The sequence below is a fragment of the Corallococcus sp. AB049A genome (assembly GCF_003668885.1).
Classification (GTDB): Bacteria; Myxococcota; Myxococcia; order Myxococcales; family Myxococcaceae; genus Corallococcus; species Corallococcus interemptor.
In genome coordinates, this window is the sequence record NZ_RAWL01000018.1 from 1 (window position 1) to 42,474 (window position 42,474).

Sequence of the window (42,474 nt, forward strand, 5' to 3'; positions counted from 1 at the left end):
GCGCATCCCGCAACCCGCCGCCTCCGCCCACCCCGGGAGCGCCCGCGATGACCTTGCTCACCAGGGACGACAGGGTCTCCTGGAGCGTGGTGCGCACGGTCTCCCGCACCTGCTCGGACGCCACCATCTCGTCGATGGCCTTGCGAGGCAGGTGCACCGGCTTGCCCAGCAGCGTCGTCAGGGACGCGGCGACCTCGGCGGGGAGCCACGCGCCCAGCTTGATGTGGCTCGCCGCCCCGCGCGCGAGCAGGCGCGTTCGCAGGGGGACGCCCAGCCGGGCATGCCAGCCCGTCACCCGCTCGGGCGTCAGGGCCAGGTCGACCGCGGCGAGGACCCGGTCGGGGTCCACCCAGTCCGAGACCCGGGTGGCACAGAGCGTGTCAAAGGCGGTGTCCAGCTGTTCCAGGAGCGAGGCGTCGTCGAGTTTGGACATCGGAGCGTTCCTACTACGGAACGGCGCCGGACCACGCGGCGGTCCTCCGCTCGCCGCGGGCTAGAAGTTGGCCTGGTGGCAGAGGAAGTTGCCGTTCGTGAAGTAGAAGGCGCTTGAAATGGTGATGCTCTCCGGCACGGCGCAGAGACTCACGACGAGCTCCGCGCGCTCCCGGTTTTCGCCTGACACCGTGTAGCTGTTCCCCGGGGCCATGTGTGACAGACCATCCCGGGTCGACCCATCCACCATCACCCGGAAGAAGCCGTTCAGCTCCGACTTGAGCATCGGGAAGGGCCTGCTGGAATACGCGGAGAGGGCAATGTCCATGCGCTTGGGGGTCGCGCTCCCACAGGCTGCCGGGTCGGTGCTGACGCTCACCCGGCGAGCGTCGTAGAGGATGGGGCCGGTGGTGCCCAGCTGGTCCTTGTTCGGGAAGTTCTGGTAGTTGGCGCACGTGGGGTCAACGAGCGGCACGCAGATGCCGGTGGTGCAGTAGTGCGTGCCGTAGTCGCAGTTCGACTGTCCCTCGCCCGTACAGGGGACTCCGGAGTCACCGCGCACCTTGCAATGCCCCGACGCGGTATCGCAGCGCTGCCCTTCGGCGCACTCCGTGTCCGCCGTGCACTTCGGCGTGCAGACGGCATCCTGGATGGAGCACACGAGGTCGAAGGTGCTCCGCCCCTCGTTGCACAGGACATCCGTGGCGCACTTGCAGATCTGCCGCGAATCGGTGGCACTGAGCGCGTCGCACATCTTCGCCGAGTCCGGACAGTCCGCGGCGCTCATGCAGGTCTGGACACAGACCTTCGCCGTGGGATGGCAGATTTCCGAGGCAAGGCAGTCCGCGTCCTCCGTGCACCGCCCCGCGTCAACCCCCGCGTCGGCGCCCGCATCGAGCCCCCCGTCCGTGCCCGCGTCGATACCCGCATCGAGGCCTGCATCGATCCCCGCGTCGAGGCCTCCATCAGTAGAGCCCGCATCCACGACGACGTCCCCGCCGCCATCCACATCACTGTCGCCTTCACGGGTGGAGCAGCCCCCCATCACCACGCTGATCACGACGAACACCCAGAACCTCATGCCGCTTCTTCCCCCTGAATGGTGCGCCTGGCGACCGTAGCCCAGCATGACAAGCCCGGTCCGTCCGGGATAGGGTCCAGGCGAGCTGTCGGGCCGGCGAACCGCGAGTCATCCATGAGCGATTTCCCCTCGAAGCCCGATGCGTCGTCCCCTTCCCTGCCCACCCCTCCGGAGCGTCGCCGGGGCCGCGTGCTGCTGGCCGCCACCGCCGCGAGCGCGGCCTTCACGATGGTCGCGTGCGGCATCGGCATGACGACCAACCCCGGGCCGTGTGTCTATGACGGTGGACTGACTGACTGGGATTGCGACCCGTCCAATGGCACCGACAAGTTCCCGATAGACGCGGGCACCGACGCGGGGACGGACGCAGGCGTCATCCCGCAGCCTTGAGGCAACGTGCCCGGCATGACCACCGATACGCTCTTCGAGCTGGACCTGACGGACGGCCCCGCGCTGACGCTGCATGAGCGGGCGTCGGGCCACGTGGCGGAACGCTATCCGTGGGACTCGCTGGAGCCGTCGCGCTACCCGGCGGCGCTGCTGGAGCGGGCGCGGTACTCGTGGACGTTGCGGGCGCTCAACGAGTTTGGCAGCGCGACGGTGATGGGCCAGCTGGTCCAGGTGATGGGTGAGGCGCGCGTGCCCCTGGACCTGTGGAGCCTGGCGGCTCGCTTCCCCGCGGAGGAGATCCACCACGTGGAGCTCTGCGCGCGGATGGCCATGCGGCTGGGGGGCGGCACCCGGCTGTCCTATGCACCCGGGGCGTTCGCCGCGACCTTCGACCCGTCGCTCACCTGGCTCCAGCGGGCCAGTGAGCTCATCGTGCGCGTGTGCTGCGTGGGAGAGACGCTCTCCTTCGCGCTCCTGTCCGGCTGCCTCCGGGCGACGTCCCACCCGCTGACGCGCGCGGTGCTGACGACGCTGGTCCAGGAGGAGGCCCTGCACGGACGGCTGGGCTACCTGTACCTGGACTGGCTGGCCCCGGACCTGGACGCCGCGGAGAAGGACCGGCTGGGACGCGTGGCACGCGAGGCCCTGGATGCGCAGGCGCCCTTCTGGGAGAAGCTTCGCAGCACCACCAAGGACGGCGTCACGAGCGAGGGCTTCCTGCTGGAGCACGTGACGGAGCTGGGATGGATGGAGTCCCAGGACTACATCACGGTGAGCCAGGAGACCGCGGAGACGCAGGTGCGGGCACCGCTCCTTCGCCACGGCATCCGCGTGCCTTGAAATGTTGTCCACTCGCTGAGGAGTTCCCATGCACACCTCGCTGCGCTTCACGGTGGTCGGCCTCGTCGGACTCATGACGGCACTTCCGGCCGGGGCCGCCCCACCGCCGGCCGTCCGCATCCAGCCGGCTCGCATCGACGCGGTGTTCAAGGACTACAGCGGCCCGTCCACCCCGGGCTGCGCGCTCGGCATCTACCAGGACGGGCGGATCCTCTACTCCAAGGGCTACGGCGTGGCGGACCTGAACCAGGGCACGCCCATCACCTCCACGACGCTGTTCGACATCGGCTCGGTGTCCAAGCAGTTCACCGCCGCGAGCGTCGTGCTGCTGGCGCAGGAGGGAAAGCTCGCGCTGACGGATGACATCCGGAAGTACCTGCCGGAGCTCCCGGACTACGGGACGCCCATCACCGTCGACCACCTGCTCCACCATACGGGCGGGCTTCGCGACTACACGGACCTGCTCTTCCTTCAGGGCCACTACTACGAGGACGTCACGGACGACGACGAGGCCCTGGCTGTCATTGCCCGCCAGCGCGCGCTGCGGTTCAAGCCCGGGACGCGCTTTGAATACAGCAACAGTGGCTACTTCCTCGCGTCGCTCATCGTGAAGCGCGTCACGGGCAAGAGCCTGGCCGTGTTCGCGAAGGAGCGGCTCTTCCAGCCGCTGGGCATGGCACGGAGCCATCTGCGCGAGGACCACACCGCCGTCGTTCCCGGCCGCGCCACGGCCTATGCGCCCGCGGGCAACAAGGAGTACCGGCTGGACATGTCCAACTGGAACCAGCTCGGCGACGGACAGGTCCAGACCAGCGTCACCGAGCTGGTGAAATGGGAGGAGAACTTCTCCAGTGCCAAGGTAGGCGGACGCGCCCTCGTCGACGGGCTCCTGGAGCGAGGGACCCTGAGCTCGGGAGACAGGACGGGCTACGGCCGGGGCCTGTTCCTGGACACCTATCGCGGAGCGCAGCGCGTCCAGCACAGCGGAGCCTGGGGAGGCTATCGCGCCATGTTGATGCGCTTCCCCGTGCAACACGTCTCCATCGCCATCCTCTGCAACCGGGCGGACACCAGACCGGATCTCGCCGAGCGCGTGGCCGACCTGGTCCTGGGCAACGCCTTCCAGGCCACGGAGCAGGAAACGAAGGCCGCTGCGACTCGCGCGCCGGAGCCCGCGAGCGGGGACTTCGCCCGGTACGCCGGGACCTACTACGACGACGCCGCCCACCGCGTGCTGAACGTCCGCGTCCAGGACGGCAAGCTGGAGCTCGCGATGCCGGGACGCGCGCTCCCCCTCCGGCCGGCGGGCGCCGACCGCTTCGAGGTGGAGGGGGCGCCATTGGCGGTCGCCTTCGCGGGCGAGCAGATGACGCTCCTGCGCGGCCAGGAAATCCGGACGTCCTTCCAGCGGGTGCCGCCGGCCACTCCGCTCTCCGATGACGCCTGGAAGCAGCTGGTCGGGACGTACTTCAGCCCCGAGCTGGACACGACCTGGCGCATCGAGCTGAAGGATGGGAAGGCGGTGCTGAAGGGACGCGCCCTGGGAACGAATCCGCTGGTGGAGTCCTTCGCGGATGCGTTCAACACGCCCCACGGCCTGCTGCGCCTGACGCGCGATGGAACCCGCCAGGTGACGGGCTTCGTCTTCGGGGATGTGCGTTTCGAGCGGAAGTAGACTCCCCTCCCATGATCAAGCTCCACCAGTTCCATCCCTCCGGGAATTGCTACAAGGTCCGCCTCCTGCTCCATCAGCTCGCGATTCCGTTTGAAACGCGGGAGGTGGACCTCTCCGCGGGAGAGACGCGCACGCCGGAGTTCAAGGCGATGAACCCCATTGCCCGGACGCCCACCGTGGAGCTGGAGCCCGGCGTCTTCCTCGCCGAGTCCAACGCCATCCTCTGGTACTTCGCGGAAGGGACGCCGTTCCTCCCCACCGGCCGGCTGGAGCGGGCGCGGATGCTCCAGTGGATGTTCTTCGAGCAGTACAGCCACGAGCCCTACGTCGCCGTGGCCCGGGCGTGGCTGACCTTCTTCGGCATTCCCGCCGGCAAGGAGAAGGAGTTGGAGGAGCGCATCCAGAAGGGCTACGCCGCGCTCGACGTCATGGAGGGCGAATTGAGCAAGCGGCCCTTCTTCGCGGGCGAGCGCTACAGCCTCGCGGACATCGCGCTGTATGCATACACGCACGTGGCGGAGGAGGGCCGGTTCGACCTCGGCCGCTACCCCGCCATCCGCTCCTGGCTGGAGCGGGTGCAGGCCCAGCCCCGCCACCTGCGCATCACCGACCGCGTCAACGCGCCGTAGGCCCCGTCAGCCCTGGCTCGAAAGTGAGTGGATGGCCTCGAAGAGGACCGCGCGGAACTCGGGGTCGTCGTCCTCGTCGCAGGCCTCGCGGTGCGCCAGCAGCACCGGGAGCAACGAGGCGTCCTCCAGCGCCTGGGCCGCCTCCACTTCCAGCGTGGTGACCCCGGGTCCCTCCAGCGCGCGCCGCAGCGGTTCGAGGACGCGCGCGTCCTTGCGCAGGGCCAGCCCCAGCAGCGCCTCTCCGCGAATCTTGACGTGGGTCTCGGAGAGCCGGTCCATCAGCGCTTCGCGCAGCTCCGGCGTATCCACTTCGCGCGCCTGGGAGCCGAGCGTGAAGGTGGCCCACTCGCGGACGGTCTCGTCCGCGTCACGGGAGAGGTGGATCAAGGCCTGGAGCGCCTGGGCATCCCGGTGTTGCGCCAGCCCCATGACGACGCCGAACCGGACGTGGGCGTCCGGGTGTTCCTTCAGGGGAAGGAGCGCGGGCACCGCGCGCGGATCTCCCAGGTGGCCGAGGGCGGCGGCCATCGCCTCCAGCACGGCGGCGTCCTGCTCCTTCGCGAGCGCCGGCAGCAGCGCGTCCGTGAAGCGCGCGATGCGCTCCGGTGAGCGGTGCCGGAACTCCAGCTGCGCCAGGATGTTCGCGCCGCGTCCGCGCTCCTTCGGGGACGAAGACTGGAGCCAGGCGGCGGCCCGCTGGAAGACGTCCTCACCGCCGCGGTGGTGCAGCTGCCAGATGGCCCGCCACGCGTCCGGATCCTCCTCGCCGCCCTGGAGCGTGCGGGCGAAGAGCTCATCGGTGGAGAGGCCGGCCTCGGGCGGGGAATCCATTCCGGGGAGCCTAGCGTGGGCGTCGCCAGGGGCTGATGTCTCCAGACATCAGGCCCCCGACTCCAGTCATCAGGGACGGCCCCCTGCTTCGACGTAACTCCCTGGAATCAGGAAGGGCCCAGGGTCGCCAGGGCCAGGAACGAGTGGGCACACGGGGTGCAGTAGGGGTGGTCCGTCGCTGTACTCCACTTCCGAGGCCCCCCATGAAGCTGCGCTCCTCTTCGTTCTCCAAGCCCTCTTCGTTCGGCTCCAGCTCCTCCACCTCCCGCCCCCGCAGCGACAGCCTGCCGGCCAATCCCCAGACGGCGAAGCCGAAGCCGGTGGCCACGCCCGCGCAGCTGCAGGAGGGAAAGAACAACCTCAAGCCCGCCGACTACGGCGTGGTGGATCCGAAGCTCCAGGGCATCCGGACCCGCCGTGACAACGGCCAGTCCGGCGCGCAGTTCGCGGACTTCACGCAGGACGTGCGCAACTCCACCCACCGCCTCACGAGCAAGCCCGTGGGCAACCAGATGCTGAACGACATCAACGGCCACACCCAGGCCGTGAACCCCGGCGCCACGGGCACGCTGCGCCAGCCGCTGACGGCGATGGATGTCTACTCGGGCCGCAACTCGGCGCTGCCCAACTCGCACGTGCCGCGCAACGACGGCACGCTGTCCTCCACCCGCCCGGCGTACCGCTACGACGGCCAGCCCGGCGCCGGCACGGCCAGCGACGTGAAGTACAACGAGAACGGCGGCGGCCAGCGCTTCAACAGCCTGGGCCACGAGTCGGTCCACGCGTGGCGCGCGTCCAACGGCGTCCAGGTGAGCCCCCTGGCCGCCAGCAAGCACAGCGACGCGGACGTCTTCAAGCAGTACCCGTCGCACTCGGCCAACATGAAGGAGACCGTGGACGACCGCCTCCGCCTGCGCGAGGAGTTCGAGACCATTGGCCTGCGCCCCACGCCGCACACCCGGACGAACCCCACGGAGAACGCCATCCGCGCCGAGCATGGCCTGCCGGCCCGCCAGGACTACTCGGGCCTGAAGCCCGACGGGAAGAACAGCAACGACCTGGCCTTCAAGAACTACGACGAGGGCACCGACGCCCGGAACTTCTTCCAGAAGCTGTCCGGCCAGCCCTCGCCCTTCCAGAAGATCGTCGGCGACTTGGAGAAGTGATTCACCCCGGCCGCCATGGCCTCGATGGCCTGGACCTTGTCTTGGAACGCATCCCTCCCAGGTTCGAACTGGAACCATTGGAGGGAGACCATGAGTTACGAAATTCCAAGATTGGGCTGGTTGCCGGATCCGCTGGATCCCCGCGACCTGACAGTGCGTGCACCCGAGGTGCAGCGCTCGCTGTCCGCGGTCATGCCCCGGCTGTCACCCAAGGGGGCCGTGGGGGCGGAGGCAGCGGGCGCTACGCCGGTGGGCCCGCTGCGGGTGGACCTGCGCAAGTGGTGCTCGGCGGTGGAGAACCAGGGACAGGTTGGCTCCTGCACGGCGAACGCGGTGGTGGGCCTGTATGAGTATTTCCAACGCCGGACGACGGGCGAGAACATCGAGGCTTCGCGCTTCTTCCTCTACCGGGCGACCCGGCGGCTCCTGGGCTGGGAGGGCCGGGGCGACACGGGGGCCTTCATCCGCAGCACGATCCGCGCGTTGCGCCTCTTCGGTGTGCCGCCGGAGGAATACTGGCCCTACAAGGAGAGCGACTTCGACCGCGAGCCGCAGGCCTTCCAGTACGCCTTCGCCCAGAACTTCCGGGCCATCCAGTACTTCCGCCTGGAAGAGAAGATCGGGCACCTGAAGAGTGCGCTGGATGCGGGGCTGCCGTTCGCCTTCGGCTTCACCTGCTTCAGCTCGATGTTCACGCCCGCGGTGGAGGCAAGCGGGATCATCCCCTACCCGGCACCGCAGGACGCCGTGAAGGGAGGACATGCCGTCCTCGCGGTGGGCTACAGCGACTCCCACGTGCTCTTCAAGAACAGCTGGGGCGTGGACTGGGGGATGGACGGCTACGGCCTCATTCCGTGGACCTACTTCGACCGGGAGCGCCCCCTGGCGACGGACTGCTGGGCCCTGCTGGACGCCGCCATCATTCCGCCGGCGGAGGCGGCCCCGGAGGGCTTCGAGGAGGAGAAGCCGGGCAGGCACAGGGCGCGCCCGGTTCGTGCGGAGCGGACGCGGCCGCTCATCCAGGTGGTCCGCGGGAGTGATCCCCTCGCGGAGGTCCCCCTGCGCATCACGCCGTCCGGCGTGGAGGCGGCGCATGACGGCTTGCGGATGGGGCTTCGTTCGACCCGCGAGGATGTCTCGGTGCGGCTGCGCCGCGTGAGCATCACCCCGTCCTTCGACTTCACGTTGCTGAGGCAGGCGGCAGACGACCTCTACCTGGTCGGGCTCGCGTGGGACCTCTCGGCCCGGCCTCCGGCGCTCATCTCCTCGGCCGCGGAGACGATGAAGGGCGTCTTCCATGACGGAACCGGCAGGGAGATCCGCTTCGGGGATGGCGGCCTCCAGGTCTGGAAGGGAGCGCCTGTGATTGGCGCGCTCTACCTGAACCTCCTGCTCCTGGAGAGCGACAAGGGAGCGGAGGAGCTCTCCAAGGCGCTGCACGGCGTGGAGGGTCTCCTGAAGAAGAGCCGTCTGGGGACCGCCCTGGCCGGGCTGGAATCCGAGGCGGAGGCCGAGTCCCTGGTGGGGACGGAGGATGCCGCGCACCGATTGCTGGGCGAGGTGACGGCGACGCTTGGAAAGCACGGGCACGTCATCCCCTTCTTCCAGGGGGTGTTCGGTGCGGACTCCTTCCTCCAGGGGCAGACGGATGTCTACGACCAGCTCGGGGCGGTCATCGAGCTGGAGCGGATCCTCAAGGAGGAGCGCCGGAGCACCCCGAAGCCACGGCTCACGGCGCTCCAGCAATTGCAGATGACGCTCGCCGAGGAGCGCCAGCGTGGAGGCGGCAAGGTCACCGAGCCTCCCCAAGAGGAGGACCTCCCCTCGAAGACAGAGGAAGCGGCCGCTCCGAAGCGGCATCGAGGCCCCCACGCCTGACGTCAGCGCTCCATCGTGAGCGTGCGGGCGTCGTACAGGCGGATGAAGCCCTCCGCCGTGTCCGCGGAGCTGCCAAACCCTCCGCCCACCACCACGTGACGGGCGGAGGACGTATAGGCAAGGCTGCTGACCCAGGCCCCGTTGCCATACGGCGAGTCGATGTACGTGACGGACCCCCGGACCAGCTTCGACCTGTCGCCCATGTCCGCGAACCAGCCCCGGCCGTAGGTCTCGGTGCCGGGGAGCAGCTCGTGCCCGCCAAAGAGCAGCCTGGGGGCGGCGCCGGCGTTGGAGGCAAAGACGTACGTGTCGGCCACGCCCGGCCCCTCACCTGTCGGCGTCTGCGCGTTCCAAAGCACGTTCCCCTCGGGGTCCATCCACCAGGACATCACGCCTCCTGGCGGCGAGACGAGGTTGACGATGGAGATCATCTCACCCGTGTGGGCGAAGGACACCTGGACCCAGTTGACCTCCTTCGTCCACAGCACGACCCCAGCGGGGGTGAGCTTCTGGATGAAGTTCTTCACGAACACCGGGTTCGCGGGAGGGGGAGCCTCCCGGTTGAACGCGCTGCCCGCGACGTAGACGGAGCTCCCATCCGCCACGACTCCCAGGCCCAAGGAGTAGTTGAATTGCGCTTCACTGATGCTGGCGCTCCACAGCTCGACGCCCTCGCGCGACAGCGCGACGAGCTTCAGCGTCTGCGTGGCGTCACTGTTCACCTTCACACCCAGCACGTAGGTGTTACCGAGGCCGTCCGCCACCGTGCGCGCCGAGTAGATGTACTCCGAGGGCGTGTACGTCCACCGGATCCGCCCGTTGCTGTCGTACTGGGACACCAGACCGTCGTAGCGCACCAGTGAGATGTACCCGTCACTGGTGACGGCCATCTTGTAATCATTCATGGGCAACGACCAGCGCTCCTGTCCGGCGCTGTCCAGCGACGTCACGCCCAGGGCGTCCAGGACGACGATGGAGCCATTGGCCAGCGGCGCCACCGTCACGGGTGGGCGGCTCCGCCGCACCTCCCACTGATAGAGGGGCGTCCATGCCTCCAGGGCGACGGACTTCGACGCGTCCAGGCGGAGCAAACAGCCGTTGCGGGGCGCGCTGGCGCAGGCAGCGCCCCACGTCGGGAACCCTTCCGGACCGGCGTACAGGGTCACCTCTGCCTTGCGCACCGCCTGTCTGCACGGCTGGGTGCACGTGAAGGAGTCATCCCCCGCCATGACGCGGGTGCCCGGCGGCATGGAGGACACGTCCACCCACGCGAAGCCGGTGCCCTGGAGCTCCGTCTGCTCCACCGAAGGCGCCCCGGCCACCTTGAGGCGGGCGGAGTGCGTGCCCCCCAGGCGGGGCGCGAACCTCACGCGCACCTCGCACTCCATGCCCGCAGCCAGGTACTTCTCGCAGGTGCTGGAGGCCAGGCTGAAGGAGTCGGAGCCCTCGACGGACACCGACACCGACTCCACGTTGGCGGGCGAAGCGTTGCGCACCGTGAAGAGCTGCTCGGCGGAGGACTTCCCCGCCTCCCACTCCCCGAAGTCGAACGACTTCCGGTCGATGATGAGCGCGGCGGGCGCGGGCGCGGGCGCGGCGGGCTCGTCGGAGCACGCGGCGAGCAGAAGCACGAGGGCCAAAGACTTTCGGAGCATGAGAGGCGGACTTCTAGCCAAGCCCAGACAGCCTGACAAGCCACCCTCCGTCGCCCCGCGTCTGACATTGAGCCCCTACTTCGACGTGACCTCCTCGCGCAGGAGGAAGAGCTCCGCAAGGAGGTTGTCCACCGGGGCGAAGTCATCCGTGAGCAGCAGCGCCGGGCCCGCGGCCAGGTAGGCGTCGACCTCCGCGCGAGGCACCCTGCCCGTGCGCGGCTGCTCGATGCCCGCGCCGCGCAGCACCTCCGGCAGCCGCTCCAGGTCCAGGGGCTTCATCGAGCCCGCGACGATGTAGACGTTCTGGCCCTTCGATCCGGCGCGGGCGTCATGGAGCAGTTCCACGTGCGGGAAGACGTCCTGCACCGTCCGGAAGGCCGAGCGCAGGAACGAGCCCCGGGGGATCTCGTCGATGACGGTCAGCAGGTAGATGCCGTCCGGCTTGAGCAGCGAGCGCACCAGCACGTCGTACTCGCGCGTCATCAGGTGGTAGGGCACCGACAGGTCGTTCACCGCGTCCTGGATGACGAGGTCATACGCGCCGCGCTCCGCCTGCTCCTGGAGGAACTGCCGCCCGTCCATGCTGTACGAGAGGATGTGCGTGTCCGGCTTCACGCCGAAGCGCTCCAGCGCCATGCGCGTGACGGCCGGATCAATCTCCACCACCTCCATCCGGGCCTGCGGGACGTAGTTCTCCACCCAGCGCGGCATCACGTAGCCGCCGCCCCCAATCAACAACATCCGGGGATGCCCGGTGCGCGCCGCCACCATCCGCACCAGCTCCGAGTGGATGTATTCGTGCGGATAGCCCAGGTACGACGGGTCCTTCAGGTCCACCAGCGTGTGCGTCAGGTGATCCAGCTGCAGGGCCAGCAGCCGCCGGCCCTCGTGCTCCACCTTGTGGACCTGGATGCAGAAGTAGTCCGTCTCCACCGTGCAGGGAGACGCGAACAGCCCCAGTGAGCCGAGGACGCCCGCCAGCGCGAGCGTGCCCGCGGTGGCGCCGAAGAAGCGGGGCTGCCGCCACACCTGGCCCACGTAGGCCGCCAGCGCCACCAGCCCCAGGCTGGCCCCCACGACCAGGGGGTAGACGCCCACCTTCGCGATGAGCCACCAGCCGGTGAGGAACGAACCCAGGAGCGCGCCCGCGGTGCTCCACGCGGACAGCCGGCCCACGGTGCGCCCCGCCTGCCCCACGTCCGCCAGCGCCAGCCGGAGCACCTGCGGCGACAGGGTCCCCAGGGCCGTCACCGGCAACAGGAACACGATGGCCGTGAGCGCGACGATGCGGGCCTGGAGCCCCATGCCCTCGAACGCGTCTCGCGCCTCCAGCCACCGGTGGATGGGCGGGATCAGCAGGCAGCTCGCGGCCGCCACCAGCAGGGAGGCGGCGAGCACGTCCGGGCGCGGCCACCGGTCCGCGAGATAGCCGCCCACGAGGTTGCCCAGGGCCATGCCCGCCAGCACCACGCCGATGATGGCCGTCCAGCTGAGCAGCGCGACGCCCACGGTGGGCGCGAGGATGCGGCTGGCCGCCAACTCGATGGCGAGCGTGCAGAAGCTGGCGCACGCCACCAGGAAGCACGCCAGCACGGGCCGGGTGCGCAGGTCCGCGCCCGTGGAACCCCACGCGAGGTCCGGTGGCGCCAATTCCTCCTCGCGCGCGGCAGGCGGAGTGGACGGCGCGGAGACGGAAGCCCTGGGCAGCGCGACCAGCGCGCAGAGCAGCAGCGCGCCGGAGACCGTGAGCACGATGGTGGGCACGGACAACCACGCCATCAGCACGAAGCCGGTGAGGAAGTTGCCGGCGAGGCTGCCCAGCGTGCCCAGCGCGTACAGCAGGCCCACGATGCGCCCCGCGTGCCGCAGCTCCGGCAACAGCAACCGCAGGGCGAGCGGCGTCAGCATGGCCAGCACGAAGCTGACGGGGAAGAACCCCAGGAAGCTGAGCAGGAAGGTGCGCGGCAGCACCGGGATGGGCCGCAGCCAGGTCCCCTCCCCCAACAGCGCCACCCACCCCAGCGGCAGCAGCGCGAGCACGGCCCCCAGCGCGGTGAGCGCCGCGAGCCACCGGAACGACACGCCCCGCTCCGACAACCGGCCTCCGGCGTAGCTGCCCAGGCTGATGCCCGCGAGCACCACGCCGATGATGCTCGTCCAGGTGTGAAGCGAGGCCCCGACGAAGGGCGCCAGGAGCCTGGCGGCCGTCAGCTCCAACACCAGGGTGGCGCAGCTGGTCACCCCCACGAGGAAGGCGGCGCGAAGCAGGTCCAGGCGGGACACGGAGGGGGTGCTCATGCGTGGCCGCGACAGTACCACCCTGCTGGCGAAGCCTCCCGGGGGGTACCAGCCGGGGCGGCGGTCGGACCGGTGAGCCTTGGTGCCCGGAGGTCACGCACGCAACGTCCTGGAGAACCGGAGGGGTGCATGACAGACACAGGCAGCAGCGGAAGATCGAGGAAGAGGTGGTGCGGGCCCCTGCTCGCCCTGGTCCTGGGAGCGACACCGCTGCTCGGAGGCGCGCAGCAGCAGGAGCAGGCTCGCGCCGAGCGCTCTGACTCCGAAGCCAAGATGGATCCCCAGGCCCAGCGCATCCTGCGCCAGATGAGCGACTTCCTGGCCGCGCAGCGGGAGTTCTCCGTCCGCACCGAGGGGACGCTCGATCAGGTGCTCGACTCGGGGCAGAAGGTCCAGCTGCAGCGCGCGGGCAGCGTGAAGCTGCAGCGGCCCAACCGGCTGCGCGTGGACCGCGCCGGAGACCTGGCCCGGCTGCACCTCTTCTACGACGGCCAGCGGCTCACCCTCCATGGTGAGGACTCCAACGCCTATGCGACGACGCCCGCGCCCTCGAACGTGGATGCCATGCTGGACATGGCGTCGCTGAAGCTCGGGCTGGACGCGCCCGCGGAGGACCTGCTCGTCAGCAACCCCTACGCCGCCCTCACCGAGGACGTGAAGTCCGGGAGCTACATCGGCAAATCCAAGGTGGACGGCGTGCCCGTGCACCACCTGGCGTTCCGCAACCGCGACGGCGTGGACTGGGAGTTGTGGGTCGAGGACGGCCCGCGGCCGCTGCCGCGCAAGTACGTCATCACCACGCGGGACATGCCGGGAGCGCCGCAGTACTCGGTGACGCTGTCCGAGTGGAACCTGTCGCCCCGGTTCACCCCGGAGCAGTTCCAGTTCACGCCCCCACGCGATGCGGTGCGCGTGTCGTTCCTCGCGCCGGACTCGCAGGGCGGTGAGCAGCAAGGAGGCTCGAAATGACGACGCATTCGCGCAGGCCCCGCCAGCGGGCGGCGGCGATATTGCTGGGGCTCTTCTTCATGGGAGAGCTGCTTCCGGAGGTGGCCCTGGCCCAGAACTACGGCACGTCGCGCCGGGTGGCGCGGCGCACCTCGCGACGCACGGCCACCCGTCATGACGCGTATTACGGCGGTGCGAGCACGACCGTGGTGGCGGAGCCGGTGGGTGCGCAAACCATCACGGCGCTGCCCGCGGGCTGCGTGGCGTCCACGGTGAGCGGCATCGCCTACCAGCAGTGCGGCGGCGTCCGCTACCGGCCCTACTACCAGGGGGACTCACTCGTCTACGTCGCCGAGTAGCCGGCCCGCGTGCGACTCCCTGAGGGAGGCAGGCCTCAGGGAGACAGGACCATGGGATTGGGACAGCGGGCCGCGGCGGGTGCGGCGCTCCTCGTGCTCCTGGGCGGAGCCGCGCCCCCGGCGCAGGACGGCATCGAGCTCAAGCGCTTCAAGGCGAGCGAGAAGAGCGACGCGATGTACGTCCTGCGCGCCACGGGCTGCCGCAAGGCGGGCGACACCTGCCGGCTCGAGCTGGGTGACGGGAAGCGCAAGGTGACGCTGCCCGGCGGCATGGCGTATGGGATTGAACCTGGAGCCCTGGACAGCTGGACCTCCGGTGAGGAGGAGCGGAGCGTCACCCTGGAGGGCGGATCGGGCTACGTCAAGGCGCTCTGAGCCCGCTCACAGGTGCGCGATGGGAACAGCGGCGCGTCCGCCCACCAGCACGGGGAGCTTCACGCTCAGGACGAAAGCCGTTTCAAACCCACGCCGGGGCAGGCCGTTGTCCGGGGCGTACAGGGGAATGCCCAGGCGCAGGCCCACCGAGCCGTAGACGAAGGAGAAATAGGGCGCGACATGGAGTCCCGTCGTGGCCGCGTACAACGGGCTCTCCGTTTCATGCATCACGCCCAGCTCCAATCCCAGCAGCAGGAAGTTGCCCTGGATGCCGGCGGCCAGCCGCGTATGCGAGTCCTCCATCCACTGCGCCTGACCGAACATGCCCAGGGCATGGATGTCGCTCGTGAAGTTGAGTGACGTCTCCAGGCCCAGCCCGATGCCTTGAGCCGAGCTGCTGTAGAGCGGGCCCACCATGAGCCAGGTCTCATCCTCAGGCAGCGAGGGATCGGCGTGGGCCACGGACGCGGTGAGGACGCACAGGAGGATCAGGGGGCGCATGGACATACCGTCCCCGGTAGCAACCGTCATGCCCGGAGCCACGTCCTCCGGAAGCCACGCCGTACCGTGTGCAGATGGATGCACGGTGTGCACCCGCTAGCACGCATGTCAGCCCGCGTCGTTGTCGCGCAGCACGGTGAGGAGATCCGCGAACTGCTGGAGCGTCTTCACCTGGGACGCCCCCAGGTAGTACCTCCGCTCGTAGTCCTCGATGATCGAGGGCGTGAGTGGCGCATCATGCAGATCCCACGTCAGGTTGTAGAGGGCATGGAGCTTCTCGATGTCGAAGGGCTCCTTGCCAGACGTGGCCCGGGCCGCCGCCACCTGCTCCCGCTCTGTTTTCTCGCGCTGCTCGCGCGCGTCGCGGAGTTGCTTCAAGGTGTCTTCAGCGGATGCCGGCATGTGCGTACTCCTTCGTTGAACGGGGCGGCGCCGAAGACGCGTCGAGGGCTCATGGGGCAACTGCATACCCAACGAGCCCTCTCACGGGAAGTGAAGCAGCGCCCACTCAGGGGACGGCGCTCACGTCCACGTCGATGACGCGGGGCTCCTCGGTGCTCGTCGTGCCGGTGACCGGGGGCATCCTGGCGGCCACCTTGAGCGTCAGCGCCCAGTCGCCCGTGGAGAGCCGCGAGGGCACGTACTTCCAGGACAGGTGCACGGGCCCCGTGGTCTCCCCCTCGGCCCACAGCGCTTCGCGGGCCCGCTGCTCAATCTGCGCCGTCGTCAGCCGCGTATGGAGCAGATGACCGGAACGGCCCAGGGCGGGCCAGCTGATGAGGGCGCGCTGGAAGCTGCCATCCGCGCCGTGCGAGACCACCGCGCGGTGGCCCTCCACGCGGATGCCATTGATGGCGCGCATCACGAAGGTCTTGTGGCGGTGGAGGGCGGGGGTTTCGAGGCCCGCGGGGTCCTCGCTCTGGGTGAACGACTTCACCTGCCGCACCGGCCCCAGCTCCGCCGTGGGGATGCCCCAGCGCTGCAGGCGGGCCAGGGCCTCCCGCTGCAGCAGCGCGGGCTCCTGCGGCGTCTCCGGGCCGCTGCCGGCCTTGTTCAGCACCAGCACCTGGCCTTCGGACGGGTCGCGCTCCAGCTTCCAGGACGTGGACTCCTGGTTCGCGCGGGAGCCCAGCGTCTCCGTCTGGGTGAAGGGCTCGGTCGTTCCCACCAGGCCGCGCTGCACCATGGCTTCACCGAACGCGGTGCTGGGGAGCAGCGTGGTGGGGAGGCTCCCGGTGGGAGGCGTGGCGATGGCCGTGGAGTCGATGATGAAGCCGAGGGTCGCGCGGGCGGACTGGGTGGTGACGGCGGCGGGCTCCATGAGGTCTCCGCTGTCACAGCCAGACACGGCGGCGAGCGGGAGGGCGGTCAGGAATCGGAAGAGCAGATGGGTCTTCATGGCGTTGGTTTCTTTCGGTTCGAGTTCGAGGGTGGCGACGGTCACTCGGGCAGCTTCTGGCCGCTGCTGGGGTCGCAGCCCCCCACGTAGAAGATGGTGGAGGCGATCTTGCGTCCGGTGCTCTTGCGGTCCCGCCAGCCACCGGCCTCGAACATCGCCACGCGCTGCGCCTTGGTCTCCCCGAAGACGATGGACACCGGGCAGTCGTCGTTGTCGGAGCCGTCGTCCCAGTCGTAGGCCGCGTCAATCCAGTTCTCGCCCGCGCCATCCCCGCGCGAGTTCGCCACGTAGCTCTTCACGTAGGTCTTCACGTGCTCGCCGCACGACGAGTCGCCGTGAAACGCATTCCACATGCTGAAGCCGCTGGTGGGCGTCACGAGCGCAGTCCGGTACCCGCCCTGCTTCCAGACCTGGTAGTCGCCGGACTGGCAGGCCTTCACGATGGCCATGTTCAGCTTGCCGTTGCCCAGGCTCATGTGGAGGTCCGTGATGGCTGAGCAGGAATCCGCGTTGGTCCCCATCACGAGCCAGCTGCGCAGGAGGGACTCGTTGTGGCCGCCGTGGGTGTGCACGAAGAGGACGTCCGCGTCGTCCACGCCGGCATTGGCCTGGGCGTCCTTCGCGTCGGCCAGGGGCCCCTTCGAGGGGTCGGTCCAGAGGTCCGTGCGCGCGCTCGAGTTGTTGAGGGTGCGCACGTCCGACCAGAGTCCGGAGCTCACGAGCGAGTTGAAGTAGTTCGCGAACTCCGCCGCCGTCTTCGTGTGCATGGAGTGCGATTCGGCACTGCACTGGCCCGCACCGCCGAAGTTGGCGATGCCGTAGACATGGGTTTCGTTCGCCAGCGCCGCCGCGGGCAGGAGCAGCGCGAGCGCCGCGCCCGTCCACTGTTGGGTCTGATTCCGGAGTCTCATGGTCCATCCTTTCCCCGTCTGGGGTGTGGGTCTGGGCCATCAACGAAATCCGGGCGGAATCTCCCTCACCCCCTCCGTGCGAATTTCAGAGGTTGCGCGCCAGCCGCTCCCGCGCCTTCACGATGGCCGCGGTGCGCGTCGTCACGTCCAGCTTCGCGAACACGTTGCGCAGATGCCACTTCGTGGTGGAGAGCGCCACGTTGGAGCGCTCGCTGATCTCCTGGTTGCTCAGGCCCTGGGCCAGCAGCTTGAGCATCTGGAGCTCCCTTTCGGTCAGCGGCTCCAGCGGCGCGCTGGGCAGGACCGCGAAGCCCGCGGGCTCGCTCCGGCCCAGGGACAGCAGGTCCTGGTACCGCTCCGTGTAGCGGGCCGGCAGCACGTGGCTCAGCTTGCGCTGCGTGGCCGCCGCGACGATGACCTCCTGCAGGCCCGGCGTCTCGTCGAACACGCCCCGGCTGAAGCCGAACCGGGGCACCAGCGCGAAGCCCCGGTTCACCGCCGCGAACGCCGCCGTGGGGTCCCCTGCCCTCCAGTGACACACGGCCAATGCGGCCAGCAGCGCCGTCTCCCGCGCCACGCAGCCCGCCTCGTGCGCGCTGGCCCTCAGCGTCTCCAACAGCCCGTGCGCCCGGTCGTGCCTCCCCTTCGCCATCAACACCCAGGCCTGCGCCACCCCCAGCTGCTCCCAGGTCTCGTCGTAGAAGCGCCGCTCGCTCCACTCGCCCCGGCGCATGCGCTCGCCCAGGTCGAACTCCCGCGCCACGACCTTCATCCGCGCGGGCGACTGCTCCACCATGGAGAGGCGGATCTTCTCCCCGCAGACGTGGGCCAGGAAGCGCGTCTGGTGCCCGCACTCGAGCACGCTGTGCAGGTAGTCCAACAGCTGCCACGCCTCCGCGTACTTCCCCCGGATGGCCTTGATGCGGGCCAGGACGAGGTAGGCCACCGCGAAGGTCTCGAACACCGCCGCCTGGGACAGGAGCGGCAGCACTTCGATGCAGAGGGCTTCGGCTTCGTCCAGGCGGTTCTGGTCGTAGCGGGTGTTGGCCAGCGCCGTCGCGGCGTTCACCCAGACCGGGTTTCGCCGTCCCCGGCTCGCGCGCTCGAAGGCCGCCTCGCACCGGTCCACCGCTTCCTTCATGTGGCCCTGCGCCCGGTCCGCCAGGACGATGAGCACGTCCGTGTAGCCCACCATGTAGGGATTGATTGGCCCCTGCAGCGTCTCGCGCGCCACCGACGCGAGCCTTCGCATCGCATCGAACCGGTTCTGCCGCAGCGCCTGGTACGCCTTCGCCGCCAGCACCGCGCCCGCCATGAAGATGTCCGGATCCTCGTCCCCCGGAGACGCCTCCAGCTCGATGCCGGAGGCCGAGTCCGACAGCACGGCGTGCAGCAGCGCGAGCCGGGAGAGCTGCCGCGACAGGCGCTCGCGCTCCGGGGCGGGCGCCGCCGTCTGGAGCCGGCGCTGCGCGTCCTGCAGGGCCAGCGAGGCCGGCGCGAAGCCCCGGGACAGGATGAGGCACGCGATGCGCGCCACGCAGATGGCGGGCGACTGGAAGACCTCCTCCGCCGTCAGCTTCTCCGTCCACTGGAGCACCGAGGCAATCTCCCCCTCGCGCATCCACGCCTCCGCGCACCTCGCCACCAGCTCCAGGCACCAGCCCCGGTCCCCGGACGCGAACGCGTGCGTCAGGGCTTCGTCTGGCAGCGCGTGCTCGGCGAACCAGGCGCTGGCCGCGCGGTGCAGCCGGGGGATGCGGTCCCCGTACGTGCACGCCAGCTGGGTGCGCAGGAAGTCGAGGAACAGCGGGTGGTAGCGGTACCACGGGTCCTGCGTGTCCAGGGACTGGATGAACAGCTGCGCCCGCTCCAGCTCCGCCAGCAGCGCCGGCCCCCGCGTGATGCCCAGCAGCGCGTTGCACAGCTCCCCGTTGAGCCGGTCCACCACCGAGCTCAACACCAGGAACGCGTGCACCTCCTCCGTCTGCTCGCGCAGCACGACATCCGCCAGGTACCTCGCCACGTCGTGGTTGGAGCCCACCGCCTTGCGGAGCGCGTCGCTCACGCTGGCGTGCTCCCCCGCCGTCAGCAGGGCCAGCTTCACCCCGGCCACCCAGCCCTCCGTGCGCGCGCGCAGGTACTCCACGTCGTCAGGCTGGAGCACCGCGCCGCACAGGCGCCGCCCCAGTTCGTGGATGGCCTCCCCGTCCAGGCTCAGGTCGCGGCTGTCGAGCGTCACCAGTTGTTCGGTGAGCTTCAGCTTCGCCAGGTCCAGCTCGGGCGGGCTGCGCGAGGAGACGATCCAATGGACGTGCGGCGGGGCGTGGTCCAGCAGGTACGAGAAGGCCCGCACCAGCGCGCGCTCCCGCAGCACGTGGAAGTCGTCCAGTACCACCACCAGTTCGCGGCCCAGGTTCCACAGGCTGCGCAGCACCACCGTCGTCGCATGCTCCAACGGGAGCGCCACCTGCGCGTCCAGCGGGCTGGCGATGTACGCGTCGAACTCCGGGGCCGCGCGGCGGATGGCCCCGACGAGGTAGGAGAAGAAGCGCTCCGGCGCGTTGTCCCGCTCGTCGAGCGACAGCCACGCGAGCAGCCGGGAGCCGTGCACCTCGCGGCACCACTGCGTCAGCAGCGTCGTCTTCCCCGAGCCCAGCGGCGCCGTCACCAGCACGAGCGTGCCGGCGGCACCCCGGTCGATCTTCCGGAGCGCCGCACTCCTCGAGACGAGCACCGACGCCGTCCGCGGCGGCGCGAGCTTCGTCGGCAGCAGGTGCGAGAGCGGGTCGCCCATGGGCACGTCCCCTGTGACCGAGTGCAGCGCGAAGTAGACCACCGCGTCGTGCGCGGGAGAACCCGGGCCCTGACGTACCGAGCGTCAAACAGTGAACACCGCGACGCGTCACGAACGGAGGACACCGCGACGCATCCTCGCACCCGCAGTGCGTGGGCACCCCCCTCCCTTCGGAGGGGGCGATGTCGCAAGGCTCACTGGTAATCCCCAGTGCGCAGCTCTTACTCGCTCACCAGGAGATCCCCATGGTCCCGACCCCGCAAGTGGGCCCGAGCACGAACCGGTGGCGCACCCGAACCGGTCTGCTGTGCGCCGCCGTGTCGCTGTTCGCCTCCGCCCCCGCCGCCGCCCAGGCGCCCTCGTTCATTGAATTCGAGAGCGCGCACGTGCGCCCGCTGGCCCTGTCTCCGGACGGCACGAAGCTGTTCGCCGTCAACACGCCGGACAACCGCCTGGAGGTCTTCAACGTCACCAGCGCGGGGCTGTCCCTGGTGGCGGAGGTGCCGGTGGGCCTGGAGCCGGTGTCGGTCGCCGCGCGCAGCAACACCGAGGTCTGGGTGGTCAACCACCTGTCCGACAGCGTCAGCGTGGTGAGCGTGAGCGGCACGCCGCACGTGGTGCGCACGCTGCTGGTGGGTGACGAGCCGCGCGACATCGTGTTCGCCGGCGCCAACGGCAATGCCTTCATCACCACCGCGCACCGGGGCCAGCAGCGCACGGATCCGTCCATTGCCTCCGTGCCCGGCGCTGGAGACCCGCAGCTCACCACGCCGGGCGTGGGCCGAGCGGACGTCTGGGTCTTCAACCCCGCGTCCCTGGGGACGACGCTGGGCGGCACGCCCGTCCGCATCCTGACGCTCTTTGGCGACACGCCTCGCGGGCTGGCCGTCAGCCCGGACAGGAAGACGGTCTACGCGGCCATCGCCCAGTCCGGCAACCGCACGACGACCATCAACATGGACAGCGTGTGCAACGGCTTTGGCAAGGCGGGCGTGTGCCTGGTCCAGCCGGACACGTTCCCCTGGGGCAACAACCTGTTCGTGGGCGGCCTGCCCGGTCCGTCCACCAACGCCGACGGCGCCAGGGCCCCGGAGACGGGCCTCATCGTCAAATGGAACAGCGACCGCAGCCGGTGGGAGGACACGCTGGGCCGCAACTGGAACAACGGCGTGCGCTTCAACCTGCCGGACAAGGACGTCTTCGCCATCGACGCGGACGGCCTGCAGCAGAAGGCGTTCTACACGGGCGTGGGCACCACCGTGTTCAACCTGGCCACCAACCCCAGGACGGGCGCGGTGTACGCGACCAACAGCGACGCCAACAACCTCACCCGCTTCGAGGGCCCCGGCGCCTTCGGCGGCAGCACGGTGCAGGGCAACATCGCGAAGATGCGCATCACCGTCATCAAGGGGACGACGGTGTCGCCGCGCCACCTGAACAAGCACCTGGACTATTCAAAGCTGGCCGGCTCGCCCGGCTTTGACTCCACGGCGAAGAACCACAGCCTCTCCACGCCCACGGAGATGGCCGTCTCCAGTGACGGCACCAAGCTGTACGTGGCCGCGTTCAGCTCCAGCAAGGTGGGCGTCTTCGACACCGCGGCGCTGGAGGCGGACACGTTCAATCCCCGGACGGCGAGCGCCAACTACATCCCGGTGACGGGCGGCGGCCCCAGCGGCCTGGTGCTGGACGAGGCGCGCAACCGCCTCTACGTGATGACCCGCTTCGACAACGCGGTGAAGGTCATCGACCTGGCCACGAAGAGCCAGCTGGCCTCGGCCGCGCTCTACAACCCGGAGCCTGACTCCGTCGTGCAGGGCCGCCCGTTCCTCTACGACGCGAACTTCTCCTCGGCCAACGGCGAGGCCTCCTGCGCCAGCTGCCACGTCTTCGGCGACAAGGACGAGCTCGCCTGGGACCTGGGCAACCCGGATGACGCCGTCACCACCAACGCCATCGACAAGCGGCTCGCGAGCAGCCTGGAGATTGGCGCGTTCCGCCTGCTGACCGGCCACCCGAGCTCCGACGTCAACGGCACCGGCAACCAGAACTCCTTCCACCCCATGAAGGGGCCCATGACGACGCAGACGCTGCGCGGCATGTCCACGTCGGGCGCCATGCACTGGCGCGGGGACCGCTCCACGGGCTTCTTCGGCTCGGGGGCGTATGACGAGGCCCTGTCGTTCAAGAACTTCGTCGTCGCCTTCCCGGGGCTGCTCGGCCGCGCGGACCAGCCCACCGAGGCGGAGATGAACAAGTTCACGAACTTCCAGCTCCAGGTGCAGCTGCCGCCCAACCCCATCCGCAAGCTGGACAACTCGCTCACGTCCACGCAGGCCGCCGGCCGTGACTTCTACTTTGGCAGCCGCCGCGTGGACGGCCTGGCCATTGGCTCCAACACCGGCTTCAACTGCAATGGCTGCCACGCCATCGACGCGGCACAGGGCCACTTCGGCACGGACGGCCAGTCCAGCTTCGAGGGCATCAGCCAGATCATGAAGATCCCCCACGTGCGAAACATGTACACGAAGGTCGGCATGTTCGGCTTCCCGGACAACAGCTTCTTCCAGCACCCGGAATCCGGGCCCACGGGCGACCAGGTCCGCGGCTTCGGCTTCACGCACGACGGCGCGGTGGACACGCTGTTCCGCTTCTTCAGCGCCATCGTCTTCGCCAACAACAGCATCGGCGGGCCCCTGGTGGGCTTCCGCGGCGACACCGAGCGCCGGGAGGTGGAGTCCTACATGATGGCGGTGGACTCGGACCTGGCGCCCATCGTGGGCCAGCAGGTGACGCTCACGTCCACGAACGCCTCCGCCGTGGGGGCGCGCATCGACCTGTTGATTGCCCGGGCGAAGGCGCCGTTCGTGTCGAAGATCCTCGGCGGCTCCACCTACGAGGCCGACCTGGTGGCGAAGGCCGCCATCGGAACCCGCGTGAAGGGCTTCCTCTTCGACCGCGCGGCCGGCACCTGGAAGCCCGATGACGGCACCGCCAACCTCACCACCACGGCCCTGCGCGCGCTGGCGAACACGCTGGGCCAGGAGGTGACCTTCACCGCGGTGCCCCCGGGCTCCGGCACGCGCATCGCGCTCGACCGGAACCTGGACGGCAGGCTGGACGGTCAGTGACGCACTGATATTGGCCCCAGGTCCAATCCCAGACATCCCCCGAAAGGGGCAGTCGCAGGGGCGCGCTTGACGACGAGCGCGCCCCTGCTCTTTGCTCACGGCATGAAAGCTTGTCTCTCCACGCTCGTGAGTGCAGCTGTCATCCTCTCCTCCAGCCCCGGCCTCGCGCAGGAACGTGCGAACGACCTGCTCAACGGCAAGCCTCCGCCCACGGGCACCGGGATGCTGGTCGCCGGCAGCATCCTGACCGGTGTGGGGGCGGTCAACCTGCTCACCTCTCCCCTGTGTAAAACCAGCATGGTCCCCCGCGACACGCAGGACGTCTGCTTTGGCTCATCCCTGGCCATTGGCGGCGTCTTCGCGGCCGTGGGGCTCCCGCTCCTGTTCGTGGGCATCAGCCGCCACAACAACTACGTGGAATGGAAGCGGCAGAACCGCGCCGTCGCGTTGCTCACCGACGTGGGCGTCACGCCAACTCCCGGCGGGGCCGCGCTCACGTGGAACGCGTCATTCTGATCCGGAAGGTCCCGCGCTCCATCGTTCGACCATCAGGTCGATGAAGCGCCGCACCTTCGCGGGCAGGTAGCGTTTGCTCGGGTAGAGCGCCGTGATGGGAACGGACTCCGTCTCACAGGACGGCAGCAGCGCCTTGAGCCGCCCGCTCGCCAGGTCTTCGTCGACCAGGAACCCGGGCAGATAGGCGATGCCCAGTCCCGCGACGGCCGCGTCCCGGATGGCCTCCCCGCTGTCGAGCCGCAGGCGGCTTCGTCCCTCCACCTTCACCGGCGAGCCGCCCTTCTCCCGCAGACGCCAGTGCTGCCGCCGCGTCCGGCTGCTGAAGAACAGGCAGTCATGCGCCGCCAGGTCCTCCAGCGTGGCGGGTTCGCCGTGCGCCTGGAGATACGAGGGCGCGGCGCAGACGAACACCGGGTGCCGGGCGACAACGCGGGAGACCAGGCGCGTGTCGGGGCTGGAGGCGTTGATGCGCACGGCCAGGTCGTAGCCCTCCTCGATGATGTCCGTGACGCGATCCGTGAAGCTCACCTCCGCCTGGAGCTCGGGCCAGGTCCGCAGGTAGTCCCGCAGCAAGGGGAGGACCTGCCGTCTGCCGAAGGCGGCCGGCAGGGTGAGCCGCAGAACCCCCCGGGGCGTTCCCGCGCGCTGCCCCACGCTGGCTTCCGCGTCGTCCAGGGCCGAGACGACCTGGAGGCAGTGCTCGTGGAAGACCCGGCCCTCGTCGGTGAGGCTCAGCTGGCGCGTCGTGCGATTGAGCAGGCGCACCCCCAGGCGTGACTCCAGCCGCGTCAGCGCCTTGCCTGCCGCCGAGCGCGTCAGCCCGAGCGCCTGGCCACCGCTCACGAAGCTGCCCGCGTCCACGACGGCCATGAAGGCGAGGATTTCATCCAGATGGGCGCGCTTCATCGCTGGGGCGCCATTGTAGCGGCCGCATCGCTGGAGAGGCGAACGCCGTTCCCCAATGGGACCGGTATACGAGCCCGGCATTCACCCATCCACCCGGAGACCTTCCATGCCCGTGACCCTGCTCAACCCCGATGGACTCATGAAGCCCGACGTTTACCGGCAGGTGGCGATCGCCACCGGCTCGCGGCAGGTGCACATCGCGGGACAGGTCGCGTACGACGCGCAGGGACAGCTCGTCGCGCGGGGGGACCTGGCGGGACAGGTGGCGCAGGCCTACCGCAACGTCGCCATCGCCCTGGCGGCGGCGGGGGCGACGTTCAGTGACGTCGTCCGGCTGACCATCTACGTCGTCGACTGGAAGCATGAGCAGATGCCCGCCTTCCTCGCCGGCATCGAACAGGTCTCCCGGGAGCTGGGCATCGTGCCGGCGCCCGCATCGCTCATCGGGGTCTCCGTGCTCTTCGAGCCGGGCGTGCTCGTTGAAATCGAAGCCACCGCGGTCTTGAGCTGAGCCGCTTCGTTACCTCGACTGGACGCGGCGGCGCCGCCGCGACTTCTCCCGGCGGTGCGACGGCTTCGGGTGGGCCCTGGGGGCCTCGGGAGTCCGGGCGAGGTGGAGCATCTGGTAGAGGCTGAGCAGCATCATCGTCACCGCGCGGGACGCGTCCGGGGCGGCCGGCGCGTCCTTGGGGATGACGGGACGCCAGGACTCGTCCAGTTGGATCCGGAGGCGCAGGTGTCCTCCACGGATGCGCAGCCGGTGGAGCTTCGCGCCGGGAGGAAGACGCACCGCCTCCCGGGCCCGGTCCTCTGACAGCGTCGCGAGCTGGGGGTGCCGCTTCGCCTTCACGCGCAGCCGGGCCTCCAGGAACAGCGTGTCGTACTCCCTGATCTTGATGCGCCGGCGCGGCCCGTTGGGACCGGCCTTGCTGACCTTCACCCGGCGGCGCTCCACGGCGGTCAGCCGCAGGTGTGCCCCGTCCCTCAGCCGCGTCTCCAGCTGGAGCCACGGGTCCAGCTGATCCGGCGGCGCCGTCTTCTTGAAGGTCAGGGGGAACGTGCTCGAACCGGGCCCCTTGTCGCGGGGATGGGGACGGATCCGCAGGCGGATGGGAGCCCCCGGCACAAGGTCTTCCCTCAGGCGCCGGAGCACCCGGACGACCAGCTCCGAGCGCCGGCGCGGGTCGTCGCCAGGGTGGCCGTCCGCATGGAAGCGGAAGCTTCGGAGCTCGTAGCGCAGCCACAGCAGGATGGCCGACACGAGGAACACGCCCTTCGCGACGGTCGACCCGGCCCCCTCCAGGATGGTCCCGTAATAGAGGCCCAGGCCCACGCCCACCAGCGGGCCCAGGATCCACAGCACACGCCCGAGCCCCTGGAACCGCAGGGGCGAGGGAATCGCTTCCATGGCGTCCAGCACGCCCAACATGGGCGCTTCCACCACCAGGGCTTTCGACGTCGGGGCGATGACCTTCGCCGGTGCTGCGGCCATGCCGGGCGTCCTTCCAGAGGCGGCGTGTTCGGGAGCAGGCATGCTAGCCGATATGATCCCCGGGCCATGAGCCCCTCTCCTGCCCAGGGCCGTGGCGCTCATCGGCGCGTTCATCTACGGGGAGCTGGGCCAGCGCATCCCCAAGGCAGGGGGCAGCTATGTCTATCTGCGCGATGCCTTCGGCCCGCTGCCCGCGTTCCTCAATGCGTGGAGGTTGATGCTGATGATGAGTGCGCCCTGAATCAGGGGCGTGTATGGGAAGCCCCGGGGAAATCCCGTAGCCAGGCAGCCACCGCAATGTGCAACGCGGCCAGATCGCAATCGTCCGCACTCACAGGAACTACACGTTTTGCTCGTTTTGATTTGCAGTTAGAACGAGCGCGGTGTTAGTAAGGCATTGGCTCCGGCCAACCCCCGTACAAACAACTCAGGAGAAGTCCATGACGAGGAACGTGAAGCGTTTCCTGGCTGCCTCCCTTTTGTCCCTCGCGCCGTCGGCTGCCTTTGCCGGCCCGGCCGACCTCGGGTTCCCCGACTTCCTTTCCCAGCGCACGGAATATGTCAGCGTGCGCGAGGGCGCGTTCGAGATTGCCCAGGTGAAGGGCGGTGCGTCGATTGGCGCGGCGCTGGAGAACTTCTTCGTCACCAACCAGAGCGGTGCCACCGTCTCGCTGGGCCTCCAGATCCTGAATGGCACGTTCAACGGCGTGTTCTCGCCCTACCCCGTGCCCACCGCCAACCTGGGCGGGTTCCAGGTGAGCGCCCCCGCTCCCATGCCGTCGTTCTCCCAGCAGTACTACTGGACGGTCGACCCGGCGAACCCGGCCGGCGCGAAGACGTGTGTCTGGCGCGTGGACATCGCGGACAGTGCCGGGAGCTGCACCGCGACGGTCTATTACGGCACCTACGGCGGCGCCGTCTGTACGGTCGATGCGGCCAACTCCTTCATCGACATCAACACCTGCCAGGCGCAGATCGTCACCATCATGCAGTGAGTTGAGCCTCACGCTGCCCGGGGCCTTCTCCATGAGGCCCCGGGCGGTACGAGCCGTTCAGCGGCGGGCGAACATGCGTCCCAACCATCCATCTCGCGCCGCGATGCAGGCCCGGGCCAGGCCGGATTGCGGAGCGATGTCATAGAAGCCGTGGAAGGCCCCGCCCCAGACGTGCAGCTCGCATTCACCGCCCGCGGCCAGGATGCCGCGCGCATAGGCCATGGCTTCATCCCGGAACGTCTCCGCGGCCGCCACGTCGATGAAGGTCGGCGGCAGCCCCCGCAGGTCCGTGGCGCGCGCGGGCGCGGAATAGACAGACACGTCCGGGCCGCCCTGACGGTCGCCCAGCACGGCCCGCCAGGCCGTCAGGTTGCTCACCCGGTCCCAGACACCCACGCCTTCGTACCGGCGCGCGGACTCCGTGTCGTTGCGGTCGTCCAGCATGGGGCATTGCAGCAGCTGTCCCGCCAGCCGGGGGCCCTTCCGATCCCTCGCGAGGAGCGTGGTCCCCGCCGCGAGCCCGCCACCGCCGCTGCCTCCGAAGATGACGAGCCGGTCCGGGTCGAAGCGCAGGGCTCCGGCGTTCGCCGCCATCCACGCCAGCCCCGCGTAGCAGTCCTCCACCAGCGTGGGCGCGGGATGCTCCGGTGCCAGCCGGTACTCGACGCTCACACAGACCGCGTCATGCCGGAGCGCCCACTCCACCAGCGGCTTCGCGCCCGCGAAGCGGGTGCCCATCACCATGCCGCCGCCATGGATGTGATAGACGGCCGGGCCCGGCGTCGAGTGGTCCTTGCGGGTGATGACCGAGACCGTGATTTCCGCGCCCTGATACCCCGGGATGACGTGGTCGACGCAGTGGACCTCCGCGTCGCCAATCAGGTCCTCCCGGGTCACCCGGCTCAGCGTCCGGAAGTGCTCCAGCTGCGCCAGCGTCATGCGCACGGGCACGTACCCCGCCAGGGCTGGCAGGAGGGCGGCCAGCTGGGGGTCGAAGTCGGCGGATGCATTGGGAGGGTTCATCCCTCCGTCAATACCACTTGCGGGTGAGGGACACGCGCTCACCCCGGACCTATGGGTGACGGACATCCACGCCCGACCGGCGGAGGTCCCGTCCGATGAATCTCAACACCCGCGAGCTCCTGGTCCGCGACGATGTCATCGCGGCGCTCAACAGCTCGCTGTCACTCCCCCAGGTTCTCGAAGCCGCGCGGGCGTCGCTGCTCGAATTCGTTCAGGCCGACGCCATGGCCCTGTGCCTGATGCACGTCGAGCCTTTCGATTTCCAGTGGCTCGTCCCCGGCTCGCCCATCTCCATCCTGGATGAGTACGCCGTTCACGCCGAGCATGACTTCCTCCGGCCCGCCATCATTGCCCGGCCCAACGTGGTCATCCGCGATACGCAGCTGCTCACCCGCCCGCAGTTCGAACGCACCCGCATCTACCAGCGCAGCCTGGAGCTGGACCTTCCGCTGGAACACATCATGGCCGTCCAGCTCCCCATCCGCTCCGGCCTCGTCGGGGCGCTGGCGTTCTACCGGCATGAGCCGCACCCCTTCACCTCGCGGAGCACCACCGCCGTCGCCAGCCTCAACGCGCACCTGATGAACACGGTTCGCAACTGCCATGACGTCCAGGGCCTCATGGCGGGTGCCCACCTCATGGATGAGCTCCACCACGGTCCCGGCTCCGCCTACCTCGTCGTGGAGCCTCACGTCCGCGAGGTGTACCGCTCCAAGCACGCCGCGGCCCTCCTGGCCCGGTGGTTCAGCCCCTCGGACCTCCACTCCTCCGGGCTCCCGCGCGTCCTCCAGGAACAGCTGGAGGCGCTGGTGGCCATGGACGCGGACGCACGGCTGGGGAAGACGCTCTGGGTCTTCAACCATCCCGAGGCCAGCCGCACCTGCCGGTTCATCAAGCTGCCCATGGCGGATGGAGCCCGGCGGTGGGCGCTCGTGTTGAACGAGCTTCCGCGCTCCATCCCGCTCCCCCGGGAGATGGAGCGCCAGCTCACGCCTCGCCAGGTCACCATCGCGAGGCTCCTGCTCCGCAACCGCACCAACGAGCAGATCGCCGAGGAGCTCGGCCGCAAGCTCCTGACCGTGAAGACCCACGTGCGGGACATCTTCGACCGGCTGGGCATCGACAGCCGCGCGGACCTCCTCTTCCAGGCCGCGCGGCTGAACAGGCCTGTCTGACGGTCACTACCTCACCGGCTGGTGGCGCCGCTCTCACGGAAGATGCGCGGGTAGACGCTGCGGGCGACGCGGGCGGAGAAGAGGATGGCCTCCTGGTCCTCGGGGTCCGTCAGCGGCGCCAGGATCCGCTGCATCTCCGCCACGTGGTCTCCGTCCAGCGCGCCGTGGCTGCGCAGGAACGTCACCGACTTGTGGATGTTGGGAATGGCGGCCACCGCCTTCAGCCGCTCCGCCCACACGCCGGCCCGCGTCCGCGACAGGTACTCCAGCGCGTACGCGGTCCCCAGCACCGCCGTCGGCACGCCCGCGAGCGACGTGAAGAAGTTCCACCCCGTATAGGCATCCACTGCGGGGCTGCGCTCCGCGGCCTCCACCTGCTCCTCCGGGACGCCCAGGTTCTTCAGGTCCGACAGCAGCCACCGGTCGTGGCCCTTCTCCTCCTCGCCCTTCTGGACCAGCAGCTCCGCCAGCTCCGGGTGCCGGCCCAGCCGCCTCAGCCGGTAGCCCCCTTCCGCGAGGATGGGCGTGCTCCACCGGGCGTAGTGGTACGTCTGGACGAGGTAGTGGATGTAGCCCTCCGCGTCGAGCGTGCCGTCGAGAAGGCGGCGGCCATCCGGCTGCGCGTCCACTGCCGCCACCAGCGCCCGCGCCTCCTCATCCAGCCGCGCCAGCCAATGCGTTTCCGTCTGTGTTTGCACGTACGTCTCCTGTCCGGGGCCTTCCGGGCTCCCGGCTGCTGCGTGTTGAAGGTGAAGGGAAGAGGCCGCCCCGGGACTCAGGCGGCGGAGTTCACGGCGTGCTCCAGCACGTCGAAGCGCGCCAGGGACTCCGCCGGGATTTCATCCAGCGACATGACGAGCGGCAGCGTGAACCACCGGAAGTACGCGTCGTAGAGCGGCTCCGCGATGAAGCGCGCCCCCATGGTCCTGGCGAAGAGCGAGGGCGACCGGGGCAGCCGCAGCTCATCCAAGAGCCCCCGCGCGGCCTTCGCTCGCTCCTCCTGCGTGTAGAACGGGCTGCGGGGAGGGACCGGGGCCTGCCACGGGTCGGGCACGTTCACGCGCCAGTGCGGGCTCACCCATCCCCGGTGGGCCGCCACCTGCCACGACAGCAGCGCGTCCTCGGGCGAGTCCGTCTCCAGGTTCGCGGAGGCAATCCAGTGCGTCACCCCGCGCCGCCGGCTCTCCGTGTACATGGCCGCCAGCAGCCAGGTGACGGCCTCCGTGCGCCGCCACTTCGGCAGCACGCAGAAGCGCGAGGGCTCCGCGAACACCCTCCCCGGCTGGAGCATGCCGGAGAGGTCCACGCGCTGCTCCATCTCCAGGCCCAGCCTCACGCCCAGGTTCGCCGCCACCTCCGCGTTGGGCAGCGCCACCCGCATCGCCGCCACGGCCTCCGAGCCCGCGTAGACGAGCAGGTGCACCGTGGTGTCGAGCGTGTCGATGGGGGTCATCTCCCGCCGCGCGACCGCCGACTGCTCGGACAGCAGGCCCATCTCGCCGCCAAAGACAGCCCAGCGGATGCGGGCCGCGTCATCGAACTCCCGCTGCGTGGTGGCGACACGCCAGCGCCAGTGAATGCACGTCATGGGTCCTCTCCCGGGGCCGGCTTCGCGCCGCTCCCACACCTCTTCTTTCGGGGCCGAGGGGCCGAGTTCGAGCGTGTTTCGGCTACGCTCGGGGGTGCGCGGCCAAGAAGCCTGGGGCCCTGACCGCGCCAGGACGGGGACATCGAGGATGAGCGCGGCCGTCGCGGGAGTGTGTCTGCTGGTGGAGCTGATGCTGGGCGTGGCGCTGCTCGTGGGCGCCTTCTTCACGCTGGCCTTCAGCAGCGAGGCATACCGGAACTCGGCCACGCCGCTGCATCAGGCGCTCAACGCGCTGACCTTCGTGCTCGCGGTGCTGCCGCTCGTCCTCACCCTCTGGGTCGGCTGGCGGCGCTTTTTGTCGGACCGTCCGTTCGACCCGGTGCCGCTGGGGATGGGGCTCCCCCTGGTGGCGCTGGGGGTGTGCGCCGTCGCCGGCTACCTGGCCCTCCTGGGCGGCGAGCTGGCGACGTCGAGCCATCGCCGGGAACAGGAGCGGGCCGCGCGGCTCGCGCTGCGTGCCGAGGTCGAAGGGGGCGCCGTGCACAAGGCCTGTGACCTGGTGGCCGCGGATCCGCGCGCTTCGGCGGAGGACATGCGCCGGTGCCGGGAGTTCATCGAGTCCCGCCCCGACGTCGCGGCCCGCTGGGCGGAGCTCACGAAGTTCACCGACCCGCGAGGTGGCTTCAATACCTGGCACCTGGCCCAGGTGGGGCTCGCGCCGGACTGGGCCTGGGGCGCGACGGTGCCGGTCATCCGGCATGACCAGGCGTGGTTCCTCCGCACGTTCCATGAGACCTGGCTGGCCCGGACGCAGGACCTGCCGTCCATGGACGACATGGGCCAGCTGCAGCTGGCGCTCCAGACCAGCACCCGCTTCCGGGGCTGGGACGCCCACGCCGTGGAGACGCTGCGCACGCAGGTGCTGCCCTCGCTGGTGGCCTGGCTGGATGCGCGGGAGCCGCGCCTGCGCGCCCTTCCGGACGTGGACACCTGGGTGCTGGGCGCCGTGCGTGAACGCATCCAGAGCCTGCTGACGAAGCCCGACGAAGGCGTGGAGCCACTGCCCCCGCTGCCAGGAACGCCGTCCGCGAGCGACATCGGCCTGGTGCGGATGGACGACACGGGCGCGCTGGACCTGTGGCTGCGCGCGTCGCCCACCTCGGGCAACATCGGGGATGTCTACCTACACCGCGCTTCGTACGACAGTGATTACGAGCGATGGCGGAAGTACGTGGGAGACCTGCGCCCCGGGCAGCCGCGCTTCCTCCCCGCGCCCTGAGCGCGGCGGGGCCGGTCAGCGCGGCTTCTGGGCCAGCAGCTCGCGCATGCTCGTTGGCTCACGCCCGAGCAGCTGTTTCAGCGTGGGGTCGACGGCCGCGAACTCGCCCGCGTGGCTTGCGCGGTAGAGGCCCAGGAAGATGGCGATCCGGGCCGCGGGCAGGCCGGCCGCTTCGAGCTTCGCGCGCACCTGCGCCTCCGGCACGGTGGCGTAACGGATGGGACGTCCGAGGACGCCCGACGCGAGGTCGCACAGGCCTGCGAAGTCGAGCGCCTGCGACGCCGTGAGCGGCGGGGTCGGCCCGTTGAACCGCCCCTCCTCCGCCAGGATGACCGAGGCCGCTTCCGCGAGGTCGGCGTGCCCGGTCCAGGAGACCTTTCCGTTCGCGGGCGCCTCGAACACGCCGGTCTTCATGGCCTGCTCCAGCTGGAGCAGCGCGGCCGACGCATAGAAGCCATTGCGAAGCGCGGTCCACGCCAGGCCGGACGCCTCCAGCATCCGCTCCGTCGCCGCGTGGTCCAGCATCGGGGGGAACACCGACGTGGGGCTCGCCGCCATGTGGCTCGTGTAGACGATGCGCCGCGCGCCGGCGGACTTCGCGGCGTCGATGGCGGCGCGATGCTGGGCGAGCGGATCCCCGCCGTAGGCCGAAGCGTTCGAGGAGACGATCAGCACCTGGGACGCCCCCTCGAAGGCCTGCGCGAGCCCCTGCGGCCGCGCGAAGTCCCCCGCCCGCACCCGGACGCCCCGGGCCGCGAGGTCCTGGGCCTTCTCCGGGTCCCGGACGCTGACGGCGACCCGGTCCACCGGGACGCGGGTGAGGAGCTGCTCCACGATGAGACGGCCGAGCTGCCCCGTGGCCCCAGTCACGATGATCATTGAACGCCCCTTGTCGTTATCGGTGGAAACAGCGTTCCGATACCGCCGATAACGTAGCGGTCGTTGTCGCCGATATCAAGTGGTCGTTATCGATGTTCCGGAATCGGCGTGCTAAGTCGCTCCCATGCCGGACCGACAGAAGCCCACCGCCGAGGACGCCGAGGGCCCTGATACGCGCGCGCGAATCATCGCGGCCGCCGCGGAGCTCATCGCCTCGGGAGGCTCCGACGCCGCGACCACCCGCGCCGTGGCCACCGCCGCCGGGGTGCAGGCACCGACGATCTACCGGCTCTTCGGCGACAAGCGCGGCCTGATGTCCGCCGTCGTCGAGCACGCGATGACGAGCTACGTGGCGAAGAAGGCCGCGCGCAAGGCGCACCCGGATCCGATCCAGGAGCTGCGGATCGGCTGGGACTCGCACGTCGCGTTCGGGCTCGGCAACCCCGGGCTGTTCGCGCTCATGTGCAGCGACCTGGAGCCCCCCACGGAGTCCTCGGTGATCGGCACCGGGAACGACCTCCTGCGGCGCCGCATCCGGAACATCGCGCTCGCGGGCCGGCTGAAGGTCAGCGAGGAGCGGGCGCTGGGCCTGGTAGCGGCGATGGCCAACGGGGCCGTGCTCACGCTGCTGCGCCAGCCCGAAGGGCAACGCGACCGCGGACTGTCGGACGCCGCGCGCGAGGCGGTCATCGCGGCGATCACCAGCGATGCGGCGCCTCAGGCGAACACGGAGGTCCGTTCCGCGGCCACCACGCTGCGGGCGTCTTTGGATCGACTCACGGTCCTGAGCCAGGGCGAGAGCGCGCTGCTGAATGAATGGCTGGCGCGCATCACGGACGCGGACTGACCGGGTGTAACGCCCATGGGTCATCCCCCGCCCATCTGCCGGGGCCCGATGCCATGTGTTAGGCATTGCGCCCGAGAGGGGAACCCCATGAACAACAGACGCAACGACTGGCTGGCCATTGGAATGGCCTGCCTGCTGCAAGCCTGCACGCCGTCACCGGAGGAGTCTCAGCCTCCGGAGGATTCGGCCTTCCGGCAGCAATCCCAGGCGGCCTCCACGATGACGGGCTCGCTGGCGAAGGTCCGGGCGCAGATTCCGCACACGCGCCTGCTGGATGGGCGGGTGCTGGTGGCGGGCGGCATGGAGTTCAACGACATCTTCCTTCCGCAGGGCAAGCCGTACCACGCCACCGCCGAGCTGTACGACCCGAAGACGGGCACCTGGTCCTTCACGGGCAGCATGAACCAGATTCGCGACCTGGCCACGGCCGAGCGACTGGCGAATGGCCAGGTGCTGGTGGCGGGCGGACATGAGAACAACACCGTCCAGACCCGCACCGTGCACGCGACCGCCGAGCTCTTCGACCCCGCCACCGGGACCTGGTCGTACACGGGGAGCATGGCCTGGCCCCGTTACAAGGCCGTCAGCGTGGTGCTCGGGGATGGGCGGGTGCTGGTGGCGGGCGGCGTGAACCTCCAGTCCACCACCGACATGCTCACCGCGGAGGTCTACAGCCCCGCCACGGGCAGCTGGACCTCGACAGGGGCCCTGGGTGCGAAGGTCCAGCGGCTCGCGCTGCTCCCGGATGGCCGCGTCCTGGGTGTGGCCGCGGGAGTGAACGCGCAGGTCTACACGCCGGCCACGAACGCATGGACGAGCCTGGGAGCCCTGCCCACGGGCCAGGGGACCGAGGCCGTGGTCGCGCTCGCGGATGGCCGGGTGCTCCTCGCGGGAGGTTCGGGTGGGACGGTGCAGAAGTCCTCCCTCTTCGACCCCACGACGAACACCTTCACGGCCACCGGCTCCATGGTCACGGGGCGCGTCAATCCGGGCGCCGTGCGCCTGCCCGATGGAACGGTGCTGGTTTCCGGCGGCACCTCCAGCGGCACCGGAATCCTCTCCACCGTCGAGCGCTACACGCCAGCCACGGGGACCTGGTCCGCCGACGCTCCCATGCTCGCGATCCGTGTCACTCACGGGTCGGTCGTCCTGGACAGCGGGGCCGTCCTGATGTCGAGCGGCTCGGGTGTCAGCAGCGGCTACTCGAACCAGATCAAGTCCTGCGAGCGCTACGTCTCCTCCTCCTGCGTCCCCACGTCGTGCACGAGCCAGGGCGCCGCGTGCGGCACCGTCTCGGACGGGTGCGGCGGGACGCTGTCGTGTGGCACGTGCGGCTCCGGCCTGACGTGCTCGGCGTCAAACGCGTGCGTGAGCGACGCGGCGCCTCCCACGGCCGCCCTCACCGCGCCCGGGACGGGCACGCCCCTGACGGGCACGGTGACGCTCCAGGCGGCCGCGTCCGACGACGTCGCGGTGACGCACGTGGAGTTCTTCGACGGCACGAAGTCGCTGGGCACGAGCAGCACCGCGCCCTACTCGGTGGCCTGGGACACGGTGGCGGCGGGCGATGGCAACCACACCCTGGTGGCCAGGGCCTACGACGCCGCGGGCAACACCGGCACGAGCACCGCGGTGACCGTGCAGGTGCTCAACACGCCGAGCGCGGGCGTGGCCGCCTACGACTCCGTCTACAAGGCGCCCCGCTGCACCGTGGCGGGCGCCTTCTGTGATTCCGGGACATTGTTGAATGGACGCGGCACCATCGTGGGCCCGGAGCTGAACGCGCCCAACACGCTGAATGACTCCTGCGCGGACGGCACCAACATGTGGCCCTCCGTGCCCGAGGCCATCCATGGCCTGCGCGTCGCGACGCTGGACGGTTCGCCCCTGGCGCCCGGGAAGGTCGTCACCATCCAGGTCAGCGCCTACGTCGGGATGCCGGCGCCGGCTCGCATCGAGCTCTACACCACCACGGATCTGGCCAACCCGGCCTGGAGCCTGATCTACAGGTTCGCGCCGAGCACCAACATGCTGCAGACCTTCAGCTTGAAGTACACGCTGCCCCCCGGTCCCATCCGCGCCATCCGGGCCCGCCTCAACTCCGACGGCCCGGCGGGTCCTTGCGGCTACGTGGGAGGCCAGGACGACCAGGACGACCTGATCTTCGCCACGCAGCCGTAGTGGCCGTGGGTGAACGGCCGCGCGAGCCATGACTCGCGCGGCCGTGCGCACCCGCTACGGCATGGGACGCGAACCGGCGGACGGCGCCTCCGGGACCGCGGGCCAGCCGTTGGGCCAGGTGATGGCATCCACCAGCATCACCCGCGCCGTGTGGGCGCTGTTCCACGCGTGGTAGACCATCATGCTGTCTCCACTGGGGCCGGTGACCACGGAGTTGTGGCCGGGGCCCACCCAGCCGCCGCCCGTCTTGAGGATGGGGTTGCCCAGCTTCGTGTACGGCCCCAGCGGGCTCGTGGCGCGCGCCACGCCCACGGCGTAGGTGCTGTTGGCGTACGAGTTGCCGCTGTAGAAGAGGTAGTAGTAACCGCCCCGCGCGACGACCCACGGCGCCTCGACGACGCCGCCCTCCCAGGACAGCGTGTTGCTCATCAGCGTGCGGCGCGTGCCGGTGAGCGACAGGCCGTCCGCCGACAGCGCCTGCCCATAGATGGGCGTGGACTGCCCCACCGCGTTTCCGTCCGCCTTCCACACCAGGTACGGCACGCCCGCGGTGTCGTAGAAGAACGTGGCGTCAATCATCCCCATGCCCGCGTCATGCACCAGCGGATGGCCCAGGTCCGTGAAGGGCCCGAGCGCGCTGGTGGCCGTCGCCGCGCCGATGGACAGCTTCCCGTCCTGGTGGCGCGCGGTGAAGTACGCGATGTACCGGCCGCCCACCTTGTGGATCTCCGGCGCCCAGAAGTCGCCCGTGGCCCAGGTGGGCCGGCGCGTGGAGGGGAAGATGTTGCCCGCGGCCGACCAGGTGACCAGGTCCCTGGACGTGCGCAGCGGGAACGCGTTGGCCGCGCCACCCGACGTGCAGGCCGCGACGTACTGCGTGCCGTCGTGGATGACGCCCGGGTCCGCGCAGTCCACGGGCACCACGGGGTTCTGGTAGAGCCCGCCACAGCCCGTGTAGCGCAGCGAGATGCCGCACGCGTTGGTGCCGCTGAAGTACGGCGCCCAGTCGTTGGACAGCACCGTGTACGAATTGGGAGAGGCGTTCGTGCAGCCCCGGTCCCACGTCACGCGGCCGCCCACGTCGTCGTACTGGGCCGTGTGCCCCGACGGATGCAGCCACGCGGGGCCGTAGGTGACGCGCGTCGCGCAGGTGGTGGCGCCGGAACAGTCCGTGTCGAGCGCCATCACACAGGCATTGTTCCCGGTGAAGTACGGCTTCCAGCCGTTCGACAGCACGGCGTAGGAGTTGGTGCCTTCGTTGACGCAGCTGCCGTCCCAGGTCACCAGGCCGCTCGCGACGTCGAACTGCTCCGGGTGACCGGGGTGGATCCACCGGTCTCCGTAGGTGATGCGCGTGCTGCATGCGAGCGCGCCGCTGGACGTGCCCACCGGGGACTCATCCCCCGGGACGGCTTCGGAGCGCTCCTCACCACAACCCGCCGCGAACGCTCCGGCGAGGACAACTGCGAACAACGAACGGTTCTGCATCGATGGACCTCCGGGAAGGAGAAGAAGGGGCAAGCGGCTCAACGCACCTCGAGCTCGTAGATGCGCGTCGCCGGATCGCCGTTCTGGGACGGGGTGCTGATGTTGAGCTTGATGTAGCGGGCGGACGTGGCGGTGATGGCGTGGGTGGAGGTGCTGGCGGTGTTGCTGGTCACCGTCACCGGGGTGCTCCAGCTGGTGCCGTTGGTGGAGGTCTGGAGCGTGAAGGCCCGGGTGTTCCAGGTGGTGGACTCGCCGCCCGCGCCCGCGTGCTTGACGGTGAAGCTGCTGACCGTCTGCGCCGAGCCCAGGTCCACCTGCAGCCACGCGCCGGAGACCAGCGAGCAGAACTTGTCGGTGGTGCCGCCGGAGACGCTGCCGTTGACCGCCTTGGCGGGCGTCTCGCTGGTGTTGCAGGCGGTGGAGCCGGTGGCGGGCTTGTTGAGCGCCAGGTTGGCGTAGCCCGCGCCGACGGAGACCGTCTGCGTCTTCGTGGTGCTGGCGCCGCCGTTGTCCGTCACGGTCAGGCTGACGTTGTAGTTGCCGGCGCTGGCGTAGACGCGGCTGGGGTTGGTGGCGGTGGAGCCGCTGCCGTCGCCGAAGCTCCAGCTGCGCGAGGCGATGGTGCCGTCGCTGTCGGTGGACGTGTCGCTGAAGGTCGCGGTCAGGCCGCTCACGGTGACGCCGAAGTTGGCCACGGGCGGCGTGTTGCCGCTGACGGCGGTGTTGATGGCCGCCGCGTACTGCGCGCTCGTGCCCTGCGCCGAGCACGCCAGGATGTCGTCGTAGAGCCAGATGAAGCCGCCGTGGATGCCGGCGGAGCTCTTCCAGTTGCTCATCTTGCTCTGCACGGTGGCGGGGCTGTCACCGCTGGCGCAGCCGGAGCCATGGCGCGACCACAGGCCCGGGGTCACGGTCATGCCCATGGCGGTGTTCCAGCTGGCCGGGTTGTTGCCGGCGCCGCCGTCGTAGACCTGCAGGTAGATGCGGTCCACCGCGCTGCCCAGGTTGTCCCGGAGGTTCCGCCAGAAGGTCTGCTGGGTGTAGGGCGCGAAGGTGATCTTGTAGCCCAGGCCGATGAGCATCTGTCCGAACTGGGTGGTCGGCGCGAGCGAGTAGGCGCTCTCGTCGTCGAAGTTGACGGCGTCGGCGCCGGTGGCGGCCTTCAGCGCCTGGAAGTTGCGGTACAGGATGCTGTTCGTGCCGGTGCCGCAGACGAGCGTGCTGCCGCAGCCGGTGGCGGTGCCATTGACGAGCCGGGCCATGCGCTCGAAGTCCGGGACGCTCCAGGCGCCAATGGACACCTCGATGCGATTGACCGACGTCGGCGCGGTCTTGAGCGTGGCCAGCCGGGAGGGCCAGCCCGCATCGCCGATATAGGCGCCGTTCCTGACGACCGGGATGTCGTTGTAGACGAGGTCGCCGTTGTCCTCGATGTGGAAGCTCCAGAGCATCACGGTGGTGAAGCCCGAGCCGCGCAGGTCATTCATCACCGGGGTGCCGCCGGAATAGAACGGACCGCCGCCGTAGATGGCCGAGTCAGCGAACGCCGCCTGCGCGAAGGCGGCCAGCGCAAGGGCCAGGCAGGACCCGAGTGGCTTCGACTTCAGCATGGTGTGCTCCCGTGTCGTGGAGGGGACGCCACGGACAGTGGGAGCACGCAGGCCGGGATGTCAATACTATCGCGGAAAACTGGAATATTACGCGAGCAACATCGTCAGTTGCGGACCAGCGCCACGTCGTCCACCTGCAACCAGGTGTCGCCTGCGTTCGCCCAGGTTCCGGCGTACACCTCCACGCTGTGGTTCGCGCCGGAGTTGAACGTCACGGTCTGGAGCGTGTAGCCGCCCAGCGGCTGCGTCAGGTGCACCTCGTTGAGGATGGGGCCGGCGTTGAGCACGCGCGCGCCGAAGTAGCCGTCGTTCTGGTTGGAGGACGTCTTCACCCAGCCGGTCAGCGTGTAGACCGTGTTGGGCGTCACCGCGACCTCCTGCTTGAGGGCGTTCCACCCGGTGTTGTTGCGCACGAAGCCGTTGTTCGCGCCCGTGCGCGCGAAGCCCAGCCCCCGGTCCACGCCCCCGTTGCCCTGCACGTACCAGGGTGACGTGGCCGTGGAGGACGGCTGCTGTTCGAAGCCCCCCTGCGCCACCAGGTTCGCGCCCCGGGTGAGGCTCACGTCATCCAGCTGCGCCCACGTGTCGCCCGCGTCCGCCCACACGCCGCCGTACACCTCCACGATGGCGTTGGCGCCGGAGTTGAACGTGACGGTGCGCTCCGTCCAGGACGGCAGTGAGCCGTATTGCGTCTCCCCCAGGACGGGCCCGTTGCCCGCCGCGCGCGCGCCGAAAAAGCCCCGGCTGGCGTTGGACGAGGAGCGCAGCCAGCCCTTGAGCGTGTAGTCCGTGTACGGCTGCACCACGACGCTCTGCTTGAGCGCGTTCCAGCCGCTGGACGCGCGCACGAAGCCGTTGTCCTGGCCGGAGTGTGCCTGGCCCAGCGCCCGGTCGATGCCGCCCGCGCCCGCCAGGTACCAGGGCGCCATCGTCGGCGTCGCGGCCTGCGTCTCGAAGCCCGGCTCGGACAGCAGGTTGTTGCCGTCCGCGTCGGCCGTCAGCGTCGCGCGCAGCAGGAACGTGTTGTAGGGCGTCCACTGCGAGGTGATGAAATACAGCTCGCTGGCGCTGTTGCCCCACGGGTGGATGAAGCCGTTGTAGATCCCGGGGAAGGCGGCGCCGGTGGCCAGCAGCTTCTCCCCGCTCCAGGGCCCCGTGGGCGTGCCCGCGTCGCGCATCACCACGGCCTGCCGGTGCTCGTTGAGATACGTCATGAGGAAGCGGCCCAGCGCGGCGTTGTAGGAGACGGACAGCTCCCCCGCGATGCCAATGACCACCGGCCGCGCCGCCGCCTGTGACGCGGACCAGCCGTTGCCGTCCCAGTACCGGTACGCGTTGATGTCCAGCAGCGCGCCCTCCGGCACGCGCGCCAGATGCACGTTGCCGTAGCGCCCGTTGGGCGTGGCGTACAGGTAGACGAAGCCGCCGTTCTTCACGAAGGCGCCCATCTGGAAGGGGTTCGTGAAGGACGCGTTGTTCCCCCAGCGCGCCGTGGGGTGCTTCACCCAGTTCTGCCCGTTGTCATCCGAGTACGCGATGCCCGCGTAATTGGTGATCCACTGCCCCGGGTCACCCCAGTGCCTCACGGACATGTAGTGGATGTAGTGGCGCGTCCCGACGCTGACGCCCGCGGTGGGGATGACGGTCATCTCGTCGTTGTCCACCTTCCGGGACGCCAATATCTCCTTCGCGTGACGGGTGCCGTCCTGCACCATCGTGGTGAAGGTGAGCCCGTTGGACAGCGTGGTGTCCGCCGAGCGCGCCAGCACGTTGCTGCGCCAGCCGCCACCACACCCGCCGTTGCCACACCAGCCCGCGCCGAAGGTGTCGCCGAACAGGACGAACACCTCGCCGCCGCCCTTGTCCCAGACGATGCCCAGGTCCGTGCCGTACACCTCGTAGTTCGTGTGCGTCTGGTTCGGGTTGGGCAGCGTCTCCCCCGCCTGCGTGGCGCCCGTCACCCGCGCCACCTTCGTCACGTTCGTGGGCGTCACCGCCCCGGCCGTGCCCGCGCTGCCCAGCAGACACACCGCTTGCAACACCACCGCCCGCTTCCAGCTCATCGCGCGCCTCATTCCCTGTCCTCCTCCGGTGATATCCGTCATCGCCGCAAAAATCAGAAAACAGGAATTTATCCAGGCTTGGCCTGGAGACTCCAGCCGAGGGGTGACGCGCCGGTGTAGCCTGGGGCTTACGAAGGAGGACCGGATGCTCGCCTGCGTGGACGTGGACTACCGCCCCGATGTCACCGTGGCCGCGTGCGTCCTCTTCCGCGCGTGGACGGATGCCAGGGAGGCCTCGCACCTGGTGGACCGGGGCCCCATCGCGGCGCCGTACGAGCCCGGCCAGTTCTACCGCCGCGAGCTGCCGCACCTGCTGCGCGTGCTCTCGGAGGTGCAGGATCCGCTGGAGGCCATCATCGTGGATGGCTACGTGTGGCTCGGGCAGGACGTGCCGGGCCTGGGCGCCCACCTGTATGAGGCGCTGTGCCGCGCGGTGCCCGTCATCGGCGTGGCCAAGACGCCCTACGTCACCACCGGCCCGGCGCTGCCCATCGTGCGGGGGCAGAGCCTGCGGCCGCTGCTCATCACCGCCATCGGCATGGAGACCGCGACCGCCGCGCAGCACATCCGGCGGATGCACGGCTCCTCACGCATGCCGACGATGCTGAAATACGTGGACCGGCTGTGCCGTGAGTCCTGAGGCTCAGGGCGCGTCCAGCCGCACTGTCCGCGTCACGCGCATGCCCTCGTCCAGGCCCTCTCCGAAGGGCACCGGCATGGTGTCCTCCGGCCGCGCGGGGAGCCCCGCCGTCACCGGCGCGGGCACCGCGTAGACGTGCTCGCCCAACCGCACGGTGGGACTGCCGCTGGCCGTCAGCTCCAGCTCCAGGTCGAAGCCCTCCGAGGACGGCACCCAGTAGCGGATGAGCACGCCCTGGGCCGCGTTGCGCGTCCGCAGCGCGTCGCCCGGGGTCTGCTGGCCCGCGAGCCGCGCGGACACCACCGCGTCCCCGGGCAGCACCTGCACGTCCACGAAGGCCACGTCCGGACGTGACGGCGTGATGTGGAGCGACACCTTCACCCTGGATGGCCGCGAGGCCCTGAGAAGCCGCTACGTCGCGAAGCTCGACGGCGTGCCCATCTCCCTGGAGCTGGTGGTGGTGAAGAAGGACAACTGCGTCTTCGACTTCAGCTACGTC

At 69.7% G+C, this 42,474-nt stretch carries 39 protein-coding genes; 19 read left to right on the top strand and 20 right to left on the bottom strand.

The annotated features are described in order from the left end of the window. Both D7X55_RS03550 and D7X55_RS03555 read right to left on the bottom strand, forming a co-directional pair. A partial coding sequence (locus D7X55_RS03550; RefSeq protein ID WP_147470019.1) for a hypothetical protein occupies positions 1–433 on the bottom strand: 433 nt, incomplete at its 3' end. Between the two features lie 60 nt (positions 434–493). Then, positions 494–1,513 (bottom strand): hypothetical protein, encoded by a 1,020-nt coding sequence (locus tag D7X55_RS03555; protein ID WP_121722228.1) that lies wholly within the window; start codon positions 1,511–1,513, stop codon positions 494–496. Between the two features lie 114 nt (positions 1,514–1,627). Between D7X55_RS03555 and D7X55_RS03560 the strand changes: the two genes are divergently transcribed. The 4 genes from D7X55_RS03560 to D7X55_RS03575 are packed head-to-tail and all read left to right on the top strand — an operon-like array spanning position 1,628 to position 5,047. Further along, the gene (locus D7X55_RS03560; RefSeq protein WP_120547384.1) at positions 1,628–1,903 is read left to right on the top strand and encodes a hypothetical protein; all 276 of its coding nucleotides are present in this window, start codon (positions 1,628–1,630) and stop codon (positions 1,901–1,903) included. 15 nt (positions 1,904–1,918) lie between these two features. Then, on the top strand, positions 1,919–2,743 hold the full coding sequence (locus D7X55_RS03565; RefSeq protein WP_120547385.1) for a hypothetical protein: 825 nt from the start codon (positions 1,919–1,921) through the stop codon (positions 2,741–2,743). Between the two features lie 28 nt (positions 2,744–2,771). Further along, positions 2,772–4,418, top strand: a complete 1,647-nt coding sequence (locus tag D7X55_RS03570) for a serine hydrolase (RefSeq protein WP_120547386.1) — start codon at positions 2,772–2,774, stop codon at positions 4,416–4,418. Between the two features lie 11 nt (positions 4,419–4,429). Continuing rightward, the gene (locus tag D7X55_RS03575) at positions 4,430–5,047 is read left to right on the top strand and encodes a glutathione S-transferase family protein (RefSeq protein ID WP_120547387.1); all 618 of its coding nucleotides are present in this window, start codon (positions 4,430–4,432) and stop codon (positions 5,045–5,047) included. Positions 5,048–5,053: 6 nt separating this feature from the next. On the opposite strand, the gene D7X55_RS03580 is transcribed toward D7X55_RS03575, so the two are convergent. Then, positions 5,054–5,878, bottom strand: coding sequence for a HEAT repeat domain-containing protein (locus D7X55_RS03580; protein ID WP_121722229.1), 825 nt, complete (start codon positions 5,876–5,878; stop codon positions 5,054–5,056). 203 nt (positions 5,879–6,081) lie between these two features. Between D7X55_RS03580 and D7X55_RS03585 the strand changes: the two genes are divergently transcribed. After that, complete coding sequence (locus tag D7X55_RS03585; protein ID WP_121722230.1) at positions 6,082–7,044, top strand: M91 family zinc metallopeptidase; 963 nt, start codon at positions 6,082–6,084, stop codon at positions 7,042–7,044. 90 nt (positions 7,045–7,134) lie between these two features. Beyond that, the gene (locus tag D7X55_RS03590; RefSeq protein ID WP_199746852.1) at positions 7,135–8,922 is read left to right on the top strand and encodes a C1 family peptidase; all 1,788 of its coding nucleotides are present in this window, start codon (positions 7,135–7,137) and stop codon (positions 8,920–8,922) included. A 2-nt stretch (positions 8,923–8,924) separates the two neighbouring features. On the opposite strand, the gene D7X55_RS03595 is transcribed toward D7X55_RS03590, so the two are convergent. Both D7X55_RS03595 and D7X55_RS03600 read right to left on the bottom strand, forming a co-directional pair. Then, complete coding sequence (locus D7X55_RS03595) at positions 8,925–10,577, bottom strand: choice-of-anchor D domain-containing protein (RefSeq protein WP_121722231.1); 1,653 nt, start codon at positions 10,575–10,577, stop codon at positions 8,925–8,927. Between the two features lie 75 nt (positions 10,578–10,652). Further along, positions 10,653–12,875 (bottom strand): fused MFS/spermidine synthase, encoded by a 2,223-nt coding sequence (locus D7X55_RS03600; RefSeq protein ID WP_199746853.1) that lies wholly within the window; start codon positions 12,873–12,875, stop codon positions 10,653–10,655. A gap of 129 nt (positions 12,876–13,004) precedes the next feature. Between D7X55_RS03600 and D7X55_RS03605 the strand changes: the two genes are divergently transcribed. Genes D7X55_RS03605 through D7X55_RS03615 form a run of 3 tightly spaced genes read left to right on the top strand, consistent with a single transcriptional unit; the run spans position 13,005 to position 14,557 of the window. Further along, positions 13,005–13,844 carry a DUF2092 domain-containing protein gene (locus D7X55_RS03605; RefSeq protein ID WP_120548481.1) on the top strand — a complete coding sequence of 280 codons (840 nt, stop codon included), beginning with the start codon at positions 13,005–13,007 and terminating at the stop codon, positions 13,842–13,844. Further along, positions 13,841–14,182: a hypothetical protein gene (locus D7X55_RS03610; protein ID WP_120548482.1), complete on the top strand. Its 342-nt coding sequence runs from the start codon at positions 13,841–13,843 to the stop codon at positions 14,180–14,182. The genes D7X55_RS03605 and D7X55_RS03610 overlap by 4 nt, the downstream gene beginning before the upstream one ends. Before the next feature lie 51 nt (positions 14,183–14,233). Beyond that, entirely contained in the window at positions 14,234–14,557 is a 324-nt protein-coding gene (locus D7X55_RS03615; protein WP_147470020.1) for a hypothetical protein, read from the top strand. Positions 14,558–14,563: 6 nt separating this feature from the next. Here D7X55_RS03615 and D7X55_RS03620 read toward each other — a convergent pair whose 3' ends face one another. From D7X55_RS03620 to D7X55_RS03640, 5 genes are all read right to left on the bottom strand, one after another. Further along, positions 14,564–15,058, bottom strand: coding sequence for a hypothetical protein (locus D7X55_RS03620; RefSeq protein WP_147470021.1), 495 nt, complete (start codon positions 15,056–15,058; stop codon positions 14,564–14,566). Between the two features lie 108 nt (positions 15,059–15,166). Further along, positions 15,167–15,460 carry a hypothetical protein gene (locus tag D7X55_RS03625; protein ID WP_147470022.1) on the bottom strand — a complete coding sequence of 98 codons (294 nt, stop codon included), beginning with the start codon at positions 15,458–15,460 and terminating at the stop codon, positions 15,167–15,169. Positions 15,461–15,566: 106 nt separating this feature from the next. Next, positions 15,567–16,457: a hypothetical protein gene (locus D7X55_RS03630; RefSeq protein WP_121722235.1), complete on the bottom strand. Its 891-nt coding sequence runs from the start codon at positions 16,455–16,457 to the stop codon at positions 15,567–15,569. A 41-nt stretch (positions 16,458–16,498) separates the two neighbouring features. Beyond that, entirely contained in the window at positions 16,499–17,368 is an 870-nt protein-coding gene (locus D7X55_RS03635; RefSeq protein ID WP_121722236.1) for a hypothetical protein, read from the bottom strand. An 85-nt stretch (positions 17,369–17,453) separates the two neighbouring features. Beyond that, positions 17,454–20,162, bottom strand: coding sequence for a LuxR C-terminal-related transcriptional regulator (locus tag D7X55_RS03640; RefSeq protein WP_120548529.1), 2,709 nt, complete (start codon positions 20,160–20,162; stop codon positions 17,454–17,456). A 245-nt stretch (positions 20,163–20,407) separates the two neighbouring features. Between D7X55_RS03640 and D7X55_RS03645 the strand changes: the two genes are divergently transcribed. After that, entirely contained in the window at positions 20,408–23,293 is a 2,886-nt protein-coding gene (locus tag D7X55_RS03645; protein WP_121722237.1) for a YncE family protein, read from the top strand. Between the two features lie 102 nt (positions 23,294–23,395). Further along, positions 23,396–23,809, top strand: coding sequence for a hypothetical protein (locus D7X55_RS03650; RefSeq protein ID WP_147442738.1), 414 nt, complete (start codon positions 23,396–23,398; stop codon positions 23,807–23,809). On the opposite strand, the gene D7X55_RS03655 is transcribed toward D7X55_RS03650, so the two are convergent. Beyond that, a complete protein-coding gene (locus tag D7X55_RS03655; RefSeq protein WP_121722238.1) occupies positions 23,801–24,715 on the bottom strand; it encodes a LysR family transcriptional regulator in 915 nt (304 codons plus the stop codon). The two genes, D7X55_RS03650 and D7X55_RS03655, sit on opposite strands and share 9 nt — an antisense overlap. Before the next feature lie 106 nt (positions 24,716–24,821). Here D7X55_RS03655 and D7X55_RS03660 point away from each other — a divergent pair, with 106 nt between their 5' ends. Next, positions 24,822–25,226 carry a RidA family protein gene (locus tag D7X55_RS03660; protein ID WP_121722239.1) on the top strand — a complete coding sequence of 135 codons (405 nt, stop codon included), beginning with the start codon at positions 24,822–24,824 and terminating at the stop codon, positions 25,224–25,226. A gap of 9 nt (positions 25,227–25,235) precedes the next feature. Here D7X55_RS03660 and D7X55_RS03665 read toward each other — a convergent pair whose 3' ends face one another. Further along, positions 25,236–26,207, bottom strand: a complete 972-nt coding sequence (locus tag D7X55_RS03665) for a hypothetical protein (protein ID WP_121722240.1) — start codon at positions 26,205–26,207, stop codon at positions 25,236–25,238. A 91-nt stretch (positions 26,208–26,298) separates the two neighbouring features. On the opposite strand from D7X55_RS03665, the gene D7X55_RS03670 reads away from it, so the two are divergent. Both D7X55_RS03670 and D7X55_RS03675 read left to right on the top strand, forming a co-directional pair. Further along, positions 26,299–26,448, top strand: coding sequence for an amino acid permease (locus D7X55_RS03670; RefSeq protein WP_233609547.1), 150 nt, complete (start codon positions 26,299–26,301; stop codon positions 26,446–26,448). A gap of 325 nt (positions 26,449–26,773) precedes the next feature. Beyond that, positions 26,774–27,202: a hypothetical protein gene (locus tag D7X55_RS03675; RefSeq protein ID WP_233609548.1), complete on the top strand. Its 429-nt coding sequence runs from the start codon at positions 26,774–26,776 to the stop codon at positions 27,200–27,202. A 57-nt stretch (positions 27,203–27,259) separates the two neighbouring features. On the opposite strand, the gene D7X55_RS03680 is transcribed toward D7X55_RS03675, so the two are convergent. After that, a complete protein-coding gene (locus tag D7X55_RS03680; RefSeq protein WP_120548496.1) occupies positions 27,260–28,225 on the bottom strand; it encodes an alpha/beta hydrolase in 966 nt (321 codons plus the stop codon). Between the two features lie 95 nt (positions 28,226–28,320). Here D7X55_RS03680 and D7X55_RS03685 point away from each other — a divergent pair, with 95 nt between their 5' ends. Beyond that, positions 28,321–29,400 carry a LuxR C-terminal-related transcriptional regulator gene (locus D7X55_RS03685; RefSeq protein ID WP_120548497.1) on the top strand — a complete coding sequence of 360 codons (1,080 nt, stop codon included), beginning with the start codon at positions 28,321–28,323 and terminating at the stop codon, positions 29,398–29,400. 11 nt (positions 29,401–29,411) lie between these two features. Here the strand turns inward: D7X55_RS03685 and D7X55_RS03690 are convergent, their stop codons facing one another. Both D7X55_RS03690 and D7X55_RS03695 read right to left on the bottom strand, forming a co-directional pair. Beyond that, positions 29,412–30,098, bottom strand: coding sequence for an iron-containing redox enzyme family protein (locus tag D7X55_RS03690; RefSeq protein ID WP_120548498.1), 687 nt, complete (start codon positions 30,096–30,098; stop codon positions 29,412–29,414). 77 nt (positions 30,099–30,175) lie between these two features. After that, positions 30,176–30,988, bottom strand: coding sequence for a GNAT family N-acetyltransferase (locus D7X55_RS03695; RefSeq protein ID WP_120548499.1), 813 nt, complete (start codon positions 30,986–30,988; stop codon positions 30,176–30,178). Positions 30,989–31,136: 148 nt separating this feature from the next. Here D7X55_RS03695 and D7X55_RS03700 point away from each other — a divergent pair, with 148 nt between their 5' ends. Further along, positions 31,137–32,267 (top strand): hypothetical protein, encoded by a 1,131-nt coding sequence (locus D7X55_RS03700; protein WP_121722241.1) that lies wholly within the window; start codon positions 31,137–31,139, stop codon positions 32,265–32,267. 15 nt (positions 32,268–32,282) lie between these two features. Here the strand turns inward: D7X55_RS03700 and D7X55_RS03705 are convergent, their stop codons facing one another. Further along, positions 32,283–33,146 (bottom strand): SDR family oxidoreductase, encoded by an 864-nt coding sequence (locus D7X55_RS03705; RefSeq protein ID WP_121722242.1) that lies wholly within the window; start codon positions 33,144–33,146, stop codon positions 32,283–32,285. A 124-nt stretch (positions 33,147–33,270) separates the two neighbouring features. Here D7X55_RS03705 and D7X55_RS03710 point away from each other — a divergent pair, with 124 nt between their 5' ends. Continuing rightward, the gene (locus D7X55_RS03710) at positions 33,271–33,993 is read left to right on the top strand and encodes a TetR/AcrR family transcriptional regulator (RefSeq protein ID WP_121722243.1); all 723 of its coding nucleotides are present in this window, start codon (positions 33,271–33,273) and stop codon (positions 33,991–33,993) included. 87 nt (positions 33,994–34,080) lie between these two features. Then, positions 34,081–36,174 carry an Ig-like domain-containing protein gene (locus tag D7X55_RS03715; RefSeq protein WP_158626310.1) on the top strand — a complete coding sequence of 698 codons (2,094 nt, stop codon included), beginning with the start codon at positions 34,081–34,083 and terminating at the stop codon, positions 36,172–36,174. Between the two features lie 54 nt (positions 36,175–36,228). Here the strand turns inward: D7X55_RS03715 and D7X55_RS03720 are convergent, their stop codons facing one another. The 3 genes from D7X55_RS03720 to D7X55_RS03730 form a co-directional block, all read right to left on the bottom strand. After that, the gene (locus D7X55_RS03720; RefSeq protein WP_121722245.1) at positions 36,229–37,662 is read right to left on the bottom strand and encodes a glycoside hydrolase family 43 protein; all 1,434 of its coding nucleotides are present in this window, start codon (positions 37,660–37,662) and stop codon (positions 36,229–36,231) included. A 38-nt stretch (positions 37,663–37,700) separates the two neighbouring features. Next, positions 37,701–39,272: a PKD domain-containing protein gene (locus tag D7X55_RS03725; protein WP_121722246.1), complete on the bottom strand. Its 1,572-nt coding sequence runs from the start codon at positions 39,270–39,272 to the stop codon at positions 37,701–37,703. A gap of 104 nt (positions 39,273–39,376) precedes the next feature. Continuing rightward, positions 39,377–41,335 carry a DUF4185 domain-containing protein gene (locus D7X55_RS03730; RefSeq protein ID WP_233609551.1) on the bottom strand — a complete coding sequence of 653 codons (1,959 nt, stop codon included), beginning with the start codon at positions 41,333–41,335 and terminating at the stop codon, positions 39,377–39,379. A gap of 145 nt (positions 41,336–41,480) precedes the next feature. Here D7X55_RS03730 and D7X55_RS03735 point away from each other — a divergent pair, with 145 nt between their 5' ends. Beyond that, on the top strand, positions 41,481–41,975 hold the full coding sequence (locus D7X55_RS03735; protein WP_121722248.1) for an endonuclease V: 495 nt from the start codon (positions 41,481–41,483) through the stop codon (positions 41,973–41,975). 3 nt (positions 41,976–41,978) lie between these two features. Here D7X55_RS03735 and D7X55_RS03740 read toward each other — a convergent pair whose 3' ends face one another. Continuing rightward, complete coding sequence (locus D7X55_RS03740) at positions 41,979–42,350, bottom strand: hypothetical protein (RefSeq protein WP_121722249.1); 372 nt, start codon at positions 42,348–42,350, stop codon at positions 41,979–41,981. Between the last annotated feature and the right edge of the window lie 124 nt (positions 42,351–42,474).

What these genes read in the sequence shown, in the direction of transcription:
- D7X55_RS03565 (WP_120547385.1), top strand. Translation starts at nt 1,919, where the DNA reads ATGACCACCGATACGCTCTTCGAGCTGGACCTGACGGACGGCCCCGCG.
- D7X55_RS03640 (WP_120548529.1), bottom strand. Translation starts at nt 20,162, where the DNA reads ATGGGCGACCCGCTCTCGCACCTGCTGCCGACGAAGCTCGCGCCGCCG.
- D7X55_RS03610 (WP_120548482.1), top strand. Translation starts at nt 13,841, where the DNA reads ATGACGACGCATTCGCGCAGGCCCCGCCAGCGGGCGGCGGCGATATTG.
- D7X55_RS03685 (WP_120548497.1), top strand. Translation starts at nt 28,321, where the DNA reads ATGAATCTCAACACCCGCGAGCTCCTGGTCCGCGACGATGTCATCGCG.
- D7X55_RS03645 (WP_121722237.1), top strand. Translation starts at nt 20,408, where the DNA reads ATGGTCCCGACCCCGCAAGTGGGCCCGAGCACGAACCGGTGGCGCACC.
- D7X55_RS03705 (WP_121722242.1), bottom strand. Translation starts at nt 33,146, where the DNA reads ATGATCATCGTGACTGGGGCCACGGGGCAGCTCGGCCGTCTCATCGTG.
- D7X55_RS03695 (WP_120548499.1), bottom strand. Translation starts at nt 30,988, where the DNA reads ATGACGTGCATTCACTGGCGCTGGCGTGTCGCCACCACGCAGCGGGAG.
- D7X55_RS03600 (WP_199746853.1), bottom strand. Translation starts at nt 12,875, where the DNA reads ATGAGCACCCCCTCCGTGTCCCGCCTGGACCTGCTTCGCGCCGCCTTC.
- D7X55_RS03730 (WP_233609551.1), bottom strand. Translation starts at nt 41,335, where the DNA reads ATGAGCTGGAAGCGGGCGGTGGTGTTGCAAGCGGTGTGTCTGCTGGGC.
- D7X55_RS03585 (WP_121722230.1), top strand. Translation starts at nt 6,082, where the DNA reads ATGAAGCTGCGCTCCTCTTCGTTCTCCAAGCCCTCTTCGTTCGGCTCC.
- D7X55_RS03595 (WP_121722231.1), bottom strand. Translation starts at nt 10,577, where the DNA reads ATGCTCCGAAAGTCTTTGGCCCTCGTGCTTCTGCTCGCCGCGTGCTCC.
- D7X55_RS03570 (WP_120547386.1), top strand. Translation starts at nt 2,772, where the DNA reads ATGCACACCTCGCTGCGCTTCACGGTGGTCGGCCTCGTCGGACTCATG.
- D7X55_RS03630 (WP_121722235.1), bottom strand. Translation starts at nt 16,457, where the DNA reads ATGAAGACCCATCTGCTCTTCCGATTCCTGACCGCCCTCCCGCTCGCC.
- D7X55_RS03715 (WP_158626310.1), top strand. Translation starts at nt 34,081, where the DNA reads ATGAACAACAGACGCAACGACTGGCTGGCCATTGGAATGGCCTGCCTG.
- D7X55_RS03680 (WP_120548496.1), bottom strand. Translation starts at nt 28,225, where the DNA reads ATGAACCCTCCCAATGCATCCGCCGACTTCGACCCCCAGCTGGCCGCC.
- D7X55_RS03625 (WP_147470022.1), bottom strand. Translation starts at nt 15,460, where the DNA reads ATGCCGGCATCCGCTGAAGACACCTTGAAGCAACTCCGCGACGCGCGC.
- D7X55_RS03555 (WP_121722228.1), bottom strand. Translation starts at nt 1,513, where the DNA reads ATGAGGTTCTGGGTGTTCGTCGTGATCAGCGTGGTGATGGGGGGCTGC.
- D7X55_RS03710 (WP_121722243.1), top strand. Translation starts at nt 33,271, where the DNA reads ATGCCGGACCGACAGAAGCCCACCGCCGAGGACGCCGAGGGCCCTGAT.
- D7X55_RS03615 (WP_147470020.1), top strand. Translation starts at nt 14,234, where the DNA reads ATGGGATTGGGACAGCGGGCCGCGGCGGGTGCGGCGCTCCTCGTGCTC.
- D7X55_RS03580 (WP_121722229.1), bottom strand. Translation starts at nt 5,878, where the DNA reads ATGGATTCCCCGCCCGAGGCCGGCCTCTCCACCGATGAGCTCTTCGCC.
- D7X55_RS03660 (WP_121722239.1), top strand. Translation starts at nt 24,822, where the DNA reads ATGCCCGTGACCCTGCTCAACCCCGATGGACTCATGAAGCCCGACGTT.
- D7X55_RS03655 (WP_121722238.1), bottom strand. Translation starts at nt 24,715, where the DNA reads ATGAAGCGCGCCCATCTGGATGAAATCCTCGCCTTCATGGCCGTCGTG.
- D7X55_RS03635 (WP_121722236.1), bottom strand. Translation starts at nt 17,368, where the DNA reads ATGAGACTCCGGAATCAGACCCAACAGTGGACGGGCGCGGCGCTCGCG.
- D7X55_RS03620 (WP_147470021.1), bottom strand. Translation starts at nt 15,058, where the DNA reads ATGCGCCCCCTGATCCTCCTGTGCGTCCTCACCGCGTCCGTGGCCCAC.
- D7X55_RS03700 (WP_121722241.1), top strand. Translation starts at nt 31,137, where the DNA reads ATGAGCGCGGCCGTCGCGGGAGTGTGTCTGCTGGTGGAGCTGATGCTG.
- D7X55_RS03650 (WP_147442738.1), top strand. Translation starts at nt 23,396, where the DNA reads ATGAAAGCTTGTCTCTCCACGCTCGTGAGTGCAGCTGTCATCCTCTCC.
- D7X55_RS03575 (WP_120547387.1), top strand. Translation starts at nt 4,430, where the DNA reads ATGATCAAGCTCCACCAGTTCCATCCCTCCGGGAATTGCTACAAGGTC.
- D7X55_RS03725 (WP_121722246.1), bottom strand. Translation starts at nt 39,272, where the DNA reads ATGCTGAAGTCGAAGCCACTCGGGTCCTGCCTGGCCCTTGCGCTGGCC.
- D7X55_RS03590 (WP_199746852.1), top strand. Translation starts at nt 7,135, where the DNA reads ATGAGTTACGAAATTCCAAGATTGGGCTGGTTGCCGGATCCGCTGGAT.
- D7X55_RS03560 (WP_120547384.1), top strand. Translation starts at nt 1,628, where the DNA reads ATGAGCGATTTCCCCTCGAAGCCCGATGCGTCGTCCCCTTCCCTGCCC.
- D7X55_RS03720 (WP_121722245.1), bottom strand. Translation starts at nt 37,662, where the DNA reads ATGCAGAACCGTTCGTTGTTCGCAGTTGTCCTCGCCGGAGCGTTCGCG.
- D7X55_RS03665 (WP_121722240.1), bottom strand. Translation starts at nt 26,207, where the DNA reads ATGGCCGCAGCACCGGCGAAGGTCATCGCCCCGACGTCGAAAGCCCTG.
- D7X55_RS03605 (WP_120548481.1), top strand. Translation starts at nt 13,005, where the DNA reads ATGACAGACACAGGCAGCAGCGGAAGATCGAGGAAGAGGTGGTGCGGG.
- D7X55_RS03735 (WP_121722248.1), top strand. Translation starts at nt 41,481, where the DNA reads ATGCTCGCCTGCGTGGACGTGGACTACCGCCCCGATGTCACCGTGGCC.